The sequence below is a fragment of the Parahaliea aestuarii genome (assembly GCF_008064635.1).
In the GTDB taxonomy this organism is placed as follows: domain Bacteria; phylum Pseudomonadota; class Gammaproteobacteria; order Pseudomonadales; family Halieaceae; genus Parahaliea; species Parahaliea aestuarii.
In genome coordinates this window covers 115,343-173,013 of record NZ_VRYZ01000009.1, presented here as the reverse complement: position 1 = coordinate 173,013, position 57,671 = coordinate 115,343, and the positions used below count along the sequence as shown (strand labels likewise).

53 protein-coding genes (2 of these 53 running past the window's edge) are annotated in these 57,671 nt (G+C 55.7%); 27 read left to right on the top strand and 26 right to left on the bottom strand.

The window, feature by feature from the left end; translation table 11 throughout:
* The 6 genes from trpD to rpe form a co-directional block, all read right to left on the bottom strand.
* A protein-coding gene (trpD, locus tag FVW59_RS18175; protein WP_148065802.1) for an anthranilate phosphoribosyltransferase crosses the window boundary here: on the bottom strand, nt 1-340 show its 5' portion. 704 nt of this gene lie to the left of the window's left edge; the window shows 340 of its 1,044 coding nt (coding positions 1-340); it begins with the start codon at nt 338-340; the stop codon falls past the left edge of the window.
* The gene (locus tag FVW59_RS18170; protein WP_148065801.1) at nt 337-927 is read right to left on the bottom strand and encodes an anthranilate synthase component II; all 591 of its coding nucleotides are present in this window, start codon (nt 925-927) and stop codon (nt 337-339) included. Before FVW59_RS18170 ends, trpD begins: the two co-directional genes overlap by 4 nt.
* 42 nt (nt 928-969) lie before the next feature.
* Nucleotides 970-1,851, bottom strand: coding sequence for a class I SAM-dependent methyltransferase (locus FVW59_RS18165; RefSeq protein ID WP_148065800.1), 882 nt, complete (start codon nt 1,849-1,851; stop codon nt 970-972).
* Nucleotides 1,844-3,337, bottom strand: coding sequence for an anthranilate synthase component I (trpE, locus tag FVW59_RS18160; protein ID WP_148065799.1), 1,494 nt, complete (start codon nt 3,335-3,337; stop codon nt 1,844-1,846). The genes FVW59_RS18165 and trpE overlap by 8 nt, the downstream gene beginning before the upstream one ends.
* A 517-nt stretch (nt 3,338-3,854) precedes the next feature.
* On the bottom strand, nt 3,855-4,334 hold the full coding sequence (locus tag FVW59_RS18155) for an REP-associated tyrosine transposase (protein ID WP_148065798.1): 480 nt from the start codon (nt 4,332-4,334) through the stop codon (nt 3,855-3,857).
* Nucleotides 4,335-4,608: 274 nt separating this feature from the next.
* Nucleotides 4,609-5,277, bottom strand: coding sequence for a ribulose-phosphate 3-epimerase (rpe, locus tag FVW59_RS18150; protein ID WP_148065797.1), 669 nt, complete (start codon nt 5,275-5,277; stop codon nt 4,609-4,611).
* 146 nt (nt 5,278-5,423) lie between these two features.
* Between rpe and FVW59_RS18145 the strand changes: the two genes are divergently transcribed.
* Entirely contained in the window at nt 5,424-5,771 is a 348-nt protein-coding gene (locus FVW59_RS18145) for a CCDC90 family protein (protein ID WP_148065796.1), read from the top strand.
* On the opposite strand, the gene murU is transcribed toward FVW59_RS18145, so the two are convergent.
* Nucleotides 5,768-6,451, bottom strand: coding sequence for an N-acetylmuramate alpha-1-phosphate uridylyltransferase MurU (murU, locus tag FVW59_RS18140; protein ID WP_425468415.1), 684 nt, complete (start codon nt 6,449-6,451; stop codon nt 5,768-5,770). The two genes, FVW59_RS18145 and murU, sit on opposite strands and share 4 nt — an antisense overlap.
* A gap of 5 nt (nt 6,452-6,456) precedes the next feature.
* On the bottom strand, nt 6,457-7,515 hold the full coding sequence (locus FVW59_RS18135) for an aminoglycoside phosphotransferase family protein (RefSeq protein ID WP_222711569.1): 1,059 nt from the start codon (nt 7,513-7,515) through the stop codon (nt 6,457-6,459).
* A 121-nt stretch (nt 7,516-7,636) separates the two neighbouring features.
* Here FVW59_RS18135 and FVW59_RS18130 point away from each other — a divergent pair, with 121 nt between their 5' ends.
* The 16 genes from FVW59_RS18130 (at nt 7,637) to FVW59_RS18055 (ending at nt 28,392) form a co-directional block, all read left to right on the top strand.
* Complete coding sequence (locus FVW59_RS18130) at nt 7,637-10,075, top strand: LPS-assembly protein LptD (protein ID WP_246139789.1); 2,439 nt, start codon at nt 7,637-7,639, stop codon at nt 10,073-10,075.
* On the top strand, nt 10,065-11,429 hold the full coding sequence (locus FVW59_RS18125; RefSeq protein ID WP_246139788.1) for a peptidylprolyl isomerase: 1,365 nt from the start codon (nt 10,065-10,067) through the stop codon (nt 11,427-11,429). Before FVW59_RS18130 ends, FVW59_RS18125 begins: the two co-directional genes overlap by 11 nt.
* 50 nt (nt 11,430-11,479) lie before the next feature.
* Nucleotides 11,480-12,496 (top strand): 4-hydroxythreonine-4-phosphate dehydrogenase PdxA, encoded by a 1,017-nt coding sequence (pdxA, locus tag FVW59_RS18120; RefSeq protein WP_148065792.1) that lies wholly within the window; start codon nt 11,480-11,482, stop codon nt 12,494-12,496.
* A 61-nt stretch (nt 12,497-12,557) separates the two neighbouring features.
* On the top strand, nt 12,558-13,682 hold the full coding sequence (locus FVW59_RS18115) for a glycosyltransferase (RefSeq protein WP_148065791.1): 1,125 nt from the start codon (nt 12,558-12,560) through the stop codon (nt 13,680-13,682).
* Nucleotides 13,675-14,412 carry a glycosyltransferase family 2 protein gene (locus FVW59_RS18110; protein WP_148065790.1) on the top strand — a complete coding sequence of 246 codons (738 nt, stop codon included), beginning with the start codon at nt 13,675-13,677 and terminating at the stop codon, nt 14,410-14,412. The genes FVW59_RS18115 and FVW59_RS18110 overlap by 8 nt, the downstream gene beginning before the upstream one ends.
* Nucleotides 14,406-14,768: a DUF2304 domain-containing protein gene (locus FVW59_RS18105; protein WP_148065789.1), complete on the top strand. Its 363-nt coding sequence runs from the start codon at nt 14,406-14,408 to the stop codon at nt 14,766-14,768. Before FVW59_RS18110 ends, FVW59_RS18105 begins: the two co-directional genes overlap by 7 nt.
* Before the next feature lie 36 nt (nt 14,769-14,804).
* Complete coding sequence (locus tag FVW59_RS18100; RefSeq protein ID WP_148065788.1) at nt 14,805-17,381, top strand: hypothetical protein; 2,577 nt, start codon at nt 14,805-14,807, stop codon at nt 17,379-17,381.
* Nucleotides 17,381-19,069 carry a glycosyltransferase gene (locus FVW59_RS18095; RefSeq protein WP_187275966.1) on the top strand — a complete coding sequence of 563 codons (1,689 nt, stop codon included), beginning with the start codon at nt 17,381-17,383 and terminating at the stop codon, nt 19,067-19,069. Before FVW59_RS18100 ends, FVW59_RS18095 begins: the two co-directional genes overlap by 1 nt.
* Nucleotides 19,066-20,094 (top strand): polysaccharide biosynthesis protein, encoded by a 1,029-nt coding sequence (locus FVW59_RS18090; RefSeq protein WP_148065786.1) that lies wholly within the window; start codon nt 19,066-19,068, stop codon nt 20,092-20,094. Before FVW59_RS18095 ends, FVW59_RS18090 begins: the two co-directional genes overlap by 4 nt.
* Nucleotides 20,095-20,131: 37 nt before the next feature.
* The gene (locus tag FVW59_RS18085) at nt 20,132-21,277 is read left to right on the top strand and encodes an NAD-dependent epimerase/dehydratase family protein (protein ID WP_148065785.1); all 1,146 of its coding nucleotides are present in this window, start codon (nt 20,132-20,134) and stop codon (nt 21,275-21,277) included.
* A complete protein-coding gene (locus FVW59_RS18080) occupies nt 21,274-22,278 on the top strand; it encodes an NAD-dependent epimerase/dehydratase family protein (RefSeq protein ID WP_222711568.1) in 1,005 nt (334 codons plus the stop codon). Before FVW59_RS18085 ends, FVW59_RS18080 begins: the two co-directional genes overlap by 4 nt.
* A 158-nt stretch (nt 22,279-22,436) precedes the next feature.
* Entirely contained in the window at nt 22,437-24,206 is a 1,770-nt protein-coding gene (locus FVW59_RS18075) for a glycosyltransferase (RefSeq protein WP_148065783.1), read from the top strand.
* A complete protein-coding gene (locus tag FVW59_RS18070) occupies nt 24,190-26,016 on the top strand; it encodes a glycosyltransferase (RefSeq protein WP_148065782.1) in 1,827 nt (608 codons plus the stop codon). Before FVW59_RS18075 ends, FVW59_RS18070 begins: the two co-directional genes overlap by 17 nt.
* Before the next feature lies 1 nt (nt 26,017).
* Nucleotides 26,018-26,860, top strand: coding sequence for a sulfotransferase family protein (locus FVW59_RS18065; protein ID WP_148065781.1), 843 nt, complete (start codon nt 26,018-26,020; stop codon nt 26,858-26,860).
* On the top strand, nt 26,853-27,428 hold the full coding sequence (locus FVW59_RS18060) for a hypothetical protein (RefSeq protein ID WP_148065780.1): 576 nt from the start codon (nt 26,853-26,855) through the stop codon (nt 27,426-27,428). The genes FVW59_RS18065 and FVW59_RS18060 overlap by 8 nt, the downstream gene beginning before the upstream one ends.
* A 139-nt stretch (nt 27,429-27,567) precedes the next feature.
* On the top strand, nt 27,568-28,392 hold the full coding sequence (locus tag FVW59_RS18055; protein WP_148065779.1) for a capsular polysaccharide synthesis protein: 825 nt from the start codon (nt 27,568-27,570) through the stop codon (nt 28,390-28,392).
* A gap of 188 nt (nt 28,393-28,580) precedes the next feature.
* Here FVW59_RS18055 and FVW59_RS18050 read toward each other — a convergent pair whose 3' ends face one another.
* Genes FVW59_RS18050 through FVW59_RS18030 form a run of 5 tightly spaced genes read right to left on the bottom strand, consistent with a single transcriptional unit; the run spans nt 28,581 to nt 33,422 of the window.
* The gene (locus FVW59_RS18050) at nt 28,581-29,312 is read right to left on the bottom strand and encodes a sugar phosphate nucleotidyltransferase (RefSeq protein WP_148065778.1); all 732 of its coding nucleotides are present in this window, start codon (nt 29,310-29,312) and stop codon (nt 28,581-28,583) included.
* Complete coding sequence (locus FVW59_RS18045; RefSeq protein WP_222711567.1) at nt 29,309-30,334, bottom strand: SDR family NAD(P)-dependent oxidoreductase; 1,026 nt, start codon at nt 30,332-30,334, stop codon at nt 29,309-29,311. The genes FVW59_RS18050 and FVW59_RS18045 overlap by 4 nt, the downstream gene beginning before the upstream one ends.
* A gap of 48 nt (nt 30,335-30,382) precedes the next feature.
* On the bottom strand, nt 30,383-31,258 hold the full coding sequence (locus FVW59_RS18040) for a dTDP-4-dehydrorhamnose reductase family protein (protein ID WP_148065777.1): 876 nt from the start codon (nt 31,256-31,258) through the stop codon (nt 30,383-30,385).
* A complete protein-coding gene (gene wecB / locus FVW59_RS18035) occupies nt 31,255-32,358 on the bottom strand; it encodes a non-hydrolyzing UDP-N-acetylglucosamine 2-epimerase (protein WP_148065776.1) in 1,104 nt (367 codons plus the stop codon). The genes FVW59_RS18040 and wecB overlap by 4 nt, the downstream gene beginning before the upstream one ends.
* A complete protein-coding gene (locus tag FVW59_RS18030) occupies nt 32,358-33,422 on the bottom strand; it encodes a polysaccharide biosynthesis protein (protein ID WP_148065775.1) in 1,065 nt (354 codons plus the stop codon). The genes wecB and FVW59_RS18030 overlap by 1 nt, the downstream gene beginning before the upstream one ends.
* 194 nt (nt 33,423-33,616) lie before the next feature.
* On the opposite strand from FVW59_RS18030, the gene FVW59_RS18025 reads away from it, so the two are divergent.
* The 3 genes from FVW59_RS18025 to FVW59_RS18015 are packed head-to-tail and all read left to right on the top strand — an operon-like array spanning nt 33,617 to nt 38,236.
* Nucleotides 33,617-34,072, top strand: a complete 456-nt coding sequence (locus FVW59_RS18025; protein WP_148065774.1) for a hypothetical protein — start codon at nt 33,617-33,619, stop codon at nt 34,070-34,072.
* Nucleotides 34,072-35,319 carry a glycosyltransferase family 4 protein gene (locus tag FVW59_RS18020; protein WP_148065773.1) on the top strand — a complete coding sequence of 416 codons (1,248 nt, stop codon included), beginning with the start codon at nt 34,072-34,074 and terminating at the stop codon, nt 35,317-35,319. Before FVW59_RS18025 ends, FVW59_RS18020 begins: the two co-directional genes overlap by 1 nt.
* 1 nt (nt 35,320) lies before the next feature.
* Complete coding sequence (locus tag FVW59_RS18015; protein WP_148065772.1) at nt 35,321-38,236, top strand: glycosyltransferase; 2,916 nt, start codon at nt 35,321-35,323, stop codon at nt 38,234-38,236.
* A 134-nt stretch (nt 38,237-38,370) separates the two neighbouring features.
* Here FVW59_RS18015 and FVW59_RS18010 read toward each other — a convergent pair whose 3' ends face one another.
* The 7 genes from FVW59_RS18010 to FVW59_RS17980 form a co-directional block, all read right to left on the bottom strand.
* Nucleotides 38,371-39,594 carry a hypothetical protein gene (locus tag FVW59_RS18010; RefSeq protein ID WP_148065771.1) on the bottom strand — a complete coding sequence of 408 codons (1,224 nt, stop codon included), beginning with the start codon at nt 39,592-39,594 and terminating at the stop codon, nt 38,371-38,373.
* 16 nt (nt 39,595-39,610) lie between these two features.
* Nucleotides 39,611-41,077 carry an MBOAT family O-acyltransferase gene (locus tag FVW59_RS18005; protein ID WP_148065770.1) on the bottom strand — a complete coding sequence of 489 codons (1,467 nt, stop codon included), beginning with the start codon at nt 41,075-41,077 and terminating at the stop codon, nt 39,611-39,613.
* A gap of 150 nt (nt 41,078-41,227) precedes the next feature.
* Nucleotides 41,228-44,941, bottom strand: coding sequence for a glycosyltransferase (locus FVW59_RS18000; RefSeq protein ID WP_148065769.1), 3,714 nt, complete (start codon nt 44,939-44,941; stop codon nt 41,228-41,230).
* Nucleotides 44,934-45,878 carry an NAD-dependent epimerase/dehydratase family protein gene (locus tag FVW59_RS17995; RefSeq protein ID WP_148065768.1) on the bottom strand — a complete coding sequence of 315 codons (945 nt, stop codon included), beginning with the start codon at nt 45,876-45,878 and terminating at the stop codon, nt 44,934-44,936. The genes FVW59_RS18000 and FVW59_RS17995 overlap by 8 nt, the downstream gene beginning before the upstream one ends.
* Nucleotides 45,875-46,534 (bottom strand): phosphoadenylyl-sulfate reductase, encoded by a 660-nt coding sequence (locus FVW59_RS17990; protein ID WP_148065767.1) that lies wholly within the window; start codon nt 46,532-46,534, stop codon nt 45,875-45,877. Before FVW59_RS17990 ends, FVW59_RS17995 begins: the two co-directional genes overlap by 4 nt.
* A gap of 203 nt (nt 46,535-46,737) precedes the next feature.
* Nucleotides 46,738-47,457 (bottom strand): ABC transporter ATP-binding protein, encoded by a 720-nt coding sequence (locus FVW59_RS17985; RefSeq protein WP_148065766.1) that lies wholly within the window; start codon nt 47,455-47,457, stop codon nt 46,738-46,740.
* A complete protein-coding gene (locus FVW59_RS17980) occupies nt 47,454-48,206 on the bottom strand; it encodes an ABC transporter permease (RefSeq protein ID WP_246139787.1) in 753 nt (250 codons plus the stop codon). Before FVW59_RS17980 ends, FVW59_RS17985 begins: the two co-directional genes overlap by 4 nt.
* Before the next feature lie 184 nt (nt 48,207-48,390).
* Here FVW59_RS17980 and FVW59_RS17975 point away from each other — a divergent pair, with 184 nt between their 5' ends.
* Complete coding sequence (locus tag FVW59_RS17975) at nt 48,391-49,326, top strand: glycosyltransferase family 2 protein (RefSeq protein WP_187275964.1); 936 nt, start codon at nt 48,391-48,393, stop codon at nt 49,324-49,326.
* Between the two features lies 1 nt (nt 49,327).
* Here FVW59_RS17975 and FVW59_RS17970 read toward each other — a convergent pair whose 3' ends face one another.
* Both FVW59_RS17970 and FVW59_RS17965 read right to left on the bottom strand, forming a co-directional pair.
* Nucleotides 49,328-50,311, bottom strand: a complete 984-nt coding sequence (locus FVW59_RS17970; protein ID WP_148065763.1) for a glycosyltransferase — start codon at nt 50,309-50,311, stop codon at nt 49,328-49,330.
* A complete protein-coding gene (locus FVW59_RS17965) occupies nt 50,311-51,204 on the bottom strand; it encodes a sulfotransferase (RefSeq protein WP_148065762.1) in 894 nt (297 codons plus the stop codon). Before FVW59_RS17965 ends, FVW59_RS17970 begins: the two co-directional genes overlap by 1 nt.
* A gap of 88 nt (nt 51,205-51,292) precedes the next feature.
* Here FVW59_RS17965 and rsmA point away from each other — a divergent pair, with 88 nt between their 5' ends.
* From rsmA to FVW59_RS17950, 3 genes are read left to right on the top strand one after another with little or no spacing between them, the layout of a single operon-like run.
* A complete protein-coding gene (rsmA, locus tag FVW59_RS17960; RefSeq protein WP_148065761.1) occupies nt 51,293-52,078 on the top strand; it encodes a 16S rRNA (adenine(1518)-N(6)/adenine(1519)-N(6))-dimethyltransferase RsmA in 786 nt (261 codons plus the stop codon).
* Nucleotides 52,079-52,088: 10 nt separating this feature from the next.
* On the top strand, nt 52,089-52,496 hold the full coding sequence (gene apaG, locus FVW59_RS17955) for a Co2+/Mg2+ efflux protein ApaG (protein WP_425468413.1): 408 nt from the start codon (nt 52,089-52,091) through the stop codon (nt 52,494-52,496).
* Nucleotides 52,496-53,314: a symmetrical bis(5'-nucleosyl)-tetraphosphatase gene (locus FVW59_RS17950; protein WP_148065760.1), complete on the top strand. Its 819-nt coding sequence runs from the start codon at nt 52,496-52,498 to the stop codon at nt 53,312-53,314. Before apaG ends, FVW59_RS17950 begins: the two co-directional genes overlap by 1 nt.
* Nucleotides 53,315-53,338: 24 nt before the next feature.
* Here FVW59_RS17950 and FVW59_RS17945 read toward each other — a convergent pair whose 3' ends face one another.
* Nucleotides 53,339-53,596, bottom strand: coding sequence for a type II toxin-antitoxin system ParD family antitoxin (locus FVW59_RS17945; protein ID WP_148065759.1), 258 nt, complete (start codon nt 53,594-53,596; stop codon nt 53,339-53,341).
* 105 nt (nt 53,597-53,701) lie between these two features.
* Entirely contained in the window at nt 53,702-54,715 is a 1,014-nt protein-coding gene (gene galE / locus FVW59_RS17940) for a UDP-glucose 4-epimerase GalE (RefSeq protein WP_148065758.1), read from the bottom strand.
* Between the two features lie 151 nt (nt 54,716-54,866).
* Between galE and FVW59_RS17935 the strand changes: the two genes are divergently transcribed.
* The 3 genes from FVW59_RS17935 to FVW59_RS17925 are packed head-to-tail and all read left to right on the top strand — an operon-like array spanning nt 54,867 to nt 57,200.
* Complete coding sequence (locus tag FVW59_RS17935) at nt 54,867-56,114, top strand: multifunctional CCA addition/repair protein (RefSeq protein WP_148065757.1); 1,248 nt, start codon at nt 54,867-54,869, stop codon at nt 56,112-56,114.
* Nucleotides 56,107-56,865, top strand: a complete 759-nt coding sequence (locus FVW59_RS17930; protein WP_148065756.1) for a pteridine reductase — start codon at nt 56,107-56,109, stop codon at nt 56,863-56,865. The genes FVW59_RS17935 and FVW59_RS17930 overlap by 8 nt, the downstream gene beginning before the upstream one ends.
* Entirely contained in the window at nt 56,862-57,200 is a 339-nt protein-coding gene (locus FVW59_RS17925) for a DMT family transporter (protein ID WP_148065755.1), read from the top strand. The genes FVW59_RS17930 and FVW59_RS17925 overlap by 4 nt, the downstream gene beginning before the upstream one ends.
* Here the strand turns inward: FVW59_RS17925 and FVW59_RS17920 are convergent.
* A complete protein-coding gene (locus tag FVW59_RS17920; protein WP_281290184.1) occupies nt 57,191-57,484 on the bottom strand; it encodes a DUF2442 domain-containing protein in 294 nt (97 codons plus the stop codon). The genes FVW59_RS17925 and FVW59_RS17920 overlap by 10 nt on opposite strands.
* Nucleotides 57,442-57,671, bottom strand: the 3' portion of a protein-coding gene (locus FVW59_RS17915) for a DUF4160 domain-containing protein (RefSeq protein ID WP_148065753.1). It continues 19 nt past the right edge of the window; the window shows 230 of its 249 coding nt (coding positions 20-249); its start codon lies beyond the right edge, outside the window — the gene reads right to left on this strand; it ends in the stop codon at nt 57,442-57,444. Before FVW59_RS17915 ends, FVW59_RS17920 begins: the two co-directional genes overlap by 43 nt.

The window sequence follows — 57,671 nt, the reverse complement described above, 5'->3', positions numbered from 1 at the left end:
AGCGATTGCCGTGCTTGGCCATGCGCGCGCCACCCGCAGCGGCGACGAACGTCGCGGCGGTCGATACGTTAAACAGGTTGGCGCCATCGCCGCCGGTACCCACAAGGTCCACCAGATAGTCCTTCGATACCACCACCGGTAAAGCCAGCTCGCGCATCACTCGCGCGGCCGCGGCAATCTCGCCAATGCTCTCGCCCTTCATGCGCAGGGCGACCAGCATGGCGCCGATCTGGGCGTCGGTGGCGCCGCCGGACATGACCTGCTGCATCACCTCTGTCATCTGCTCGTCGCTGATATCCTCGCGCTCTACCCAGCGCGGCAGGGCCTGCTCAATCTTCATCGTGTGCCCCCTTGCTCCAGGAAGTTGCGCAACAGATCGTGGCCGTGTGCAGTGAGGATGGATTCCGGGTGGAACTGCACCCCCTCCACCGCCAGCGTTTTGTGGCGCAGGCCCATGATTTCGTCCACCTGGCCATCCTCCGTCTCGGTCCAGGCGGTGATTTCCAGGCAGTCGGGCAGACTGTCTCTAGCCACCACCAGGCTGTGGTAACGGGTGGCCTCGAAGGGCCGGCTGAGGCCGGCAAACACCCCTTCACCGCGGTGATGGATGGGCGAGGTCTTGCCGTGCATCACCTGCCGCGCCCGCACCACCTCGCCACCGAACACCTGGCCAATGCTCTGGTGACCCAGGCAAATGCCCAGCAGCGGCAGCTTGCCGGCGTACTCGCGAATGACCTCCATGGAAATGCCCGCTTCGTTGGGCGTACAGGGACCGGGGGAAATGACAATCCGCTCGGGCTGCATGTCCGCGATGTCCGCCACACTGATTTCGTCGTTGCGCACGACCTTCACCTCGGCGCCCAGTTCGCCCAGGTACTGCACGACGTTGTAGGTGAAAGAATCGTAGTTATCGATCATCAACAGCATGGCCGCTCACCCCGCGCATTTGTTCTCTGGTAGGCCCGCCCACTAGTCATGATGTTTCTCCAGCACCAGCACATCCTGGAAAAAGGCGCCCGGGCGCTCCTTCCAGTTGCCGGGATAGAAGGCAAGCTGGCGCAGGCCGGACTCCGCCAGCAGTGCATCGAGTGCCGCGCGGGTTACGCCAATCGCCTGTTCCGGCACATCGGCCCAGGCGGGATAGAACCAGCCACCCGATTCGCCCTCGGGCTGGTCGAAGCACCAGCGCTCGGTCGGGGTGCCGTGGAAGCGACTGCTCCCGGCGCTGTCCGGCCGCGCCGCGTAAGCGTCGTCGAGCAGGAAGACTGTGATCAGCGCGCGACCACCCGGACGCAGTACCCTGGCTACCTCCGACAGGTAAAAGCGGGCATCCTGCTCCCGGAAGTGGGTCCAGACCGAGACGGCGGTGACCATGTCCACACTGGCATCTGCCTGCGCCCAGGGCAGCGGGCCGGCTTGCCGCTCCGGCGAGTAGAACGGATTGCCCGCCTCGTGCAGCACAAACTCAAAACCCTGGCGGGGGTAGTGATTGCGACAGAACTCGATCTGCGAGCCAGAGACATCCAGGCCGGTGTAGTGCCCGCCTCCCGCCACAAAGGGCTCGCAGGCGATGGCCATGAGGCCCGAGCCACAACCCACATCCAGTACCCGCGGCGCATCCACGGCAACCGGGAGGTGGGCATGCAGCAGGCCCTGGAAAATACCGACCACATGGGCCCACTCCGCATAGGCGTACTTGCCGCCGCGGCGCTGCGCTTCGAGGGGGATCCACTGCAGGCAGCGCGTGCGTTTGACCTGCGCCTGATCCAGTGGCAAATACGCCCTGTCCAGCAGCGCGTAGGGCTTGTCGACAGCGGCCAGCAGGCGCTGCAGCTGATCGGTTTCAGTCATGACCGGGCACTCCGGATAGCACCATGGACGCCGCCCGGAACATGGCCCGGGCCTTGTTGTGGGTTTCTTTCCACTCCAGCGCCGGCACCGAATCGGCGACCACGCCGCCGCCCGCCTGCACGTAGAGGCGGCCGTCCTTGATGACCGCGGTGCGGATGGCAATGGCCGTATCCATGTCGCCGGCCCAGGAGATATAGCCCACCGCGCCGCCGTAGACGCCGCGCTTGACCGGCTCCAGTTCGTCGATGATTTCCATGGCGCGGATCTTCGGCGCGCCGCTGAGCGTGCCCGCCGGCAGTGTCGCCCGCAGCACATCGATGGCCGACTTGCCCGCCTGCAGCTGACCGGTCACGTTCGAGACAATGTGCATAACGTGGGAGTAGCGTTCCACCACCATTTTGTCGGTGAGGACGACACTGCCCGTGTCGGCAATGCGGCCCACGTCGTTGCGCCCGAGGTCGATCAGCATCAGGTGCTCGGCGATCTCCTTCGGGTCCGCCAGCAGTTCCGCCTCCATGGCCGCGTCCTCTTCCTCGCTGCGACCGCGGCGACGGGTGCCGGCAATCGGGCGCACGGTGACCTCGCCCTCCTCCAGGCGCGCCAGGATCTCCGGCGAGGAGCCGACGATCTGGAAGTCGTCCAGGTCGAGGAAGTACATGTACGGGGAGGGATTGAGGTTGCGCAGGGCGCGGTAGAGATTGAGCGGCGGAGCGGCGAAGGGAACGCTCATGCGCTGGGAGGGCACCACCTGCATGACATCGCCGGCCAGCACGTATTCCTTTACCTTCTCCACCGCAGCGGCATAGCTGTCGTAGTCGAAATCCGACGAGGCCTGCCGCTCCAGGGCCGGATCCAGCGCCGCCTGCAGATCGACCGGCGGCAGCGGTTGCATCGGCTCCGGCAGCTTAGCCACCAGCTCCGCCAGGCGCGCTTGCGCCCGCGCCAGGGCGCCGGCTTCAGCCGGATCCGCATTGACGATCAGGCGAATGGTTCCGGCGAGGTTGTCGAACACCAGCACCTCCTCGGACACCATCAGCAGAATGTCCGGGGTGCCCAGGCGATCCTGCGGAGTACTGGCCGCCAGGCGCGGTTCCACGTAACGCACGGTGTCGTAGCCAAAATAACCCACCAGGCCGCCGTGAAAGACCGGCAGGCCATCGAGAGGGGCACTGCGATAGCGCCGCTGGAAATCTTCGGCGTAGGCCAGCGGGTCGGACACCTCGCTGCTTTCTTTCAGCTCGCCGTCGACCCAGATCTCGGCGCGATAGCCGAATACCTTGAGCAGGGTGCGGCAGGGCAGGCCGATAATGGAGTAGCGCCCCCATTTTTCACCGCCCTGCACCGATTCGAAGAAATAGGAATAGGGACCCTCCGCCAGTTTGCGGTAGGTGCTGACGGGCGTTTCCAGGTCGGCCAGCACCTCGGTGCTGACGGGAATACGGTTATAGTCCTGCGCTGCCAGCGCAGCAAAGTCCTCGGGGGTCATGGACGTTCCTCGGAGAAATAATGGGCGTAATCAGTGCGTACAAAGTCCCTGGCTACCATCGCCAGCAGGTGACTTCGCGCATCGACCAGCGGTCGAGGCTATTTGTGCTGAGCTGTTGGCACATTGTGCTGAGCTGTTGGCACATTACGCTGAGCTGTGGACACGTTGCGCAGGGCTGTGGGCACAGCGCTCTCCAGAGGTAAAACGAAGCGCCTATTGTACATGCGGTCCCCGGCGTGGCAACCGGCGCGGGCGGAGTCATCCGTGGGGCGGAATAACACCCCCGCAGGGGAGTGGCCGAATGAATTCGGCCCTACATGGGCGTGGAAGGCAGGTTATCGACGCGAAGAGGCCCATGCGATGGATGATGGCCGAATGAATCCGACCCGCCGCGGGGATGGAGGCCAGGTCATCGCCCCTGAAGGAGCCCCCTGCAGGGTCGAATTCATTCGATCAGCACCACACCATCAATCTACCCTGTAGGGTCGAATTCATTCGACCAGCACACACCACCAATCTACCCCAGCCCAGCCAGACCTCCACCCCTTTCTACCCAGACACAATCCCAATGGGGATACTCCCTAACGGAACGTACCAGCCCCGCACGCAAGGGGTTGGCAATGATGTATCTCGCCACCCGCCTCATATCTTCGTGTGTTCGCAGCGCCCGGTCATGATAGGCCCGCTGCCAGAGCGCACCCTGCCGACCGGAATAGCGATTAATATCCCTCGCCGACCTTGCCTTCAGCGATTTCACCACCTTCGCCAGCGAGTGCAGCTCTCCCAATTCAAACAACCAGTGCAGATGATCCGGCATCACTACCCAGGCCAGGGAGCTCACCCAGGCTCTGTCGTGCAGTTCCTTGATCTGGCGAACAAGAAGCCGGGGCACCTGCAAGCCCCTGAACACGGGTTGACGCCCACTGGTCACCGTAGTGATCGCGTAGATGCGATGAGGTTGCGACCACCGCCCTGCGCGCAGAGCGTCGTAGCTCATTGCCACCTCCTTGTCGCTTGCGGTTTTGGCTAGCTTTTTGGGGGCCCCGAATATGACAGAGTAAACTCGCGGAGCGGAATCAGCCCGGCTCGGGACGGAAATGGCCGAATGAATTCGGCCCTACGCGGGGGTGGAGGTCGCGCTATCGGCGCGGAGAGACCCTATGATGGATGATGGCCGAATGAATTCGGCCCTACGCGGGTTGGAAGTCAGGTTATCGCCCTGGAAGGAACCCCCTGTAGGGTCGAATTCATTCGACCAATAACCACAACCACTACACAGAAGCCAGCTGCGCCCGCATGTCGGCAATCACTGCGGCATAGTCGGGTTGATTGAAAATGGCGGAGCCGGCGACGAAGGTGTCCGCCCCGGCTGCGGCGATCTCGGCGATATTCTTCGCCGACACCCCGCCGTCGATCTCCAGGCGGATGTTGTAACCGGAGCCATCAATCAGTGCCCGCGCCTCGCGCAGCTTGTCCAGCGTGGCGGGGATGAAGGACTGCCCACCAAAACCCGGGTTCACCGACATCAGCAGGATCATGTCGACCTTGTCCATGACGTACTTCAGCGCATCCAGCCCCATGGCCGGGTTGAACACCAGACCGCTCTTGCAACCGGCATCGCGGATCATCTGCAGGGAGCGGTCGACATGGGTGGACGCATCCGGATGGAAGGTGATGTAGGTGGCGCCGGCCTCGGCGAAATCGCCGATCATGCGATCCACCGGGCTCACCATCAGGTGCACATCAATCGGCGCGGTGACGCCGTGCTGGCGCAGGGCCTTGCACACCATGGGGCCAATGGTGAGGTTGGGCACGTAGTGATTGTCCATCACATCGAAATGCACCACATCGGCCCCGGCCGCCAGCACGTTGTCCACCTCTTCACCGAGTTTGGCGAAATTGGCGGAGAGAATGGAAGGGGCGATCAGGTAGTCGGCCATGGCGGCGGCTCCGGCTGGGGTGGAATTGAGGCGTATTCTACTGGCTGGGAGGGGGGACTTCATCCGCAATATGGACGCTTTTGACGTGGAGCAGCGCACCCGGTCCGCGCGAGAATTAGCGTAAGCCACCCAGGAGGCTACACTTTATGGCAGCCATCGCCTTTGATACGCTGAAATGCGCCCGCCGCCTGATTGCGGCGGGCATTCCCGATCAGCAAGCCGATGTGCTGGCGGAGCTTATGGCGGAAGCGTTTGTACACAATGTGGATCAGCTGGTGACGAAGGATTATCTCGACACCCGGTTTGACGCGTTCGAGCAACGCATAGAAAGGCACATGGATGAGCGCTTTACCGAAATCGACCGAAAATTTGCTGAAGTTGATCTGCGCTTTGCCGAAATCAACGGCAAGTTCCGCCTGCTCTACTGGATGACGGGCATCGTCATCGCCAGCACCACCCTGCCCGCGCTGGCCCGCCTGTTCGGCCTGGGTTAAGCCGGAAGACCCCGCCCCCGCCCCGCCAGGTCCGCATCCAGCGCCGCCAGCCGCTCCGGCGTGCCGATATCCTGCCACTGCCCCTCATATCGCTCCCCGCTCAGGCGCCCCTCGGCAATGGCGGCGTCGAACAGCGGCCGCAGCGCGGCTTTGCCGGGCGCGAGAGCGGCGAAAAATCCCGGGGAGTACACCGCAATTCCGGAGAAGGTGAGACCCACCTCTCCCTCCCCCAGCCCGGCAACCGCGCCCGCCTCCAGGCGAAAATCGCCCCGCGGGTGCTGCGGCGGATTGCCCACCAGCACCAGGTGGCCCCCCCCCGGCGCGACAGGACAATCGAGCAGGCGGGCAAAGGGGTAGTCGGTCCACACATCGCCATTGACGACCAGAAAGGGCTCGCTGCCCAGCAGCGGTAGCGCGCGCTGGATACCGCCGGCCGTTTCCAGCGGCTCCGGCTCCATTGACAGCGCAATGGATACGCCCCACCGGCTGCCATCGCCACAGAAGTCCGCGACCTGCTCACCCAGGTGGGCCGCGTTCACCACCAGTTCCGTCACTCCCGCCGCGGCCAGCGCCTCGATATGCCATTGCAGCAGGGGCTTGCCTCCCACCCTCAGCAGGGGCTTGGGCGTATGGTCCGTCAGCGGGCGCATGCGCTTGCCGAGTCCGGCGGCGAGGATCATGGCCCTCACGATGGTTCTCTCCCCGGCTGCATCCAGGCCTGGCTGTCGATCACCGGGCGCACTACCCGCAACCACCAGTCGTGAAAGCGCGCCAGTACCGGCTCGCTTTCGCGGCGACTCTGCAGCACCTCTTCCACATAGGTGACAACCAGCGGGAGGTCCTGCAGATAGGCCTGCTTGCCGTCGCGCAGGTAGAGCCGGGCGAAGGTGCCCAACACCTTCAGGTGGCGCTGCAGCCCCATCAGGTCGAACCAGCGCAGAAAGGTCGCGTCATCCACCGGTGGCAGTAACTGCCTGCCAACCAGGGCGTCCCGGTGCGCCAGTGCCCACGCTTCCACCCGCTGCCGCGGCCAGCGGATATAGCAATCGCGCAGCAGGGACACCAGGTCATAGGTCGCGGGGCCGAAGGTCGCGTCCTGGAAGTCGATCAGCGCCAGTTCGTCGCCGCCCAGCACCATCAGGTTGCGGCTGTGGAAATCGCGATGAACAAAGCCGCGCGGCTGCGCCAGGGCCGTCGCAACCAGCAATTCTTTGACTTCGGCAACACAATCATCTGCCTGCGCAGAAGCCGGCAGAGCCAGCAGGCGATCAAAGAACCACATCGGCAGCCGGCTCAGTTCTTCCTCCAGCAGTGCCCGGTCGTAGTCGGGCACCCTGCCCTCCGCGGCCACTTGCGCCAGATTCAGCAATACCTCACCGGCCCGGCCATACCAGGCCTCCACGCTGTCGGCCGACAGGAGTGGCAATAGCATCTGCCCGCCCAGGTCTTCCAGCAACAGGTAGCCGCGCTCGAGCTCCACCGCCAGCAAGGCGGGCACGCGCACGCCCTGCCCCGCCAGCAACTGCAGCACACTGATAAATGCCGCGTTTTTTTCCGTGGCCGGGGGCGCCTCCAGCACAATCACCGACGCGCGGCCCGCCGCCAGGCGGAAGTAGCGCCGGTTACTGGCATCTCCCGCCACCGGCGCCAGGGTGCAGACCCCCGCGTCTCGCCCCCAGGCCGCCGCAGCCCAGGGCAGCAAATCCGCGGGAACAGGGCGTGTGGCAGTAGCTGGTGCTGACAAAGGAAGGCTCCGGACAAGAAACACAGACATCAAGAAGGGGATGCTTTATCATCCGCGTTTATACCAAAAAATGCACCCCGGCTTGATGACCACGGCTCCCCCAACGGCAGAATCCACCCCCGTGTCTTCCCCTTTATTCGCAAAACGCCAGCGCCTGGCACTGGCCCTTAGCCTCGCCCTGCCCGTATTGGCACAGGCGGCGCAGGAGAGCGCAGCGGAACCCTGCCCCGCCGGCGACCAGGCGCTGTGCAGTACCGATGTACCGCCAGCCGCCAACGCCTACCCGCTGGACTGGGTGCCGATCCGGGAGGTACCCGAAGAACTGCAGGACGAGGAATGCCGCAGCTGCCGCGGCCGCTACATCGACCCCCTTGCCGGCGCAGACACCGGGGTCGACCCGGAACTGTCCGATATCAACGCCAGCGCGGCCCAGACCGAACTGGAGGGCGACGAAGTCTTCCTCCACGGCGGCGTTTCCGTTGAGCAGGGCTATCGGCGACTGAAGGGCAAGGACGCCTACTACAATCGCAGCGAGAGCCGCGGCAAACTCACCGGCGGCATCACCATTCGCGAACCCGGGATTCTGCTGAAGGGGCAGGAGGCCAGCTTCTCCTCCGACACCGGCGAAGCGGAGATCACCGAAAGCCAGTTTGTCCTGCACCAGCAGCACATGCGCGGCGCCGCCCGCTCCCTGCGCCGCGATGCACAGGGGCTGGTACATGTCGAGAATGGCGCCCTCAGCTACTGCGCACCCGGCGAACAGGACTGGGAAATCCGCGCCGACGAAATGGAACTGGATCTCGACGAGGGCCTGGGTACCGCCCGCGGTGCCAAGGTGGCGGTGGGCGGCATGCCGGTGCTGTACCTGCCCTGGCTGCGCTTTCCGCTGGACGACCGCCGCCGCAGCGGCCTCCTGTGGCCGGATATCGGCAGCGATACCCGCGGCGGCATCGACATCGCCGCCCCCATCTACCTCAACCTGGCCCCCAATTACGACGCCCTGTACACACCCCGCTACATTGAAGAACGGGGGGTGAACAACGAGGTGGAACTGCGCTATCTCAACCCCGCCGTGGGCAGCTGGTCCGTGGGCGGCGCCTACATGGAGACCGACAAGCGCTACGAGGACGAGCGCCCCGAACAGCGCGACCACAGCCGCTGGCTGGGCAAGGTCGAGCACAACGGCCTGTTCGGCCAGCGCTGGCGCTCGCGGGTGGACTACAGCAAGGCCTCCGATGTCGACTACCTGAAGGACCTGCAGACCACCAACCTGGAAACCCGCCGCGAAACCAGCCTGCTGCAGCTCGGCTCCCTGGATTACCTGGGTGACGACTGGCTGTTCGACCTCGACTTCCAGCAGTTCCAGTCGCTGGCCGACGACATCAACAACGACTACCAGAAACTGCCGCAGTTCACCGGCCAGTACCGCGGCGAATACGAGCCCTTTGCCCTGGAACCCATCCTGCTGGGCCAGTACTCCTACTTCGATACCGACGACAACCGGGTCAAGGGCCAGCGTATCTACGGCGAAGCCGGCGTAACCTATCCCATGCTGTGGCAATTCGGCTTCCTCAAGCCCACCGCCAAGTACCGCTACCTGGAATACGAGCTGACCGACCTCGGCAGCCCTGGCGCCAACGACAGCCCCAGTACCGGCACCCCCCTGTTCAGCCTGGACGGCGGGCTCTACTTCGAGCGCCAGACCACGCTGCTCGACAGGGGCCTGCTGCAGACGCTGGAACCGCGCCTGTACTACCTCTACAGCGAGTACGAGGACCAGAGCGAACAACCCGACTTCGACAGCGCCGAACTGACCTTCACCTACAACCAGCTGTTCCGGGAAACCCGCTTTTCCGGCCGCGACCGCCTGGACGACGCCGATCAACTGTCGGTGGGCATGACCACCCGCTATATCAGCGAAGAGGATGGCCGCGAGCACCTGAACGCGAGCATCGGCCAGATTTTCTACTTCCGCGACCGCCAGGTGCGCCTGCTGTCCGGCGCCGAGCCGCTGGACCAGAGCAGCTCGGAGATGGCCGGCGAGGTCAATTTCTACCCCAACGAACGCCTCACGGTGCGCGGCAGCCTGGTGTGGGACCCGCACAGCACCGACATGAACGCCGGCAACGTCCAGGCCAGCTACGAGCGCGACGACAGCAGCATTTTCAGTGTGGGCTACTCCTACCGCCGCCCGCTGACCACCATCCAGACCGAAAACCGCAACCAGCAGGTGACCGAGCAGGCCCACTTCTCTGCCTACGTACCGCTGGGCAACCGCTGGAGCCTGTTCGGCGCCGTCAACTACAGCGTGGAAGCCGGGGAGAGCGTGGAAGATATGTTCGGGGTGGAATATGATACCTGCTGCTGGCAGGTTCGCCTGCTACACCTGCGCTACTATGATTCCGTCACCGGGGAAACGCTGGATTTCAACGACCCCAATCTGGAACAGGAATCCTCCACTCAGGTCCAAATCGTGCTCAAGGGCATGGGCGGCTTTGGCAGCCGCGTCACCGGCCTGATGGAAGACATGATTCGAGGATACAGAGAACGTGAGTATTAAGGGATTTCCCGCACTTCAAGCCCGCAACCTGCTGCACCGGCTACCCATCGCTTCTGCGCAGGCAGTGGTCCGCCATTGCGGCATCCATTTCATGGCCCTGGCACTGGCGCTCCTTGTGGCACTGGGCACCTCGCCCGCCCGAGCCGCCACCGAAATCCTCGACCAGGTTGTCGCCATCGTCGATGACGACGTCATCATGGCCTCGGAGTTGCGCGAACGCCTCACCGCCGTCACCGAGGGCCTGCAGGCCCGCGGCATGGAAATGCCGCCGGAAGACGAACTCATCCGTGAAACCCTGGACCGCCTGATTCTGGAGAGCATCCAGCTGCAGATGGGCCAGCGCGTGGGCGTGCGCATCTCCGATGCGCAACTCGACCAGGCCGTGGCGCGCATCGCCGCCCAGAACCGCATGAACGTCGACCAGTTTATCGCCCGCCTGGAGCAGGAGGGCGAGTCCTACGCCGCCATGCGCGAGAATGTGCGCCGGGAGATGATCCTGCAGCGGGTCCAGGCCGGCAACGTGAGCCAGCGCATCCAGATCTCCGACCAGGAAATCGACAACTTCCTCGGCACCGAGGAAGGCAAAGCCCTGACCCAGCCCGAGTACCGCATCGTCCACGCCCTGCTGGCCATCTCCCCCGATGCGCCCGCCGAGGAAAAGGCCGCCGCCGAAGCCCACGTGGAAAAAACCCTGCAACGTATCCGCGCCGGCGAGCCCTTCGACCAGGTGATCGCCTCCAGCACCGGCAAATACACCTTTACCGGCGGCGACCTCGGCTGGCGCCGGGCCAGCGAACTGCCCTCGCTGTTTGCCGACATTGCACCGCAGCTCGCCCAGGGCGAAACGTCCGACCCCATCGAGAGCGCCAGCGGCATCCACCTCGTCAACATGAACGCCAAGCGCGGCGGTGAACAGATAGTGAGCCAGACCAAGGTCCGCCACATCCTGATCAAGCCCAGCGAAATTCTCACCGACGACCAGGCGCGCCAGAAAGCCGCCGACCTGAAGGCGCGCATCGAGGGCGGCGAAGAATTCGGCGAACTGGCCAAAGAATACTCCGAGGATATCGGCTCCGCCCAGGAGGGCGGCGATCTGGGCTGGACCCAGAAGGGCCAGATGGTGCCCGAGTTCGAGAACGCCATGGACAGCGCCGACATCGGCCAGATCACCGACCCCGTGCGCAGCCAGTTCGGCTGGCACATCCTGGAAGTGACCGACCGGCGCGAACAGGACATGACCGACCAGGCCATTCGCAACAAGGCCGCCGAGTACCTGCACAGCCGCAAATACCAGGAAGAGCTGGACGCCTGGCTGCGCAAGATCCGCGATGAAGCCTTTGTCGACATTAAATAGGGACTCCACCTTGTAGGGCGGAATTCATTCCGCCAAGGCACCCATTCAGCATGCCCACCCCCATCCCCACCATCGCCATCACCACCGGCGAACCCGCCGGCATCGGCCCCGACATCACCCTGATGGCGGCGATGCGGGCATGGGATGCCGAACTGGTCGCCATTGGTGATATCGACATGCTGCGCGAACGGGCGCGCCTGCTCAACCTGCCCGTCAGCCTCACCCCCTATCAGCCCGGCCCGCAGGCCCGGCCCCACACACCGGGGCACCTCAGTGTGCTGCACACCTCCGTATCAGCCACCGTCATCCCCGGCCAGCTCAACCCGGCCAATGCCCACTACGTCCTGAAAACCCTCGACCTGGCCATTGAAGGCTGCCGGACCGGCAGCTTCCAGGCCATGGTGACCGCCCCGGTGCAAAAATCCGTGATCAACGACGCGGGGATTCCTTTTAGCGGACACACCGAGTACCTGGCCGAGAAAACAGGGACAGAGCATGTAGTGATGATGCTGGCCACCGACAAGCTGCGGGTGGCACTGGCGACGACGCATCTGCCACTGAAGGACGTACCCGCGGCGATTACCCGGGAAAGCCTGGAGCGTACACTGCGGATACTGCACGCCGAACTGACGGGAAAATTCGGCATCACCCGGCCGAAGATTACTGTGCTGGGCCTGAACCCCCACGCCGGCGAAGGCGGGCACCTGGGGCGGGAGGAGATCGAAATCATCACCCCGCTTCTGGAAAAACTGAAAAATGAGGGCATGCAGCTGGCCGGGCCATTACCGGCGGACACCGCCTTCAACCCCGAGCAACTGGCGAATTCCGATGCCTACCTGGCGATGTATCACGACCAGGGTCTGCCGGTGCTGAAGTTTTCCCGGTTTGGGGAAGCGGTGAACATTACGCTGGGGCTGCCGATTGTGAGGGTGTCGGTGGATCATGGGACGGCGCTGGGGCTGGCGGGAGAGGGCTCGGCTAAAGCGGGGAGCCTGATCACTACCATTGATCTGGCCGGTTCGATCGCCACCTGCGCACCTAACTTCGTCCCTGCTGGCAATGCCTGACCAGGCACGCCCGATGCGTGTACTCCACATCGGCAAGTATTTTCCGCCGCATAGGGGGGGGATGGAAACCTATCTGCGCGACATCATGGCCGCACTGGGCCGGCTCGGCGTAGGCAATCACGCCTTGGTACACCAGTCGAGCCTCGGCTTGCACAGCGAAACAGAAGCCATCGCCACCAAAGGCCAGGCGCTCCACATCACCCGCGTCGCTGTGTGGCTTCGAGTTCTTTTTACACCGCTCAGCCCCACATTCCCCCTGCACCTCCGACGACTGCTAAAAACCTATCAGCCCGATCTACTACACCTTCACTTACCCAATGTGTCGGCATTCTGGGTGCTATTCATTCCCGCCGCCCGGCGACTCGGCTGGACTATTCACTGGCACTCGGATGTTCCCCTAAGCGAACACAAGACTGCCTTGCGCCTTTTCTACCGCCTTTACCGGCCCTTTGAAACGGCCCTGCTCAGAGGCGCGACCCGCGTCATCACAACCTCCCCGTCCTACCTGGAGAGTAGTGCGCCGCTGGCACCCTTCCGCAATAAATGCGGCGTTGTACCACTGGGCATTGACCCCACCTATCTCGGCGAACCACCGGAAGCTGGTGACGACCATAACGGCCCGGCACTGAAAGTGCTCGCGGTCGGCAGGCTAACCTACTACAAGGGCTTCGAATTCCTGCTGCGCGCCGCCAGCACAGTGGAAGAGGTGCGCGTTGACCTGGTCGGCAGTGGAGAGCTGGCGGGCTCGCTGCAGGACCTGGCGAGGGAGCTGGGCGTCGAGGAACGCGTCACCTTCCACAGTGAGGTGAGCGGGGAAGAGCTGCAAAGCCTGCTGGGCGCCTGTGACCTGGTCTGCCTGCCATCCATCGAGCGCAGTGAAGCCTTCGGCCTGGTGCTGCTGGAAGCCATGTACTTCCGCAAAGCCACAGTTGCCAGCAAGGTACCCGGCTCGGGCATGAGCTGGGTGGTGACAGCCGGGGAAACCGGAGAGCTCTGCGAGCCCGGCAACGCTGACGACCTTGCCGGACAACTGCGGAACCTGGCCGCCGACCGTGATAAAATCCGGCGCCTCGGGCTGGCAGGCAGAAAGCGCTTCGACCAGTTGTTCCATATCGACCAGTCAGCTGCAGCGTTGCTGGCTGAGTTCACCGGCATACTCAGCGAGCGCAATCCAGGCAATGTCTAACGTCTCAACCCCTTCTTCCGTTGCCGGCGCCAGCGACACTGTAGTTCTGATTCCAGCGTTCAATGAGGCCGCCTGCGTCGGCCGTGTAGTGGAGAATGTACGTAGCCACACCGGACTGGCTGTTGTCGTTATCGACGACGCCAGCACGGATAATACCGTTGCCGTGGCCGAAGCCGCCGGCGCCACCGTCATTCCCCTGCCCGCTCAACTGGGGGCCTGGGGTGCAATGCAGACCGGCTTGCGCTATGCGCTGCGCAAGGGCTATGAGATTGCGGTGACCATGGATGCCGATGGCCAGCATCTGGCCCAGACCATCGACCAAATCCTGGCGCCGGTGCGGAATAACGAGGCCGATGTCGCTATCGGCGCCTGCACCGAGCGAGGCTCACTGCTGCGCCGGATTGCATGGGTCCTTATGAAAAGCACCTCCGGGCTGGCGCTGGAAGACGTCACCTCGGGCTTCAGGGCCTACAACCGCCAGGCCATAGGGGCCCTGGCCGGCTGGCGCGCCACACTTCTCGACTACCAGGACATCGGAGTTCTCCTTCTACTGCAACACGAGGGACTGCGCATCCGTGACGTGTCCGTTGAGATGTGCGCCCGGGAAGAAGGCAAGTCCCGGGTTTTTCACTCATGGCTGATTGTCGCCTACTATATGTGCTGCACCTTGTTGCTTGGCCTGACCAAACGCACAATGCTCACGGGGAAGAGAGCCACCAAACCATGCTAGCCATCGTTACAGCCACCATCGGAATAGGCGTAGCCTTTATTATCGTTCTGCTGATAAGAAGGGACCGCCTGCATGTCACCCACGGCCTGGGCTGGATTCTGGTGGCCGCCGGCTTCGCCGTCATCGGCCTGTTCCCGAAAGTCATCGATATTGTCGCTCGCGCTGCGGGAGTGTCATATCCCCCGATACTTGCGCTCACCCTTGCCGTGGCCATACTGGTGATAAAAATACTGTTGATGGATATAGAACGCTCGAGAATTGAAGCGCGCAACCAACGGATGATTCAGAGGGTCGCCATGCTGGAAGCGGAGCTGCGTCAACAGCAGAAAAGCACCGCGCAGGGCAAGACGCGGTAATACCAGGCACCATCGAGCAACACAGGGCAGGCAGGGATGGCATTATTCTTTTTGGGGCTCGGCATCCTCGTCCCTTGGTACACAGGCTTTATTTGGCTGCAGATCATTGCCCAGGTACGAGCCTCCGCCAGGCCGGCGCCCCATGAATTGCTGCTACGCGCCGGTTACGGCTATTTTATTGGCTGCAGCCTTGTGCAGGGTCTGGTCCACCTCAGTAGCGCAGTTCAGGGCAACATCTCGTTTGCAGCCATTGTCGGCACGCTACTGATCCTAAGCCTTACCGGCACCGTCCTCGCCGCGTTGCAATACCGTATTAAGGCCCCGGCGCCAACCCCCGTTTCTCTCCCGGCATCAACCCGTTACCGGGTTATTTGCATCGGCCTGCTTGGGCTCACCGCGCTGCACCTGATCCCGCTGCTGCTGGAAAACCAGTATCGCCCCATCTATCCCTGGGATGCCTGGCAAACCTGGATGTACCGGGCCAAGGCCTGGTTCCTCAGCGGCCAGCTCCTACCCATGGCACCGCCGAACGAGTGGCTGCAGACCGGTGTTATCAACTACAACATGCCGGGCCACAGTTATCCGACACTGGCATCAGTTATTGCCCTGTGGGCCGCTATCAGTATGGGCAGCTGGAGCGAAACCCTGGTCAACCTGCCGGTTTTTTGCGCCGCTCTCGCGACCCTGGCAGGCCTGTATGGCCAGATAAAGTCCTCCGGCTTTCGTGAATTGGGCGCGCTTGCAGGCATCTACCTGCTTGTCTCCATTCCACTTTGGGGCACTCACGTTGCCCTGGCCGGGCAGGCGGACATCTGGATGGCAGGCTATGTCGGACTTGGCTTTGTCGCCCTGCTGCGAGGCATCAGTGATCATGACCGATCCTCACTCTGGCTAGGCATCTTGATGTGCGCACTGGCGATGGGCGTTAAGAACGAGGGCGCTGTCTGGTTCATCGGCGCCCTGGCCCTGGCTTTTGCCGGCAGCTTCTGGCGCACGGCTCTAGTCGGCGCCGCGTGTGGATCCGCCCTCGCGTTAGTGCTATGGCGCTTCCACTTGCACTGGTCCATTCCCGGCCTGGGGGTCTTCGGCTTTGACGGTAAGCTTCTGTACCTGCCGGTGCTTGGCACCATCCCCATTCAGCAATTTGCAGTGTGGGATGACTACATCGACGCCTTTTTCCTGCAGGGAAGCTGGAATATTCTGTGGCCCCTGGTGGCCATTAGCGCTGCCACGCTCCTAAAAGGCTCGAGAGACGGCTGCTGGCGGGCACTACTGGGCTTTTTCGTTCTGCTCTTTGCCACACAGGCCCTGATATTTGGTTTCACCCAGCACGGACGTTGGGCGGAAGACGGCACCGCCATCAACCGGCTGCCCCTGCATTTTGCCCCCGCGCTCGTTTATGCATTGCTACTTTCCGTCCGGCGCCTGACAAAGGGTGAAGCACTCCAGCCCAAAATAGATGCACGCACTACCTTGATAACCGCTGCAGGAGCAAGCTTACTTTGCGGCGCCGCCTTTCTCACCTACCTGGCCTGGGACCACCCAGCAACGGATGGGACAGCTCTCGACCTGACTTCTCGCATCAGAACCCCGGTTGGAAGTACAACCAGCGACGATGGAGGACTCACCGTAACTAGCTACCAAGGCGGCATAGCCATACTCTCAAGCGGGCCTATCGCAGTAGACAGTGCTGAGCTCACCACACTGAGCGTCACAACCACTGGCACAAGCATCAGCCCGGCGGGTTTTTTCTGGAGGACTGCCGGCAATCGGGAAAACGTCAATACCGCTAATATTGGTTACGCAGGGCCACATACCATTGATCTTTCTAGAGAGCCAGAGTGGACAGGCACAATTACAGAGGTTGGCCTGGTACTTCACGATGACCAGCAAGACGGCAGCGCGGGCCTCCGGCGCTTGGTGCTTAAGCCCAGCTCACTCGAGAACAGCCTCAAGCTGGTCTGGTCGGAGTGGACCGAACTGGAGTTGTGGAGCCAGAAATCCGCCCACTGGCTTTCCGGTGGCGCGCGGGAGCAGCGGCTCCCCCTCACAGTGCTGGCCGGCATCTGGCTACTGGTGGCGCTTCTCCTGTGTATCATCCCCCGCCCTAACCAGCGGATGACGCAGGCCCTGGCGCTAATAATCGTTACCTGGACACTCGTCGACGTGCGCTGGCTCACCACCAGTACGCGGCAGACGGCGCGCACCGTCGATTACTACACGCATTCAGACAGACCTGAGGCACTCGACATCGACTTTGACGTGCAACTGGGCGAAATCGCTGAAGCAGCAAAGTCGATGCTGCAGCCAGACACTGATCAACCCCTGATTCTGACCGGTGCAGAGCGGAACCTGCACTTCAAAGTGATGAGGGGTAAGTACTGGATGCTGCCGCATCCTACGGCGGTGTTTGAACAGCCGGTAGCAGAACTGAGCAGTGGACCCGACAACCAAGTGCTTTATATCGATGCGTTTAAGCTGGAACCGGGAGAAGTTAGAAAGGCGTCGAGCCACATAATTTCCACCATGGGCCCTTCATTCCATAGCGGATGGCAGGCGCAAGCAGTCGCCGGCGGCGAGGCGATTATTGTGAACTATCGTGGGGATCAATAATGAAGCTCGGGAGCGTCACAGAACGGTGGCTCGACAAGCTGAAGTCGGGCCTTTATGCCGCGTATTTTGGAGTTACGTCCATCCCCGCAATTGCGGAGCTTGACTGGGCAGTTCGCCGCTACCTTGCCGCCAAAGCAGGTCTGGGTTCCAGCAGAAAACAGATGAAGCTAATCCATCAACTCGCCGGCGGACGAGGTATCGGCCTATCGCCTCGCCGAGCCGCGGGTGAGCTGCCAGACTCGATGGACATCATCGTTTACACAAACAAGGTAAACACCAGCGCAGAGGTTGGCCCTACTCTGGCCTGCCTGGAACGCGTCCAAGGGGGCAGCTGTGCATTCCATGTGTGGCAGATTACCGCAAGCGCGGGAACGTCCTGCGAGAGCACATCGTTCAGAGCACCTGGGTCTCTCCTCGAGACAAAGGTGCATCAGGCCCCAAATATCGAGCAAGCAGTCGCAAGCGGCTCAGCGCCACTCTTGTTAGTTGTGTCAGACAATATTGCGCCTGAACCTGCCCTGATCAAGCGGGCGCTAACCGACAGTGCCACCGATACAGAGGACACCGTTTGGTGGGAGTATTGCCCCACCCTGGGAGAGCGACCAGACTATATTGATCCGGTAACACTCAGGATTGCCCATTCGCGCGGTGATTGCGTTGCCTTTCGGCGGCCAGCGCCCGCAACTCTCAATCTCTTGTCGGGCCATCGCGATCACCCCACTGATTGGCTGGCGTCCTTAAGTGAGCAATACCATACCAACGGCCGGTCACTGGTGAATCGAACTCCATGGGCCACCGAGTACTACTCGTCCCTCTCCGCTGAGAAGGGGCCCAAACCGACAGCCACCCCAAAAGCCACGCAAGTGCGACTCAGGCCCTTTTCACCATTCGAGCTGGGCAACAGCGACGCTCCCGCTATCGGCAACCCGCCGACGATTAAACTGCCCCTGGTTTCTGTTATCATCCGAACATTCCCAGGCAGGGGGGCTTGGTTGCAAGAAAGTGCTCAATCGGCACTGAATCAAAGTTATCCAAATCTGGAAATTATTATTGCCGAGGACGGTGAACCCAGCCACAGTCACCTAATCGGAGAGCTCAACAAAAAGCTGGTGGATAGTCGCTTTTTAACCTATCTGGCCAAGGGAAAGCAGGGAAAGTCCAAGACAGGGAACCACGGGCTGGCGAGCGCCAGTGGGCAATTCCTGATGTTCCTTGATGACGACGACCTCCTCTATCCCGCCCACGTGGAGCTTTTAATACGCCACCTGCTAGCCTCGCCCGGAACCAAAGCGGCATATGGTCTGGCATTTGAAGTACATACCCGGATTGACGATACACCGGGACAATATGAAGAAGTTTTCTATTGCCTCCCCAAGATGATGCTACGCAATTACTCAAGAGAAAATCTGGAACGAGACAACCTCTTTCCAATACAAACAGTAATCTTTGAGCGCTCATTGTATGAAGAGCTCGGTGGATTCGACCCTGAGAAGCAGTACCTGGAAGATTGGGACCTTTGGCTGCGCTATGCCAGCAAAACTCAATTCCTGGCAGTTCCCGTCGTTACCTCCCTCTACCGTACTCCGGCCAAGGCCAGTGAACGCGTGGCACGCACCCGAAACCCGAAACGTCGCACCCCACCCGCTGGGGCGACGCCATCAAACCCAGAGAAAGTGAATACCCAATGACAGATTTCCTGAAAGGCAAGCGAGTACTTGTCACCGGCGTTTGCGGAACCGTTGGCAGAGCCATCACCGACAAACTCATCAGTGGACAGTTTGGCGACCTTAAGGAATTTGTCGGCATCGACAATAACGAATCCGAACTTTTCTTTGTCGAACAAGAATATGGCAGTGAACGAGCACATTTTTTCCTTCGTGATCTAAGGGACTATCGGGGCATCCGCGAGGTGTGCCATGGAGTAGACATTATTTTTCATACGGCAGCCCTTAAACACGTAGGCATTTGCGAAAAATCGCCCGCTGAAGCCGTACAAACCAATATCGACGGCCTACAGAACCTGATTCGAGCCGCTCAGCGCTGCGAAATAGAGCGCTTCATCTTCACCAGCTCTGATAAAGCAGTTAATCCTACCAACGTGATGGGGACCTCCAAGCTGATGGGGGAGCGCCTGGTGACCGCTGCAAATAATTCCCGTGAGAACAAAGGCACAGTTTTCACATCCACCCGATTTGGCAATGTCCTCGGCTCCCGCGGGTCAGTAGTACCCATCTTCAAAAATCAGATCCTGAACGGAAAAGATATTACTCTCACCAGCCGCGAAATGACGCGCTTCGTTATGACTATTAGTGAAGCCGCCGATCTGGTCATCGAGTCCTCCGCTCTCGCCAAAGGCGGTGAAGTATTCATCACCAAAATGCCGGTTATCCGCATTGAAGACCTGGGACAGGTAATGATCGATGTACTCGCGGGCGAAGTTGATGCCGATAAACGTACAAAAATTCATGAGATCGGTGTAAAACCAGGAGAAAAATTGTACGAAGAACTCATGAGCGAAGAGGAAACATCGCGTGCAATTGAAACAGAAGACTACTTCGTTGTTCTGCCGGCCTTCCGCGACCTGTATCCAGTAGAGTATGTATACCAGGGCATGAAAGATGCACCCGTTCTTAAGCCCTACAAGTCCTCCGAAGAAGAGTTACTGACTCCCGAAACGCTAAAGAGCTATCTGCTCAAGCACGACATCATTTAATTGGAAGTTACACCGAATTTTTACAGGAGAAAAGAATATGCGTGTACTAGTACTCGGAGGTGATGGCTACCTCGGATGGCCAACAGCGATGCATTTTTCTGCCAAGGGGCATGAAGTTGCAGTTCTGGACAATTACCTGCGCAGAAATCTGGCGAGGGAGACCGACAACGAGATTCTTTACCCCACGCCCAACCTGCATGAGCGCACCAGAATCTGGAAAGAGCACTGCGGTAAGGATATGCCCGTTTATATCGGCGACCTGTGCGACTGGAGCTTCATCAACCGGGTATTTGCCGAATTCCAGCCCGACACAATCATCCATTATGCCGAACAGCCTTCCGCGCCGTACTCCATGCTGAACGCCGATGCGGCGCGCCTGACTTTGAACAATAACATCGGCGCAACCGGCAACGTCGTGCTGGCAATGAAAGAGCACTGCCCAGACGCTCACCTGATCAAGCTGGGAACAATGGGAGAATACGGGACACCGAACATCGATATCGAAGAGGGTTGGCTGGATATCGAGCATAAAGGACGTAGCCAAAAATTCCTGTTCCCGCGGCAGGCGGGCAGCCTGTACCACACCACCAAAGTGATGGATACGGACTTGCTGTGGTTCTATGTCCGGACCTGGGGCCTCCGAGTCACGGACCTGATGCAAGGGCCTGTGTATGGCATCTTCACCGATGAAAACCAACATGACGACAGGCTACTTCCTTGCTTTGCGTATGATGAAGTATTTGGAACTGTGCTCAATCGTTTCGCCGTACAGGCTGTGGCAGGGCACCCACTTACAGTTTACGGCAAAGGCGGACAAACACGTGGCTACTTGAACATCAAGGACACCCTACAATGCCTATTGCTTGCAGCGGAGAACCCGGCCAACACAGGCGAACTAAAAATCTACAATCAGTTCACCGAGACTTTCAGCGTTAACCAACTGGCCGACTGGGTCCAGAAAGTGGGTAATAGCATGGGACTTAGTGTTGAAGTGAAAGGCATCGATAACCCTCGCAAAGAGATGGAAGAACACTACTATAGCCCTGCTCATACCGGCTTGCTGGAACTTGGCTTGCACCCAACCCTTCTCAGTGAGGAAGTACTTAGTGGCATCATGAATAAAGTAAACTCTCATCGGGAGGATATCGTGTCCGACCGTATTTTCAGGGGCGTTAACTGGTGAACTTTCGACGGTGGCTCATCACTGGCGGATGCGGCTTTATCGGTCGAACGCTAATTCATCAGCTGCAAAACAGCGGCGCCGCTCAATCAATTCGGGTACTGGATAACTTGTCTGGTGGCACAGCTGATGATCTTGGCGCAATCACTAAATTCACTATCAACGACGAAGAATCATCCACTTGGCGAGATGGAGTCGAGCTCTTTATAGGCGATATTCTAGATAAGTCATCCGTTGAAAGATCGGTAAAGGGGGCAGATGTTGTAGTGCATCTAGCTGCGAATACTGGCGTACAACCATCGATCAAAAACCCTAGATTCGATCTTGACACCAATGTTGTCGGCACTTTCAATTTACTGGAGGCCTCCAGAGAGGCCAAAGTGAGAAAGTTCATATTTGCATCCTCTGGAGCTCCTATAGGGAACTCGCCCCCTCCATTTACTGAAACCTCGCCCTGCAAACCAATCTCCCCGTACGGCGCTAGCAAACTCGCCGGAGAGGCTTATTGTTCCGCCTATCAGGGAAGTTTTGGCCTAGAAACTTACGCTCTGCGCTTTTCAAATGTTTACGGGCCCCATTCCGGCAAGAAGGGCAGCGTTGTAGCGAAGTTTTTAAGCCAGATCTTTAATGGAGAGTGCTGGCAAGTAAATGGCAGCGGCACGCAAACTCGAGACTTCATTTTCTCCGAAGATCTTGTGGATGCAATCATTCAAGCTGCCACCTATGCGCAGGAAGGTGGTCTTTACCAAGTAGCCACATCAGAAGAAACCACGATCAACTCTCTAATAGAGCTTTTATCTAAAATACTGGAAGATAATAACATTGCTGTCCCAAAGGTTGTCTACGGAGAGCACCTACCTGGCGATGTACCTCGAAATTACGCAGACATCAGAAAATCCAGGCTAGGGCTCCAGTGGGAACCAAGAACCCCGCTTGAGGTCGGCCTAAGAAAGACGGTAGATTGGTTTGTCGAGAACAATGCAAATGATAGAGTTTGTCAGTAGCAATTATATAATTCCACCTCAGTGCTATCGTAAGCTTAGGAGGCTTGGCAACTACGTTTGCATTAGTTAGAAACCCTGTTCCACAAGCTCTCTCTCAAAATCACTTAATCTTAGAAAAGCAAAAGATACCCCTACATTCCCTCTTCAAGAAGTTCTTTATGTGGAAACCGGAAAAAACGATTAGATCAGAAGTTCGATGGGCAGCACCAGAGTCCAGATTAAAAATCCTACCTTCTGACAGAACGCTCGGTATTAATATTGGCTTTATAGGCTCTGAAGAACTATTTTCGGAATTGTCATTAGAGGTTAATTGCTACAGATTAGATAATACAAACTGGCAGTTAATTCTGGAATTTTCCAGCATTGATTTTGTGCTTATTGAATCCAATATAACTAATTCGGGTAGCCCATGGAATAACTATTACATTGAAAACAGCGCTGCCTTTGAACGTTTAAATAGGATTATCAATGCCGCAACTTCCAAATCTTTACCTGTGGCTTTCTGGCATACATTGGACTACACGTATTTTGAACTCTTCAAGTCTATCGCCAGACGCTGTGATGCCGTGTTCAGTGCAGACCCGCAGCTATTGACTCAGAAAGCGTGGAAGAAATTTAATGCCACATATCTACCATCAGGGGTTCAGCCCAGGATCTACAACCCATACCATTCCTATGACGAGCACGTAGAACCTGACCATTTCGATATTGCAATAGACGCACTGGGTGACTATCTAGCAGACTCTCACTATGTAGATAATCTATGCCGAGCTTTCGGCCATCGAAGCATCCTGCTGTACGACTCGAACAACAACATATTCAGATCCAAGCTACCCAAAGTGGAAGGAAAGAACAACCTTGTCATAGGCGGGTGTGTATCCAACCGATCCAAGTCCAAGATACTTAAGCAAAGCAGCTTCTACATTGAACCTAAGAATTCAATGATCTCACCCACAAGGCGCCAGCGAATGAAGCTGCAGGCGGCGGCTTCTAGCACCGCTGTATTTAGCTCTTCAGAACACAGAGATTCTCTACTCCAAAGCAACCCTACTTACTACCACAGCTCCGATTACGATTTGGTGAGTCAGGTTCGGGCAGGGCTGACAGACTCCCTTTATGGAGATCGCCTATCTCATATCGCCTGGCGAACTACGCTCAATGAGCACACTCTTCACCAGAGACTGCAGACTATTGCCACCACGCTGGGCCTCGGGATAATAATCAATCAGAAACCTAAAGCCAGTTTGATTCTACCTACGATTCGTCCACATTTCCTTCCACACGCCTTGCAGCAGTATGACAGCCAGCTCTATAGCAACAAAGAGTTAATCATCGTCTTCAATGGTCACTATGCTGACTATATCCAGTATAAAGAACAGCTCAGTGGGCGAGATGACATTAAGCTATCTTACCTTGCAGAAGAGAATCACGCCGGAGCCTGCATGAACCTTGGCATTGCTACAGCTTCGGGAGATTACATATTCCGATTTGACGATGACGACATTTATGGCGAGCACTACATTGGCGATATGATGCTGCATTTTCTATTTTCAGGTACCGATTTTGCCGGGAAGCCATTGAGGTATTACAAACAGGACGATCAACTATACTTGCACTCTAGAGAAGGCTTAGAATGCCGATACTTGGAACTATTTCAAAGCGCGGACCTAGAGCATGGAAAGGTCTTTGTATCGGGTAGTACCATCTCTGGGCGCCGCAGTACATTCCTAGACTACCCCTATCCCGACTCACTTGGAGCAGCTGATACAGCATGGTATCACTTGGTCAATATGGCCAGCTTGAACGGCCTTTGTACAGATCGTTTCAATAGTATATTTTGTAGACGATCTGGGCCTGGGGAACACACATGGAAAATGAAGTCCATGAGCAAAACAAGCACATATCAAGAACATGACCTCATCATCTAATCAGCACAAAGCCAAAGTTCTACCAACTCTCATAGTGCTCTCGTCCACAGAGTTTATTGAGTTGGCAGTTGGCCTCGCCTCAGTGCTCCGAATAAGGGGATCGCGCTGTGGCTTCCTTATAGAATCTAAAAACTTTTCTCGCGATGAAAAAATAAAGCTTGCCCCGTTCGGCCCAGTGCTCCCCTATAGTAAAGGTATACATATCGCAAATCTCTTGAATTATCTCTCATTTTTCAAAGATGGTATTTCAATATTTTTAGATGCAGGATCTCTTGATCTAACGCACTGGCTTTGTGCTCTACATCCACTCCGACTAAAAAATATAGTCTACTCAACCTTCAACTTTGAAGGCATCTTCGAAACGCTATATCACCCAGTTAGTATCTCAGCATTTATTCTCAACGATGAGAATGCTGTCTCACACATGAAAAGCATGGGAAAGCCCGCTACTGTAGTATCCCGGCATGCAGCACACGAAAAAATTATAATGAAATTCTTAGAAATAATTAAAGTAGAGCTTTCCGACATTCCTACAAAAGAATTCTCTCATGAAACAAGCCTGATGATTCGAAGAGAAAGTTTGTTTTATGAAGATAGGTCGGGGCTACCCGCTCTATCAACTGGGAGCTGTCCAACACCACAGCACTCGCTGGACTCCCATCAAACAAAAGTCACCATCGTCTGTATGAACGCTCCTTTTGGGTCCCCTGGCACGATGGGAACCTATGGCTTGGCAACGCAGCTCCACAAGGTTTGTGATTTGCAGATTCTGACGGATCGAATTTCAAGCAACGTTGTGTATGAGAATGCACACCTGCGAACAGTAGAAGTACCAAATTTGCTCAAACTCAACTCTAACGCGATCACTGAGGCATACGAACATATTAAGGAGTTTGGTACTGAGATTTCTCATATGATCGGGCATAAGTCGGCTAAATTTATATCCGCTCTAGGTTGCCAAAAGAACTTGGTTGGCAAGGTTGTCGTCGATATCAGAAGTCCGATCGTCACGACCAACCGTAATGAATTGGAACGGATACGGCGACAAGTCGAAAATTCTCAGTACTACATCAACCATCTGTTCTGTCATAGCGCGGGCACAATGGAACTAGACTTTCCCACACTTGAGGTGAGCCACAGTATACTGCCTCCAGGCCATATGCGAGATATCGATAGCCTGACATTGAAACTAGCGAAATCTAGGAGGACTGTCTCGTCAGCTCTCTCTACAGTTTTCGTAGGAAGCCTCGCAGAATCTCGGAATCTGCTACAGCTATTGAATGATTTTCTGGATGCACGCTCCAGGACAGATACCACGGTCACAATGGATATTATCGGCGGTGGGAATAGTGCGGCAGAACTCCAAGAGTACGTAAATTCCGTGGGCGCACAGGACTGCATACGCTTTATTGGGCAGGTAAATTCCGAATCTATACCCGAGACACTTTCAAAGTATGACTTGGGTATTGCATTCGTACCGGACAATGGCCATTTTGGAGTCGCACCTTCACTAAAAACAATTGATTACATGCAAGCTGGACTTCCAATCGCAGCAACCGCCACGCTGGGACATCGAGACTTTGCTCAAGAGTATAAAATACATATTTCATATTTTTCAGATGGACAGTCCTTGGCAGATATTTTTTCCGACAAGCGCTTCCTAGCTTACTCGGAATCTAGAATTAATGAGTATATTGAGGCACTTGAAAAATTGAGTTATTCCAAGCTGGTGCAAGATATAGTTTTACCCACTTACGCAAAGCTGAAGAGCGAAAAAATGCCTCTTACAACTATCACCGAAGGTCTTTAACATGCGAGTTGAAAAACCTATTATTGTCGTCCTCGGTAGCGGTCGCAGCGGAACATCGCTGTTGATGCAGCTACTTGTTGCCATGGGCATGCGACGTTCGGATCAGTTGGTTGCAGCGAACGAGAGTAATCCGGAAGGTTACTTTGAAGATGCCGTCATCGTGGCAGCTCATAAAGAAATTCTCAACACCCATCCGCCAGGGAAGTCTAGATTCAGAGGAGACGTCGTTCAATCTAGCGACGCAGTTACTTCAGAATTTGTGCAGGCGATGGTAGATTACGTTGGCTATCAGATAAATTCAAAGAGCGGTATCTGGGGGTTTAAAGACCCCAGAACCGTATTTGCATTACCGTTGTGGCGGCAGGTTTTTGCCAGACTCAAGATCAAACCAACCTACCTACTGGCGGTACGAAGCCCAGAGGCAACCGTCGCGTCAATGAGGCACGCCTACAGTAAACAGAATCCTGCTGAGCTTAACTGGTTGGTGCGCAATAGCCTCGCCATAACTGAAACTAATGCGGAGGTTTATATTACAAACTATGACAACTGGTTTACGCAGAATTGGAAGTCTGAACTAGCCAAGCTTGCAAGCCACCTGAATTTCGAACTAAGGCAATCTGAATACGAAGTTGCAGAGGATCTCATAAAGCCTGATTTGAATCATTTTCGACCAGAATCTGACAAAATAGCTGATCCGCAGCTGGCCGAGTTCTACGAGAAAATAATCGCAAGAATGCATCACACCATCTCGACCTCAGAGCTGCTGGCCTCTGCAAATAGGGCTAAAGCCCACGTAGAAAGCCACTCACACAAGGTAGGCGCTGCGAGGATTGATTATGCCTAACGCATTAACCGAACAGTCAGAAAACCATGATCAGACAGTTATCCAGGAAATCGATATCGATCAAGTCAAAGCATTGATCGAAGAAAATCGCCAACTAACAAAACTGGCATACGAGTATGAGGAGTTGCGCCAGGATTTCATTACTCTCTCGGCCAGTTTCAATTCGCAGAAGCGACAGATCCTGCGCCTCACCAATGAGCCGAATAATAAGAATAAAAGAAAAGACCACCTTGCCACTTCCACCCACACCGTCAGATCATATTCCCGGAAGTTAACGCCGCAAGAAACGTATATACTTGTGAAAAACAGCTACACGTATCGTCTCGGTGCGCTACTGCTTCTTATACGAAACCATCCAACGGCCTTTCTAAAGTACCTCAAACTCGGCGCCGGCCTGGTGTTCGACCTAGTTACATGGAGAGGGCGATTGAAGGCAGAGGTTCTGGCGTATACTTGCCCCCAGGATGACAGAGTGGATTGGGTGAAATCCTTGCGAGAGATCAGAGTCTCACCAGAATATTCTCTCGGGAGCACTATTGTTGATCCTCTATACAAACTATTGCACTAACTTCTCCACTGCAAATCCTTAGTGAATTTTTATACAGCAATAGAGTGCGCAATTTTTGGCACAAACTATCGAAAAAAGTACATTCCGCTCGACGAGCATAGCCGTTATTCTCTAATGTTGAAATTGCTATAGAGTATTTATGTCATTTCCTATCTGGATATATTGGGAAACGCCCAAGGGTAGAAAAATGCCCACCTACATTTCAATGTGCCTTGAGGCAATCAAGTTTTGGGGGCAGGGATGTGAACTAAAACTAGTCACGCCAGAAAATCTTGACAACTATCTTCCCGACCTGCCCAATAAAGTACATGAAATAACAAGCCAAGACGAAAACCAGCCCAGCCTTGCGATAAAGACCGCCTTTGTGCGTACAGCCTTGCTCCACAAGTACGGTGGCCTTTATCTCGATGCAGACTGCCTCCCATTATTCTCCTTGAGTGATGTTTGCAGCGTACTAGACAAGAAAAAATTTTCGGCAATTCGGAGAACAACTCCAAAGGGAAAACACATTTCAATCGGCCTATTGGGCTCATCGCCCGATAACCCTATAATAAAACAATACTACAAGCAGCTGTTCGAAGCGCTTTCCCAGAAAACAGAGTTTGAATGGGGCGAAGCTGGAGCAAGAACGCTCACACCTATTGTTCAGAATAACCCTGAGCATTTTTTCGACCTCGGCGAAGATTTTGCACATCCAATCTTGGCAGAAAATCAATGGGTATTTATGTCTAAATCAATTGAATTGGAGAGCGTATGTACGCACAACACCAGAATCGCGATGTTATTTCACCGCCCATTTACTGGCCCTTCAAGATCTATACCCGAGTTGGGAATACCCGCCCAGCCTAATGGCTGGCTTTCAGAATGGTCTGCCGAGCAACTCTATTATGGAGATCTGTTGATTTCGAAACTTTTCAGAAGGTCACTTCCCGAACATATTTTTCTAAACAGTTTCGCACGCTGAACCGCACTTAGAGCACTTAGAAAGAAAATATTCGCAGATCAGCGGTCGACGGTAATACACGGCATTGAAGTAGACCTGTCATTGCCTGCTCTATGTGTGATTCGCGCGCTGGTGAAAATCATTGAATAGCGCGGGCGGCCAACGCAATCAGCTGTGACAGCGGATGATCAACCAAATTTCCTAGCCCTCTAACGAACATTTAGAAACCTCTCTGGCTCACTATCAAACAACTCCTGAGCACAAAGGTACTCTTCAGGTTTTCCAATATCAATCCACGAGCAGTCAACTGGTACTGCGCCAACTTGGATCTCATTAGAAAGCAGCGTATTGATGAGATCGGGCATATCCGCCGATTCACCCAGACTCAGGTATTCCTCCACACACCATCGCTCCATAGCGTACAACCCGATGCTGAGCTCATACCGATGTTCCGGCTTTTCCTTATAGTTCACTACCAAGCCTTTCGAACATCTTTCCAGAACGCCATAGCTAATGGATTCCGTTTTCCACTGGGTACCGATTGTTATTGCTGCTTCAGAGTTAGCGTGCTGCTCTAACAAAACACTTACAGGGTAGTCGGATAGTAAATCTCCATTGGCCACAAGAAAACGCTCAGGTAGAGCATTGCCTATTCCCGGCAGGGCCCCGCAAGTACCGAGAGGTTTGCTTTCGTAAAAATACGTCAGTTCCGCACCGTCAAATTCAATGTTATCGAGCACTGCCTTGACAAGATGTGACAGGTAGCCTACTGATATAAAGAACCTGTTAATACCATCAGATCGTAGTTGGCGTATCAATATTTCAATAACAGACATATTGCCAAGCGGCATTAGCGGTTTTGGCAATACCGACGTGTAGGGGCGCAACCGCAATCCCATGCCACCAGCCATGATTACAGCAGTATCAATTCCCCCTCTCACTTTCTGTATTCTCCAGGATTTTTTGGCCGCTCTTTTAGCCGGAACCAATCAATAGTGCGCTGCAGTCCTTCATCAAGGCCGACGCTGGGTTTCCACCCGCACATTTGCGTGATCCTGGAGTGATCTGACACAAGGCGATCAACCTCACTCGCAGAAGGGCGTGTTCTATCCGGATCGTACTGAATTGTATCCTTACGACCGGTGAGTTCCCTGATACGATTCGCAATGTCGCCGATCGAATGCCCCTCACCAGTCCCCAGATTGAAGGTTCCCGATTCCACCCCCTCCTTGACGCCCAAATAGAGGAACCCCCTCACCGTATCACCGACAAAAGTCATATCCCGAACAGGGTGGATGGCTCCGAGTCTAATCTCATCACTCCAGAGTGCCTGCTGGATGGTTACTGGTATTACAGCTCGCGGAGATTGCCCAGGGCCATAAGTATTGAAGGGCCGAACAGTCACTGCGGGAACGTCAAAGGAGCGGCAATACGATTCAACCAGTTTGTCCGCAGCAATTTTTGAAGCGGCATAGGGGGATTGCGCCTGAAGTGAATGCGTTTCATCCATGGGTACGTATAAAGCACTGCCATACACTTCTGAAGTGCTGGTGTGAACCAGGCGCTTTGTGCCGTACTTTCGAACCGACTCCAATACATTCAAGGTGCCTTCTATATTGGTCCGCAGGTAGCTTTTGGGAGCTTCATAGGAATAGGGGATAGCAACCAGTGCAGCAAGGTGGAATACAAAGTCCTGACCTTTCACTGCAGTATCAACACTGTTGATATCGGTGATATCTCCCCGCAATAACGACAAGCTTTGTGGGGAAGCTTTCTGCGTCAAGCTTGTTAGTAAGCCATTGGAGCCCCTGGAATTGTATCGCACCAATGCTGTCACATTGGCACCGGCTGATAGTAGTGCTTCCGTCAGATGACTACCGATAAACCCGGCCGCCCCTGTTACAAGGACGTTTTTCCCGGCGTACTTACCCAACACCTCCTCGTCCAATTCGTTACTCGTCACACTAGATCTCCGTTGGTCTACTGAACTTTCTACAGATAGTCACATCAATCATGTTACTTCACCCGTCAAATCCTCAATCATGCTGTCCCAGGTGGGTGCCTGCCAGCCGGTACGCGCCTGGAACATCTCGGAATCAAGCCGCCTATCACAGAAGAACTCGTCACTTGGCACAACCCGGGGACTATTGGGGACCCTTTGGTGGATTCCTCGCAGCAACTCATATTTGCTGACAGCCTGGCTCCCCACGTGCCACAACCCCGTCAATCCTGGGTGTTTTTCTATAACAAAAGCCACAAGTTGAGCAGCGGCAGCCGTAGTAAGCCCGTTGAACAGCGCTTGTGTAAACCCAGGTACCTGCTCCTCTGCGCTTGCCAGGTACCAATCTACAAGACCATGATGGCCACGCAGCTCACGGCCAACCAGAGAGGTACGGATACAAAGCGAGTTTGCGGTATCCGGCTCTCCCAACAGTTTTGATAATCCATAGGTGTCCCTGGCGTCAGGAATATCCTCTTCGCGATAACCCCATCTACCTCTTTCGCTATGTCTAGTACCTGTGAATACGCAGTCTGTGCTGAAGTGTATGAAGCGCGCATCTGTACGCATACATAGAGACGCAAGCATCCGGGGAAGCCAGGCATTCAGCGCAATGGCATTACTCACCCCATCCTGATCCACCCGATGCTTGATGACACCAGCGGCATTGATTACCACATCCCAGGATTCACGCTCGAATAACGACTGAATCTGCTCGACGCGCGTCAAGTCAACATTCGCAATGAAGCTTGCTGGGGCTAGCCGGCGGGTTAGCTCATTTTTGGCATCGCCGCGTACTGTAGCGGTTACTTCGTGTTGCCAGCTGAGCACTGTAGTCAACTGATGTCCAAGCATTCCGAACCCGCCTAGCACCAGTATCCGGCTCATATCGCTTGCATCCTGTCGAGTCCTTGATAATAGGCCGTAATCAGTTTCACAACTGTCTCACTAACATTTGTACGGGCATATTCAGGTGGTAAAGGCCAGTTCAAGTCAGACTCTATGGCCAAACATACCGCCCTGAAAACAGACTCCTCTCCGATACCCGTCACAATATTAGAGCCACTTTCCAGCGTCTCCGGCCGCTCTGTTACATCGCGCAGGGTGACGCTCGGAACGCGCAGGATCGCACACTCTTCCTGCACCGTGCCGCTGTCACTCAGCAGGCAGAATGCATTGTATTCAAGATGTACAAAGTCCAGGAAACTGAACGGCGCCATCATTCTCACTGAATCACTTCCCTCATACCCGAGGGATTCTAGCCTGGCGCGTAAACGGGGGTGCACGCTGATAACAGCGGGGCGCCGGTATTCTTCCGCCAGCTTTTCCAGCGAGCTGAGTAGTTGCCGTAGGCGTACAGGGTTGTCCACATTTTCAGCCCGATGAAGAGTTACCAGAAAATAGCCTTTTTGTACCAGGGCCAGCTCATCTAGCATCGATGATTGATCGATCTGTTGCTTATAGTATTCGATGACCTCTCCGATAGGGTTTCCGGTCACGAAAATTCGATTCGCGGCAATCCCCTCTCGCAGTAGATTGTCCCTGCTTCGTTCGGTGTATGGCAGCAGGATATCACTTGAATGATCGACAACGCGGCGGTTGACCTCCTCCGGTACGTTGTCGTCATAGCAGCGGTTGCCAGCCTCCATATGGCATACGGGAATCCCGTGACGCTTGGCAATGATCGCCGTCAGTGCCGAGTTTGTATCACCCAGAATCAGCACCCTGTCTGGCTGGTTCTCAACCAACAAAGGTTCGATACGTTCAAAAATCCGGGCTATTTGCCCGCCAAAGCCAGAGGCGTCGACCCCCAAGTGGTGGCACGGCGGTCGCAAACCGAGCTCATTAAAGAAGATGTCCGACAAGCGTGTATCAAAATTTTGCCCCGTGTGCACAAGGGTATGGTCACAGCACTCGTCCAGGCGGGGAATAATGCGCGACAGCCTGATGATCTCCGGGCGTGTACCCAGTACTGTCATTACACGCATCAGAATGCACCTTCATTAAGGACCCACAGCCCGTGATAGAGGGCGCCACCAGGGCTTACCTCGAGTCTCAGTTGGTCCTGGTCCAGCAAATCGTTCTCCGAGGAATACTCCTGCTTCAGTACAGACCGAGCATCAATCTCTCTACTGAGCTCCGGAAGCATGGGGTGGATCACATAGTTTTTACCGCACAGCGATGTTCGGGAAATCTCCTCTTCCGATACGAGAACTTCGTGAAGCTTCTCTCCGGGGCGTATCCCCGTAAACTCAACGGGTATATTACTGCCCGCTTCACAAAGCGCCCTTGCCAGGTCAAGCACCCGTGCAGCAGAAGCCCTTGGCACGTATATATCCCCTCGACCAGCCATTGCCACTGCATCGGCAATCACATCCACAGCCTGGTCCAGCGATACGAGAAACCGGGTCATGCGGTTATCGGTGACTGTTAAAGGCCCGCCAGCTTTTATCTGATCAAGGAACAAGGGTACTACCGAGCCCCGCGAGGCGATAACGTTGCCATAACGAACAACGACAAAACGGGTATTAGGACAGTCAAGGTTCGCCCGAATAAACACACGCTCCTGCAATGCTTTGGTGATCCCCATAACATTGACCGGTTTAACGGCTTTGTCAGTGGAGACACCGACAACCACTTCCGGGGGCCTCTGCATCTCCCTGACCGCATTAAAAAGGTTGATCGCTCCCGTCACATTGGTTTGGTGAGCTTCCTCGGGGAAGTACTCACAGGAAGGCACCTGCTTCATCGCGGCCGCGTTAACAACGACATCGACACCTGCCAGTGCTGCGCGTACGCTGGCAGGATCCCTGACATCCCCAATCCTGAACTGGAGGCAGCGATTAGCGGTTTTAAAAATCACATCGTCAGTTGCAGCAAATTTGAAGTGCAGCAGTTCCAGTCTCATGGCATGCTGGCGTGCTTCATCGCGGGAGAACACAATCACCTTCTCTGGCTCACCAAACTCACCAGCAAGCATTCTGCGTACCAGTACTTGCCCCAACGAGCCAGTGCCTCCGGTCACTAGCACGTGTTTGCCATCAATATTCATCTACTGTCCCGGGTAACAAAGAGGGTGGTATAGTAGCCGCTATCTGAAAGAGTCGGCTCAACAAGGCTTGGGAGTATACATTTCTGCATGAGTTCATGCATAGGCGCCCCCTTGAGACGCCAGATGCCACGAAGCATTCGTGACGTGTGTCCAAGATAGCGACAGATCAAAAACCTGACTAATTAAGACACAAGATGCAAGGGAACGTTGTAGTCCACGGCGCTGATGATGAGGAGGGGCGCGCCCTCCTGGTGGTTTCTGCTCTTCATCATTGCGGTAAATGGCTGAAAGAGAATAACGTTAGTGTCCGATTCGTTGCTGTTGCAGGCAATGAAGTCGCCGCAGCCCTGAACTCGCTGCGCTTTCAGACGGGGCTGCACGCAGAAGTCTCGTCAGTTTGCCCTGTAAGCAACCCGGACGAGGTATTTCCCACGGCCGCGATCTACGTGGGTGTGGTTACCTCAAGCCCCGACATACTCTCGATACCCCAGGCCTATCGATCAACAGTGAGCGCTTTGACAGCGGTGCAGTTTCCTGATGACACAGTGCTGGATGCCTCACTACTGCAAAATATGGCACTGGCTTATGATCCGGTTTTACTATCGGATCGAATAAAGCTTGAAGTACAAACGCGGCTTAAGGAGCCGTGATGCTGCAACGCAAACCTCAGCCTCCACTTATTCTGGTAGTGGGCATGACAGGAAGTATTCACCTCGCCCGTTGGATAAGCGCTATCCGCAATGGGCCTTTTCGCGTGGTTGTTTTCCCCAGTATCATTCAGCGCCCTGTTCCCGAGCTTCAACCCGCTAAGCCGGTCAGCTCACGCAGTGATCTCAAGCAATTGGCCAGCAATGAGATTGGCATCGTTCCCGATGACAGGGTTGCAGCGCTGCCTCAGGCCGATACTGACTCCCCCGGCAGCTATCCTTACGCAAGGCCAGTCACCCGATTACCCCTGCAACGAATGCCAGATCCCTCCTCGCTCGGTAAGATCATTCACGCACTGAAACCCGACTTGATACACAGCATGGAATTGCAACATGGTGGCTATCTCGTTGCCGAATGTAAGCGGCGGGCAAAAGCAAGCATCTTTACCCGAGACTTCCCACCGTGGCTCGCTTCCTCCTGGGGTAGCGATATTTTCCTTTACAAACAGTTCGGGGAGCACCGGCCGGTCCTGCGCTCGCTATTGCAGTCAGTGGACGGCTTGCACTCCGACTGCGAACGAGACCTGGATTGGGCACAGAGAAACGGCTTCAGTGGATTTCAGTTCCCCCAAATGCCGGCGAGCATGGGAATAGACTATACCAGCTATCCAAAACTGTCGTCGCTTTCAAAGCCATCAGAACGAAGAACAATATTTATCAAGGGCTACCACCACTGGGCTGGCCGCGGAGTCCACATCCTTCTGGCTTTACACCTGATCGCGCCCTATCTGAAGAAGTATAAAATTGTCGTTGCCCACGCAAGTAAACCTGTAGCAGCGCTAGTTGAGAAGCTGCGAAGTCAGGATGGACTGGATATTTCAGTCTCGCCTTACCTCCCGAATCACGCAGATACCATAGCCCGCCTTGCCTCGGCCCGCGTCGCCATTGGCTACGGTATTTCGGACGGTATCAGTACAACTTTGCTGGAAGCCATGTCGGTTGGCACCTTTGTTATTCAGGCCAATACCTGCTGTGGTAAAGAGTGGGTAATACCCGGTGAAACCGGCTTGCTGGTATCCCCCCATGATATCGCTGCATTAAGCAGGGCAATCCTTCTCGCAGCGACAAACGACGACCTCGTTGATGGTGCCGCTCAGAGAAATCGCGCAACAGTGGAAGCAGGATGGTGCGCCAGAACTAATGGTCCTATCGCGCTAGAGGCTTACCAAGAGATGATCAGCAGCCCCTGATATGGCACAGAAAAGCAACCCATCCAATCCTCTGGTTTCTATCGTCATTCCGGTATACAACGGCGCCAACTATATCGCCGAAGCTATCGAAAGCGCGCTGTCACAAACCTGGAGCAACACCGAAGTCATTGTTGTGGAGGACGGCTCCACTGATGGGGGCTCTACCGCAGCCATCTGCGCTCAGTATAAGGACAGGATTCGCTACTTCTATAAAGTAAATGGAGGCGTATCAACAGCACTCAACTTTGGAATAGAAGTGATGCGGGGTCAGTTCTTCAGTTGGCTCAGCCATGATGACAAGTACTTACCAGACAGAATCAAAACAATGGTTACTGAGCATCAGAGGCAATCAAGCTTCCAGAGCTCCAGCAAGCCATTGGTGCTGTTTAGCGATGTCGAAGTTATCGATGAAAACGGAAGCATTCAAAGAAAAGCTTATCAAGCATTGCCGTCCAGTCGGGATGCAATCAGTGCAGCCATGTTGAGCAAGATCAACGGTTGTAGTTTGCTGATACCCAGGAAATGTTTTGACCTTGCTGGCTGCTTTCATCCGAAATTGCCGACCACCCAGGACAACGACATGTGGGTAAGGTTCACGGAAGTTGCCAACATTCAGCATGTACCCAAGGTTACCGTTCAGAGTAGACGGCACCCTGCGCAAGGCTCACACTCTTCCTGGCATGTAATTGAACGCTACCTAAACAAGCTTTCTATCATTGAACGCGTCGAACAAGGTATCGCAAACTCTAGCGGTAATATCAGGCTCGATCTCCTCGAAAAGCTGGCATCCTCGCCAGCAATAAGGCAAATGCCAGGCATTGGCGCTACTGCACACGCCAGGCTAATGAAAGCTATAGAGCATGCAAGCATAACCATTCTATATGTTGGCAAACAATGCCCGCTAACCATACAAGATAGGCGCCAGATGCGTCTCGAAGGTCATGATTTACGAACGCTGAAACTTCAATCCGCCCACCCGCATGAACTTATACAACAGGCGGCAAGCGTGACAACAGATTTCGTGTGGTTGCTCAACGGCAGACCCGACCATCCTTTCGCTAGCATCAGTTTGTTAAAACAAGCTTTACAAACGCAACCTCGGGCAGCAGGTTGCATCACGTCGTCTGATACTTTTAATAGGGACGAAGTATTTGGGCCCTTTGAAGGCGCACTTCTTAAACCCCAGCTTTTCCAGCAATCGTGGTGCGGACCGAATCAGCATTGGGCAGATATTGCTCATGCAGCCCTTCGACTTGGCGGTTTTACTCACTGTAAGGTAACTAAGAGCTGCCGAGTGAATCCAATACAGGATTATGGTTCGGCTGCGAAAAACCACAATTGGCTAAGATACAGCGACATTTTTACAGGCGTCGCGGACTTCAGTTTACGCCGAACAGCAATCAGATTACGATCCTTTGCTTTCCGCCGTCAATCTCGGGTAAGCCGCGCCTACACTAAATCGAAGCTTCTAATCAAAAGCAATTCTAGCCCGGTTATCAACAACATCCGCTGGGCCATACTACGCCATCGCAAATTCGCCACAGTACTGAACCACATATGTCGAATGCTCTCCCGTTCTGAGTCGCTAGCAAGGCTGCGCGTCTCGCGGCTTTACGGACTAAGTGCATTTTTCGATCGCGATTGGTATCAGAATGCATATTCTGATGTTAAGAACTCGGGAGTAGATCCACTATGGCATTATGTTAACCAGGGCATGTGGGAACAGCGAGATCCTTGTGCGGGCTTTAGTGCAATGAGCTATTTGGAGGGTAACCCCGATGTGATGGCTTCGACTTACCCCGCAGTACTCCACTATGCCTTCATGGGGCGTTTTCAATCTCGCCACGTTACACGATCCCATTGCGCCCCTGTTTTAGACGAAGCTATTCAACGTACCGAAAAGTCAGCAACCTATCAGCATCGTAAGTTGCTGCTCATCGCCATAGGGATGCATAACAACACGGCCCGCTTCTGCCATGCATTGATTGATCAGATTTCCAGTGACTTCGAAATTGCGACTCTATGCTTCAACTCATCAGGTGAGAATCCAGCTATGAACGACATAGCAAGTACCATCAACTCACCATCTGCACTCCCAAGCTCGAAGCTGACAACCCAGCTCAGCAAGCAAGGCTTCGACAAAGCAATAGTTGTCACGGACAGTGAGATTACTTTCCATCTCCTCGACTACCTGCCTACCCTGGAGCAGAGTTATGATTTTTACTGGCTAGGTCATGATGCTGAGATGAAATCTGGAGGTAGCGTAGAGACACGTCGCATCATCAATCAAGCGTCACAAAGGCTCACTCTAAGCGCAGTTTCGAATCACGAGATGCAAGCTCGATATCCCAACAGGCCTTGGAGAAAAGCAGCTTTTCCTCCGCCTGGAGGAGTCACTTGCCCGCGCCCCTGGATACGCGCCAAGAAGCCGAACGAGCCTCATCGCATTGCCTTGTTTGGTCAGTTTACTCATGCCGATGATATGGACCTGATCGTCAAGGTACTACAACGCATCCGTGACAAGAAGCTACCCATTATTCTGCGCATATTCGGCAGTGTAGCGCACGAGCTTTCAGCGATACCGTGTAAGGACATATCGGTAATCCGCACCACGGGGCAAGAGCAACTCATTAGTGACGTGTCGGCCTTCGACCCACATGTAGCCTGGTCACCTCTGTACCGGTCATCGGATGCTGTGATTGCGCTACATGACGCCGCCCTCACTGGTCTTCCCCTGCTTGCAACAAACACCCACGACTCGCGAGGTCTTCTGACAGATCGCCCCTTGACCCGACTCTTAGCAACGACTACCTGTGCCCGGAGATGGACATGGTACCTTAATCATGCTCATCTCCTTTTTCACAATAAATCGAGCTGGTCGCCCAGAACACCTCTGGAGGGATTGGCGGGGATCTAAAAGCTCTGTACTCTATTCTTTTAGCTAAAATGCTTTAAAATTACTTGCAGCTCAAAAGAGCTATGCCCCGGTAAAAAGTAGTCCCCAACAGAAGAACAGCCTCAAATCGATTCGAGATCAACATGAGCTGGCCATCAAAGTCTTTGCTTAGAGACTTGATCACCTGCTTGCGGAAAGATCTCGTCGACAAAAAGTCCTGAACTGTACGACGTAATTGCCGCATCAAATTGTTGCAAATATGCATCGATATTCGAATCAGTTAAAATTCCATCTTTCCTAGCGATTGAATCAATCATCTTTCTGTTTACATCAATATGGTAATGAGTTGCATCTTTATATTTTCCTAGATCAGATGCATCTGAGTATAAGCCAAACCCATAAACCGTTAGATTCTCGTAAGTACTCGCCTGCTCGACAATGTACTTAATTGTCGCCAATCTTCTCAGGTAGCCCTCAGTTGAACGCTTTTTCACATTAAGCCAGAGCAGGTATGGGAATGGAGGATGGATAACCAACTCAAAATTGACGCTCGGATTAGATGATACAAGCGGACGAATATTCCTCTCCCAGTTTTCTGACACAACCTCCGGCAAACGCGACTTTGCATCGGCTATCTCTCCAGTGCTTACGCTCGAAGTACTTCCTTCTAAAAGATTCAGCAGAGCTGCCCTGCAATCATCTTTCCTACAACGAAGTATTTTCGTTGCAACTCCCTTTTTGTCTCCAAAACGTTTTCTTGCTTTGCTAAACCATGATGTGGAGTAATCACGAAAGTCATATCCATGGCGGTCGCCACCTTCCTCTCCATACAAACTTTTTTGTATTTGAAGCTTCTCCCCTGAAAACTTTAAAGTCTCGAACGGTAGTGAGATCGCCAAATTAAAATCATTGGCTCTGCTATCGTCATACAAAATTTCAGGAAACGGCATTTTCGGATTAAAACCATCAACCTCGTAAAGAAAATTATAGGGCGCAACAAGCCATAGCACGTTCTTAACTACAGAGTTTGATAGTGCGTATCTGCCTACCAAACTATGCTCATGCAGTGGCCCCCCATCCAGGGTAACGCTATAGACCTGGCTCCAGCCGAGCTTGTCCTCAATATCCGTTGGCAGGAAGTTTGCCGCGTGTGAATGTCCAAGCACTATAGATTCCGGAGCATAATTCCGAACTGTGGCAGAATGCTGATAACGATCTAAACCCCGGCCGCCCATCAGTACAGGCTGTAGACCATCACCGCGGATATACAGCCCAAATGGATCGAAAGCTACGTTAATAGCAGCACAAACCGCCGTGAAGCTAAACATAGGAACGAGAAGGAAAACGGCGAACCATTTGTAGCTAATCTGCTTTAACATTTCGTCGTTGCCAACCTTAGAACTGAAAGTAGATGAATTCTTGCAAACTATTCTGGTCCAGGAGATACCAGATTGAAATGAGCGCAGTGGCCTGTAAAAAAAACAACGAGACGAAGTTTCGATTCAGGGAAATTATGCTTAGCCAACCGTCACTTTGGCGGACCTCACCCTGCCTTGATGGCAGGAACTCCTGCCGATTGAGTAGCTGTTGTGAATTCGGGAGAAGAAATGCCACAGCAAGCGAGGCCATCACCAGCCATACAGCCTCGTCACCAACCAGAGTCAGATTCAACGACCTGGTCAAAGTCAGCATCGCTTCAATAATCCTAATCGCCGCATCAAAGCTGGTGGCGCGGAAGAAGACCCAAGCGATTACCACGACGAGGAACGTTAGACCCCAGGAAATAAACCAAGGCAGATGAACCTTTACGAGCCGTGTCCACGTGTGATTTATCACTAGGTACAAGCCATGTAGTGCGCCCCAGATAACAAAATTCCAACTGGCGCCATGCCACAAACCTCCCAAAAGCATTGTGATCATTAAATTCCGCTGGCGCTTCCATTCCCCTTTTCGGTTACCGCCACAGGGAATGTAGATGTAGTCCCTCAGAAATCGGCTCAATGTCATATGCCATCGACGCCAAAAATCTGAGATCGACTTAGCCTTGTAGGGAGAATTGAAGTTTATGGGAAGATCGATATTGAACATCTTTGCCAGGCCAATCGCCATATCGGCATAGCCGGAGAAGTCAAAGTATATCTGCGAGGTATAGGCAAGCACACCGACCCACGCATCTCCTGTGCTTACTGCTGTTCCAGCCTCCGCAACATCGAAAACGGCATTGGAATACGGTGCAACATTGTCTGCAATGATAACCTTCTTACCCAGCCCTATAATAAAAAAGCTCAGTCCCACCGCGAAATTGCTCCAATCAAAGCGCAGCGTTTCGCTCTTGGAGAACTGCGGCATCATCTCGGAATGGTGAACGATAGGGCCAGCTATTAGCTGGGGAAAGAATAGTACAAAGAGGCAATAGCTCAGCGGTGATTCATGAGATCGGTTAATTCTTTTTGCATTACAGTCGACTAACCACGCGATCTGCTGAAAGGTAAAGAATGATATAGCAAGCGGTAATGCAATCTGACGGATTACATACTCGCTACCAGCAAGCGAGTTCACCGTGTCCACGAAGAAATTGGCGTACTTGTAGTAGCCTATTAACGCCAGGTTACAAGCCACGCCAAATGCAAGTAATCCTCGGTGGCCATACTTTAGAAGGCGCTCTCCAAGAACATAGTTGAATGTGATTGAGGGGACTATAAGTGCAATGTACTTGTAATCCCACCAGCCGTAAAAGGCTAAAGAGCTAAGGACCAGTAGCACACGAGCGGAGCCACCCCCAGAGTAGCGGGCTAAAGCAAAGTAACCGCATAGCACCAGAGGAAGAAACAAATACATAAATTCAAATGAATAGAATAACACCCAATTTCTCCGGCCACGTGGGCGCAACCCTTCTTATCGGTCGGGCAAACCTCACAGTAAAAGTACTAACTCTCGCCAATTACCCAATTCTTATACAAGAGTACGCCCCACTCGTTGGCGACTCCAAAGAAGGAACTCCCGGGTAAAAATTTAATTCTTCGTTTCCATATAGATCGTTCTTATTCTCTCTGGCAGCTCGGACAACTTCGGACCTTTGAATACGGCAGCTTCCAAAAGTAGTACACCCAGTCGGTAGGCAGCTGTTTTTATAACGTAATCCGAGTGTATCTCAAGCCCTTGAAGAGAAGTCGCCTGCAGTGCCTGTCGCCGGGCCTGCTCTCTTTTTCTTCCTCTGGGAGAGATCATGTCGAAGAGCAGTACCGAGAAATGCCATGGAGCCATCAATATACTTAGTGGCTTCTTTACCCAGTTAACAATTATGGAACCCAAACGGTACCCGTATGACATATCTGTCACCAGCGTGATATCCCATCCCGCGCCGGAGGTTCGGACGCCCACTTCAACTGCCCGATAGTAATTAAACTGAAACTGCCACTTTGCGCCGCTCAGCACTTGCTCCATTTCTTCAAGGGAAACAGCTCCCCTACCTACAAGATAACCGGCCACATCTTGCCTATCGCCACTAAGCCATTGCTCACAACGTTCAAACTCCTGCCGCTTCAGTAGAAGAAAGATTACGGCATTGTACTTGCAGGAGTTCAGAATAAGGTGGTCCGGAGCGGCCCCAAGGAACGCTGACAATGCCCTTAAGGCAACTTTGTCTGCCAATATACTATCTAGACCCTGCCCTAACTGATCGCGCTTCCAGAGGTAGCGGTCATATCGAATCAACAAGAAGCCGATCGCGTGATCAACGACATCGGGTAATAGGGCTGTATTTTTTAGAATGGTGGCCACTGCCAAACCAATGCGTGTTATCTGTGTCAGTTTTTCCAGCGTGAAGGTTTGCGTTCCAGACTGAACGCCCTCTTCCTGCCGAGCCATGTAGAAGTAAAGAATTTCCTTAACAACGCTGGCACTTACACCCGTCGCGAAAAGTTGCATGCAGAACAACTGGTCTTCATGGTAGGACTGCGGGAAGAAGAGACCATTTTCAATCAGGAAAGTCTTCCGATAAAGCTTGCCGACACAGCTGGGATCATAGAATACATGCGGCCAGCTTTCTGCTGAGACAGCATAAGGACCTTGAGTATAGTGATAGTAGGACTGATTGATTCTTTGCGGGGCAAAGGGTCCGCTGGTCGAAGCCACCAACGCAATACCCAAGTCCTGCTCTGTCTCGGCGGTTTGGCACCATAGTTCTGCTATCGCATGCTGCGGAAGCACATCGTCCGCGTCCAGAAATGTAATGTATTTACCGCGCGCAGCAAGCATCCCCCGGTTTCGGGCAACACCCTGGCGGGAATTACTCTGACGAATCAGGGTAATGCCACCGTGTTCAGCCTGAAATGACTCAACTATCTTGGCTGTACTGTCTGTACTGCCATCATCAACAACCAGCAGTTCGAAAGAACCGCCAAACTGTTGTTTCAGTACCGACTCTATACACCGCGCGAGATAGCGCTCACCATTAAAAACCGGCACGATCACCGAGACGTCACAACTATGGATGCTGTCCTGCGGCTGGCGGTACTGGTCTATCGCGTCCGCCACCACATCGAAGGCAGAAAGGTACTTTGAGATAAGATGTCGAAAACAGTAGGCTACCGGTAAAGCAATGCCGATTCTTACACCATTGCGCTCTTTTAGGTTACAAATCCTTTCAAGCAGTTCGCGTGTTTTTTCCCAGTTGAAAAAGTACTCAGCCCAGTCAGATGAGGCCTGCATATATGGCTCAACCAGTATGAAGTCGTCCGCCGTTGTATTTTCAATATTTCCTAGTTCTGAACACAATAGCGCTTGGGTTTCACCGCCACTGCCGCTTTTAGGCCCCAACAGGAATACCCGCCCATTGCCAGACCAGCACTCAAGCGCTTGATCAACACTGCGTAAGGGAAGCTCATTTTCGCTCAACTCGCGCCGAGGAGTTACAGAAGACGGGCAAATTCGGCACAGCTTGTCTGATACTTCCTGGTATACGCGATGGCAACTTTTTCCGTCACGCTGGGGAACATACCGTTTCAGCTTGGCCTGTTGTTCTTCATCCAGTGTGAACCCCGTAGAGACGAGCCTTTCCAGGACACTTGTAACACCCTCGATGGAGTAACATACCTCCGCCACCATCTCTTCGTCGGGAAGCGAAAATGCGCTCCTCCCACGTTCGGCCAACATTGCCGGTTTATCGAACTGATAGCAGATGGTAGGCTTCTCCATGTAGGCCATATCCCACATGATGCTAGAGTAATCGGTAATCAGCGCAATACATGACTGCATCACCTGGCCAATACCAACTTCACTCTCTACCGGATCGATGCGAATTCTTTCGCTCGCCAATTCCTCGAAAACGGGCATATAAACGCCAAACCTGAAATGCAGACGAACCCTTATCCGTAGGTTCTCTTGCTCTAACAGGCTATGCAGCTCTTTATTGCAGAGTAAGCTTTTCCAACCGTCATAGAACTGGCTTTCACGAAATACCTGTAAGTGCTCCTCTTCGGGGCCACACTTTCCGTCCCAGAAATCGGAGTTCAATGACTTTCGCCAAGTAGGGCATACTAATATATCCCTACTATCGCTTTGCCCGATTTTCAGTTTGTCCCAGCGCGGCAAGCCTGTAAAAGCGAAACGTGAGAAGGGGAAGCCCCACGTCTCATTCGCAGCTATGGCGTCGGCTCTCGACGTCGCTATAACCTGATCGATATAGGGGTGATCTCTGGGGTAAACACCCGGCGAGTATGCCAGCACCCCATGAGTCAAGAATACAAAGGTGCGATCCAGGTAGTCGCTGACATCTGCGTTTGATAATAGGATGTCTGCTGCGCTATCGGTAAAACAGAAGACACAGCTACGTTCCAGAGCGTCTTTCCATGCCGGGGAGCCTTTAACAAGCACTCTGTCAGATACATTGTCGGGAAACTCTATTCCCGCTTTCTGATCAAGCACGTAGTAGCATTCAACACCCGGAACGTGGCCTGTTAAATAGTTAAATAAAGCTATACCGTTGTCTTCAGCGCCGAGTCCGCGCCTTTCGCCGATAAGCCATGCGCCCAAGTTACGTTTTCCACTTTCCAGGCCTTCCAGAGGAAGATGACCTCGGGAGACGTCGGGCGCCACAGTCGCTCGCTTGGCAGGTATATTGTATGCTCGCCCGTAGTTCGGGACCTCAGCCGAGTAACGATCTACCAAGTACTCGCTGAGTTTTTCCAGACGGCAACCACTTACCTGACCAGACAGCAATAGCGAGGTTGGATACAGCGTAATGATGGCCTTTTGATTAAGGGTGTACTCAAGCAGATCTATTGCGCGCGTTGTACCTAGGCTGGCCATGTAGCTGTCGATGCTGGGGTGGGTCCAGCAACGCGAGTCAGCCCAGTAACGTACAGGGCCAACAACCAGAGATTGGCCGCATTGTTCCGCTTTATCTACCAACATCTCCAGAGCATTAACGTGAAGAATGTCACCACTACACAGAAGAATCGTATAGCAGCCACGAACCAATGACAGCAACTCCGCCAACGAGCAGCCCGAGCCCTCCTGAACCAGGTCGATTCTCAGCAGCCATGGGAATTGAGCAATGCTCTTACTGGCCTCGGCTTGGGAGATGTCAGACCCATCACACAGCACGACTACGTGAGGACACTCACATAGAGACTGCTTGCCGATGCTGGCTAGTGATCGCTCAAGCTCAACAACCCCGCCCCGGCAATCGATAACCACCGTAACCAAGTCACTACGATTACCCATTACCTAGCGCCGCCCCAAAAGAAAAGCTGGAAACCAGTTCAGAGAGTTCAGTATCAATTGAACGGACGGCAGGTGCGGCGTAATGACTCGCTAGACGCCGGCTGTCGACTGTATAGCTTCCCAGCGCAAGATGCTGGTCCACAAAAATGAACTCCAGATCAGGCAATGCCTCCTTAAATACTCCCACCAGGTCGAGCACCGAAAGCTCGTGCACGGCGTAGTTGTATAGCGCGGGAGGAACGGTGCTGGTCAGCAACTCGGCAAGCAAGCCACAGAGCTCCGTCACACTCAGGTAAGAACGGCGCTGACGACCGCTCCCATGAATGGTGATGCGCCCACTGAAATTGGCTTCGAAGGCAAAGCGATTAATTACCGCATCGAAGCGGGTGCAGGGGCTAAAGCCAAACACATTCCCCGAGCGGATAATAGTGGCCCGACCGGCATCTACCAGGCGCTGAACCTGCGCCTCTCCCCGGAGTTTGGAAGTGCCATAATGAGTGGAGGGTTGTGGCGGGGTGTCTTCATTCGCGGGGCTATCAGAGGCTCCATACACTGCCGTACTGCTCAAGTATACGAGGCGACAATGCCGGTGCTGCGGCTCCTCAAGTGCGGAAGCCAGTTCTGCCGTGCCCCAGTGATTCACTTGCTCCAGCGCGTGATGGTCAGATACTGCATGAGGTGTAGAAACCCGTGCCGCCAGATGGTAGACGATATCGACACCATCCAGACTTCTGACGAGGTTTCTGCGGTCCAGGATGTCCCCCCGGATGAACCGAACCCTGGCGCTTTTCGCCAATTGCAGATGCAAAAACACATCGAAGTTATGATTCGCAAGATTATCGTAGATGACAATCTCGGAAACCTCGTCATGGCACGAAAGCGTTTCGACGAGTTTGCTGCCAATATAGCCGGCACCACCAGTAACCAGTACTTTCATTTGTTAATAAGCTCAGTATGCAACCCACATTCGGTCTTATTCATGCCAAACCAGCGCGCCTCGCGTTCTGATTGCTCCGGGTCAATTCGCCGGGTACATGGCTCACAGCCAATGCTAAGGTACCCAGCACTGTCCAAGGGATGCCTGGGCAGGTCGAATTCCTTGATGTACTGCCAGATCTTCCTGTTGTCCCACTCCAGCATGGGATGGAGCCGTTTGCAGCCATGAGGAGCGTTCTGGACAAGGGTCATTTCTGCCCGTGCCTTGCTCTGGTCGGCACGAACCCCGTTTATCCAGTAATCGTGGTTCAGCAGTAATGAATCCAGGGGGTCAACCTTGTTAATCGCACAGCAGTGGTCAGGATCCGATGTGTAAATCAGGTGGCCATGCGAATCCTTCTGCATGGACTTCGGCATGGACGACCGCAAATTCACCAGGTTCCGCAGCCCAAACTCTTCCGCAACTCTGTCTCTGAACGACAGGGTTTCCGGAAAGTGGTAGCCCGTATCGATGAACGCAATGCAAATACCGGAATTGATCCGGCTGATCATGTGCAGCAAAGGCAGGCTATGGGTTTGAAACGAACAACTACTGAACAAGCGAGAGCCTCCGTTTTGCGCTTCTGTTATCCAGCCCTTTAGTTCTTCAAAGTTCATCTCTCCCTCACACTTGCGGGGGTCTACCCACTCATTATCTACAGCTTACAAACTACTGCATCAGAATACTCACACAACAACGCCATCTACTCCCGATTTTATTCACTACTGCGATCGGTATAGGTTGCTGGCAACTCGGTCATTGGCTACGAAAAGCCGACAATGGACTAGCTCGTTTTATTACGCCCTGCTGTAACCTGAAGCTATCCGTTATTCGATTTTTCAATGGATTCACGATACGCGCTGACCACTTCGGAAGTTTCCCCTCCGCACGCGATACGCCCGTTATTAATCCAGATCGCTCGATCACACAGTGACTCGATCTGCTTGTCGGCATGAGACACAAATACTACGGTCTGATCGCCGCTCAATCGCTCTCTCATTGCTCTCTCTGCTTTATTCTTGAAATGCGCGTCACCAACACTAAGCACTTCGTCTATAAGTAAAATGTCCACATGCGTAATCAACGCAGTGGTAAAACCAAGACGTGATCGCATACCGGAAGAATAGGTTTTGACCGGCTCCTCAAAGGATTCGCCCAATTCGGAGAACTCCTTGATTTCCTCCAGGAAAGACATGGCATGGCGTCGACTAGCACCCTGCATCATCGCTGACAGGAGTGCATTATCCCTACCCGACAGGTCGCCTCGAAACCCGAGGCCGATCGAGAGCAAGGCTGAAGCGGTACCTGGTCGCTGCCAAACAGAGCCTTTGGTTGGGGCGATTATCCCCCCCATTAGCCGGAGAATAGTGGTCTTGCCACAGCCATTACGACCAATAACACCAAGCGTCTCACCCTCGGTTAATGTCAGGGAGACATCCTCAAGGACGTGATGCACCCCCTCGGAAAAATGGTTCTTGCCGGCCGAGTAGTTGAGATAGACACCGTCGAGTTCAAGAATAGCGTCGCTTTGCCGGCTCATGCTGTCAGTGCCTTGAGAGCCAGGGCCTGGCTCAGTTTACGCATAATGAACACCATCCCGGCAGCAAGCATGCCGAAGATGAGAGCATACCGAAGCATCCCACCCAGGTCGGGAGCCACCCCGCCCATCAGAATCTGGCGATAGGCGTCCAGAATAAACGCGACGGGGTTCACGTTGAGGATAAGTTCGGTCAGTGCGGGGTCCGACAGGGTTCGCACATCCCAGAAAATGCCGGAAGTGAACATCAGGAAAGTCATTCCAAGCGAGATAATCATGCTGAAATCACGGAAGTAACAAACCAGCACCGCCCCCACGAACGCACAAGCTACAATCATCAAATAGTTAAGCGCGATTACCGGTAGCAACCAAAGCCAAATCCAGGATGGGCTGTAGCCGTTGATAACTACGACAGCAATCAGCAGGGCAAAAACCGCCATCTGCTTATACACACCCTCCTGAATCCGAGCCATAGGAAAGAGGGTTTTAGGAACGTTGATTTTTCCAATCAACCCAGCGTTGCTAACGATGGCATTTGACCCCGTGATGACACTTTTCGAAAACCAGACAAACGGCAACTTACCGCACATTAGAAAAGTGAGAAAGTCCGGATGCCGTGAATTCAAAATAACATTGAACACCACATAGAAAACGCCAACGTACAGCAGCGGTTCCAGAATCCACCAGACGTACCCGAGGAAATAGCGGGAGGCATCAGCTTTCAGGGCAAATTTGGCCTGGACATCGATCAAGCGTATATACTGGGAGAGCGTCATTGAGTGGATTTCACAAAGTACTGGGTTCCCACCGGGAAACAGGATTGTTTGGCAGTTGTTGCGTTATATTGGGACGAACGCGAGTATATCGGTTGCGCTCACTCTCAACAATGCGCCGCATCCACAGACGAACAAGCCAGCCAGGAGCCCAGCCAATACTGTGCAAGATATCGCAGTTATCGTACTCAACTGGAACAGCCCGGTAGACACCATTGCCTGTCTGAGCTCAATAGCCGAAGAGATTTTGCGAAATAGCAGCCGCTGCAGAGTCCGGCTCTATCCCGTTGACAATGGTTCTCAAGATCACTCCTGCGAGCAAATAGCAGACTGGATCGAACGACATGGCGACCTCGATGTCTGCTTCATCCAGAATTCTCATAACCTAGGTTTTGCTGGCGGAATGAACGCCGGCTTTAGGGCAGCAGAAATCGATGCGCCTGCGGACTACTACTGGCTCCTCAATAATGACCTGACACTGTGTCCTGGGGCGCTTTCTGCTCTGCTCGATGCCACTTCAACTGATCCGTCGGTGGCTGTCTGGGGGCCAACCATCGTACATCTGAACTCAGACACGATTCAATGTGCAGGCGGTGGCCGCTATTCACGCCTGTTGGGCATGGAGCGCAAGTACTTGCGGGGACTCCCACTCGATAAAGTCAACTGTTATCGCCATCGCCCTACCCGCTTTGATTTTATCTATGGCGCGGCGATGTTCATCCGCGGCGATATCATTAGGGCCCACCAAGGACTCGACGAGTCGTACTTCCTGTACTACGAGGAACTGGAACTGGCGAGACGCCTGGGTCGTGAGGACAGGTTAGACTGGTGCTGTGAGAGTGTAGTCAGCCATCAGGGCAGCGACGCAACATCTCGTGACAAGGGCCAACGCGCTAGAAGCTCCTATTTCGCTGCATACAGCGCTTGCCAATACACATGGCGCCATCACCGCGCTTTCCTTCTGCCCATGATTCTGATCCGCATGGCAGGCCTTGCTGTCCAGGCGCTGAGGGAGACCAACCCGGAACTGGCACTTGCACCCTGGAAGGCTGTATTTGCCTTCCTTAGCGGGCGTACACCCGCCCCGCCCCAGGCCTGAGCTACAACCCCACTATCAGTCGAGCCGCAAGCACTGTGCGCATCAGTGGCAATCCGCCGCGCAATCGCAGTGCATGTAACGCATTCAGGCGCTCAGCCACTCCGGCACTGGCAAGGCTGCCGTAGCGGGCAAGATCGCTATGGGCAGAGCCATCCGCTATTGTGCTTCCGCGCACTGCCAGCCTCTCCCCCAGTTCCGCCGCCTGGGCTATTGACGCAGCCAGCTCTGCATTACCCTTGCGCCAGTGGTACACCCAGCCACCAAGATTGAGGACTTCCCGGCCCATCCTGAAAACACCAATAGTGTTCTGCGTATGCTGCCGATAAAAGGTGTGTGCCGTATCCAGATAGACAAGCTCTCCACCAAACTGCCCCACCAAGGAAATCCACCAATCATGCATAATGGCGCTCTTGGATACCGGGAGTGCGAGGTCAGCGAGCTGGCGATTGAACAGCAAAGAGCATCCCGGCAGCGTGTTCCTGGTCAAAAACCGGTCAGGACCTGGCTTGTGCGGGCTCGCTGCCGGCGGCGTTGAAACCAGATCCGGCAGTTCGATAGCACTGCCGAATGGCTTCACACCATCAGCCACCAGGCGCGGAGAATCGCTCCCCTTAAGCGCACCTAAGCAAGCCTCGAGTTTTTCTATATGCCAGAGATCGTCCTGATCACAGAAACAAAATGCAGCACAGTTGGATCGCGCCGCAAAGGTCAGCAGCCGGGCAAAGCTTTGTGCCGGCCCAACCGGTGAGGGCTCAGGATCATCAAGCCACTGTATGCGCCCGTCGCGCTCGATGTATTCGTTGACAATACTGGTGGTGCTATCTTTTGAGCCATCGTCCCGAACCACCAAACGCCAACGACTGAAAGACTGTGCGCGAATACTGTCAATCTGAGCGGCGAGGAAGGCCTCCCCGTTGTAAGTTGCCATCAGGATACAAACTTCAACCGAATTCCCAGCTTCCTCACTTGTTAGCTGGCTAACCATCAGCTGCTGCTTCCTTGATGATTCAGCGTCGGTGACAGCCCGAAATCTGCGACAGTTTCCAGTACAGCGTCAATTTGCGCCTGACTCAGGCGCGACTGCCAAATGTAGGGCATTTCTGCGGTCCGCTTGCGGGTACTGCCTGTATCGCTCTGCCCATCACCGGTGGCAAGCTTGCGTATCCGGCGTTGAGGAGCATCAGCTACCAGCCCCAGCCGCGCACACAGATGGGAAACCTGATTTTCCGGGTCCCTGCACAGGGTCTCAAAGTCGCAGATAATCCAGTCTTTTCGGTGGGCCAACTGGTTCAACAGGACGACATGAATCATGGACCAGATCGCCGCCGCCTGCTTCCAGGGGTCACCCTTGGCTCGACGAATGGCGGGTAGATGCGGCTTCAAGTGATCCTTAACCAGTTTGTTCTGCCTTGTAAATCGCGGCAGGCTGAGATCCCACTCAAGAGGCACGATGCTGGACGCAAAACCGCAGGGGTGACGCGTGGTCACTACTACTTGAGCATTGAAGCGGTCACTGACCCAGTCCGCCATGAGCACGGCCGTGGGGTCCTTCACGATCAGGCGATGAAAGGGTAGAACCGCAGAGCGCAGATAGCCCCGGTACCAGGAGCGAAACAACTGCTCCCTCGACTGTCGCCCGGCGAAGGCACGCTGGGCGTATCGCTCAAGGAATTCCGGCACCTCGTCCTCAGCTGCAAAGTACGAAAAATGCCCGAAGCGGCTGGCAAGACGGGGAGACCAGCGGAAGTTCATCGGTTCGTACAGATAACGAACTCCTTTTCCTGCGCTCAGTATTTCTCCTAGCCAGGAGGTGCCCGAACGAGGGGCGCCCGTCAGGAAGATGGGGCGATAGGCCGCAGTGGTATCAGTAGGAGGCAAGGGCTAAATTCGGTGTGAGAAAAGCTGCGCTAATCCTAGCAAGTCCGTAGAATGAAGAATAGTTACCCACTAAAGATCCCCTGATTACGTGCCCAGCAAACAATCCCACCTCCCCCGCAAGCGCTTCGGCCAGAACTTCCTCCAGGACGCCGCCATCATCGGCCGCATCGCCGATGCCATCCAGCCCCGGGAGGATGACCACCTGGTGGAAATCGGCCCCGGCCAGGGCGCCCTCACCGAGGCGCTGGTCACCTCGGGCTGCCGCCTGGACGTGGTGGAACTGGACCGCGACCTGGTCGCGGGCCTGCTGGCCGCCTTCAGCATTTACCCCGGCTTCAAGTTGCACAGCGCGGATGCGCTGAAGTTCGACTTCGCCGCGCTGGCGGCGGACGACAGGCCGCTGCGGGTGGTGGGCAACCTGCCCTACAACATTTCCACCCCGCTGATCTTTCGCCTGCTGGAATTCGCCCCGCTGATCCGGGACATGCACTTCATGCTGCAGCTGGAAGTGGTGCAGCGGCTGGCGGCGGAGCCGGGCAGCAAGGCCTGGGGGCGACTGGGCATCATGGCCCAGTACCTGTGCGAGGTGGAGCACCTGTTCGACGTGCCGCCAGAGGCCTTCTTCCCGCCGCCCAAGGTGCAATCGGCCATTGTGCGGCTGGCGCCGCGGCAGACGTCACCCTGGCCGGACTGCGACCCGGCGCAACTGAAGCGGGTGGTGCAGGCGGCCTTCGCCCAACGGCGCAAGACGCTGCGCAATAACCTGAAGGGGCTGATGGACGACGCCGGTCTTCAGCAATTGGGGCTTGACCCGGGCTGCAGGGCAGAGACACTGGAACTGGTGGATTTCATCCATATCGCCAACGCCCTTTAAGGACCCCCGCGTGACCGACATCAAGCCCGAGCAGGTGCGGGTAACCGTACAGACCACATACTTGCCCAGCCACTCCCTGCCGGAGGCAGGGCAGTTTACCTTCGCCTACACCATCACCATCCGCAACAACGGCGCGGTACCGGTGCAGCTGCTGTCGCGGCACTGGATCATTACCGATGCCAACGATGAGGTGCAGGAGGTGCGCGGCGAAGGGGTGGTGGGCGAGCAGCCCATCATCCCGCCCGGAGAGCAATTTCGCTACACCAGCGGGGCCACCCTGCCCACCCCGGTGGGGTGCATGGAGGGCAGTTACACGATGATTGCCCCGCTGGATGCGGATATCGACCCCACCGACATGCCGGCCTTCGAGGTGCCCATTCCGCCCTTCACCCTGCACACCCCCACGGCCCTGCACTGATGGCGACCTACGCCGTCGGCGATATTCAGGGTTGCCTGAAGCCGCTTAAGCACCTGCTGGAACAGGTGCGCTTCAACCCCGACCGGGATCGCCTCTGGTCGGTCGGCGACATTGTGAACCGCGGCCCCAAGTGCCTGAAAACCCTGCGCTTTCTGTATGACATGCGGGACAATCTGGAACTGGTGCTGGGCAATCACGACCTGCACCTGCTGGCGGTGGCCGCCGGGGTGCGCCCGCCCGGACGCTCCGATACCCTGGACAAGATCCTGGCAGCGCCCGATCGCGACGCCATGCTCAACTGGCTGTTGCACCGCCCCCTGGTGCACTACGAGAACGGCTACACCATGGTCCACGCCGGCATCCCGCCACAGTGGAGCGTGGAAGACGCCCTGGCCCGCAGCCTGGAGGTGGAAACCGTGCTGCAGAGCCCGGACTGCACCGAGTTCTTCCGCCAGATGTACGGCAACGAACCGGCCATCTGGTCCGACGATCTCACCGGCATGCCCCGCCTGCGCGCCATCACCAACTACCTCACCCGCATGCGCTTCTGCACCAAAGAGGGCGAACTGGACCTGATCAGCAAGGGTCCGGTGCCCACCAGCGGCAAGAAGGTCACCGCCTGGTTCAGCCACGCCCACCGCAAAACCGCGAACGACCGCATCCTGTTCGGCCACTGGGCTTCGCTGGAGGGCAAAACCGAGGGCCCCAACGTGATCGGGCTGGATACCGGCTGCGTGTGGGGCGGCTCGCTGTCGATGTACTGCCTGGAGACGGGGGAGTGGACGCGGTGCCGGTGCAGGGATGGGAGGGTGGCGTGATGGCTTCGCGGGCATTGGCCCACCTTATTGTGAAGCTCCCGTGATTAACTCATCCAATTCGGCCTTATTCGTCACAGACACCCCTTCTCCGGCATCCAATTGCGACACACCAAGCTGGACCTGCCGGCGCAACTCCGCTGTTTTCCATTCACGAAGCCAGGCATCGTGAGTTTCGACGAAGCGCAGCGCTTCACGAACCACCTCGCTGGCGTTGTTGTACAAACCACTTTCGACCTTGGCTTTGACAATCGCCTCGAGTTCGGGGGTTAAAGACACATGCATGCCAACATCCGCTTCCAATCACCTAGCGGTAAAAATGCGCCTGACATCAAAAATTGTCAATCTTTGTAAACCATTAATGCCAGCCAGCAGACGGCCACACCGGGCTCAATACCCTTCCGGATTCCCCGACTGCCAGCGCCACACGTCCTCGCACATGTCTTCCAGAGTCCGCGACGCCCGCCACTTGAGCTGCGAGGCCGCCAGGCCGGCATCGGCATAACACTCGGCAACATCCCCCGGGCGGCGATCTACGATCTGGTAGGGCAGCGCTTTGCCACAGGCCTTTTCGAAGGCGGCGAGCATCTCCAGCACGCTCACGCCCTGCCCGGTGCCGAGGTTGACGTTCAGCAGACCCGCGTTGCCCTCCAGGTAACGCAGCGCGGCGACGTGGCCCTCGGCCAGGTCCATGACATGGATGTAATCGCGCACGCCGGTGCCGTCACGGGTGGGGTAGTCGCCGCCAAACACGCTCAGGTATTCGCGCCGTCCCACCGCCACCTGGGCGACAAAGGGCACCAGGTTGTTGGGAATGCCCTGGGGATCTTCGCCGATCAGCCCGGAGCGGTGGGCACCGACCGGGTTGAAGTAGCGCAGGCAGGCGATGCGCCAGTCCGGGCGGGCCGCGCTCAAATCGGCGAGGATGTGCTCGATGGTGAGCTTGCTCTGGCCGTAGGGATTGGTGGCGGTGCGCGGGAAGTCCTCGCGGATGGGGTTGGAGGCCGGGTCGCCATAGACCGTGGCGGACGAGGAGAACACCAGCGAATCCACACCGGCCGCCGCCATCGCCTGCAGCAGGTTGAGGGTGCCGGCGACGTTATTCTGGTAGTAGGCCAGCGGCTGTTCGACGGACTCACCCACCGCCTTGAGGCCGGCAAAGTGAATGACCGCTGCAATATCGTGCTGGTCAAACACGGCCTGCAGGGCAAGAGGGTCGCAGATATCACCCTGCACGAACCCTATCGCTTGCCCGGTAATGGTCTGCAGGCGCTGGAACACCTCGAAGCTGCTGTTACTGAGGTTATCGAACACCAGCGGCCGGTAGCCGGCCTCGATCAGGGCGACACAGGTATGCGAGCCGATAAAGCCGGCGCCGCCGGTGACGAGGACAATGTTGGACATGAAGCGTCTTCTGGAGGTTGCGTCCTGCGCAGTGTGCCGGCCACCTGTAGCAGAGGCAACAGGACTCCCGCGGTATTCCCGCCTGATTGACCCGCTTGAGCCAGCTTCGAATCCTCTCTACAGTGCCGGGACTGATTCAGGACTTCACTCCATGCAAACCTACCTCGTCGGCGGCGCAGTGCGCGACGCCCTGCTCGACTACCCGGTCACCGAGCGTGACTGGGTGGTGGTGGGTGCGCGGCCGGAGGAAATGCTGGACCAGGGCTACCAGCAGGTGGGCAAGGACTTCCCGGTGTTCCTTCACCCCCGCACCAAGGAGGAGTACGCACTGGCGCGCACCGAGCGCAAGCAGGGGCACGGCTACACGGGGTTTGCGGTGCACTGCGACCCGGCCGTCACGCTGGAGGAGGATCTGCTGCGCCGGGACCTCACCATCAACGCAATGGCACAGACAGCGGAGGGCGAGATTGTCGACCCCTACGGCGGGCAGCAGGACCTGCAGGCGCGCCTGCTGCGCCACGTGTCCCCCGCGTTTACCGAGGATCCCCTGCGAGTGCTGCGGGTGGCCCGTTTCGCGGCGCGCTATGCCCACCTGGGCTTCACGGTGGCGGAGGAGACCCGCCGGCTGATGGCGGAGATTGTCGATGCGGGCGAGCTGGCGCACCTGCCGGCCGAACGTATCTGGGTGGAAACCGACAGGGCCCTGGGCGAGCGCAATCCGGAGGTCTTTATCGAGGTACTCAGGAATTGCGGCGCGCTGGCGGCACTGCTGCCCGAAGTGGACGCCCTGTTCGGCGTGCCCCAGCGCGCGGAGTATCACCCGGAAATCGACAGCGGCATCCACACACTGATGGTGCTGCAACAGGCGGCCAGGCTCAGCCCGGATACCGCCGTGCGCTTCGCCGCCCTGGTCCACGACCTCGGCAAGGCCACCACCCCCGAAGATGTCCTGCCCCGCCATATCGCCCACGAACACCGGGGCGTGCCGCTGGTAAAGGCCGTATGCCAGCGCCTGAAAGTCCCCAACCGCCACCGCGACCTGGCGCTGTCGGTGTGCGAATACCACCTGCTGTGCCACACCGCGCGGGGACTGCGTGGCAAGACCCTGCTCAAGCTGTTGCGCAACACCGGCGCCCTGCGGCGCCCGCAGGACTTCGAGCATTTCCTGCTGGCCTGCGAGGCTGACGCGCGCGGTCGCAAGGGGCTGGAAGACCAACCCTACCCTCAGGCGGATTACCTGCGCCGCGCCGCCGGAGCCGCGGCGAGCGTCAATGCCGCGGACTTTGCCGGGCGGGAATTGCAGGGCAAGGCCCTGGGCGACGCCATCGCCGCGGAGCAGATCCGGCGACTGGACGCATTGCGTGACACGCCGGGCAATCGCGAGGCGGACCATGGCTGATCTGGCACTGGTGACCGGTGGCGCCCAGCGTATCGGCGCGGCCATCGTGCGCGAACTGCACGGGCGCGGAATGGACATCGCCCTGCACTACCGCAGTTCTTCGGTCACTGCCGAGGCGCTGGCAACGGCGCTGAACCGGGAACGGCCGGGTTCCTGCCACCTGTGGCAGGCCGACCTCTGCCAGGTGGATGACATCCAGCGCGTGGGCGCATCCTTCCTGGCGACTCACCCGGCACTGAAACTGCTGGTCAACAACGCCTCGGGCTTTGCGCCAACGCCGCTGGCATCCGCCACCGAGGCCGACTTCGACGCCCTGCTCGGCTCCAATCTCAAGGGCCCCTACTTCCTGCTGCAGGCCCTGCTGCCCGCCCTGCGCGCCGGCGGCGGCAGCGTGGTGAACCTGATCGATATCCACGCCGGCCGGCCGCTCAAGGACTTCAATGCCTACTGCGCGGCCAAGGCCGGGCTCGCCTCCCTTACCCGCAGCCTGGCACTGGAACTGGGGCCGCGGGTGCGCGTGAACGGCGTGGCCCCTGGCGCCATTCTCTGGCCGGAGGACGATGCCGCCTACGACGACAACAAGCGCCGGGCCATCCTTGCCGCCACCCCGCTGGCACGGCTCGGCGACCCCGCGGACATTGCCCGCACGGTGGCTTTTCTCGGACTGGAAGCGTCGTTTATTACCGGCCAGGTGCTGGCGGTGGATGGCGGCTGGAGCCTGGGACTTGCCGGCACCGGAGCTGACGTATGACCCCTGCCACACTCGCCCTGCTGCTCACCGCCGCCCTGTGCGCCTCCGGCGGCCAGTTACTGTTCAAGATCGGCGCCAGCGGCCGCACGGCGCTGCTGGAGTTTATCAATCTGCCCATCGTGGCGGGCCTGGCGCTGTACGCTGCCGCCACGGTGCTGTGGATCTACGTGCTCTCCACCCAGGCCCTGACCACCGTCTATGCCTTCACGGTACTCACCTTCGCGCTGGTCTACCTGGGCGGCGTGTTCCTGCTGGGAGAGCGCCTCAGCCCCGGCGGCATGGCCGGCACGGCGCTGGTACTGCTGGGGCTGTTCTGCATCACCCGCTACGGGTAGACCTCAACACCATTGCGCCACAGCTCATATTCACTGATATCCGCGCCGGTTTCCCAGCTCACTGCATACCCACCGGGTTCGACACTCACTTGGCGGAAAATGCGCGGATTCTTCAATTCGGCGAAAAGCGGCTTAGCCAGTAGCGGTTTGAGATCGTACTTGCGCTGCCTGGCATTATCGAAGTGCACTAACAAGAGATAGTTGCTCAACGCCTCAACTGCAGTAACCCGTGGCACTGACCCTACTCCAGGCCTGGCAGTTTCCTGTATTCCTGAGTGTGCCATATCGAACTCAGCTCCAACTGGTGTTTGGTCGCCCAAGCTTTTACGAGCCGCCTTGCTCTCGGCGGCAAATCCCCTTCCAGCATTTCAAGGCTCTCAATACTGAACACGCCAACAGTATCGCCATAGATTGCATGGAAATGCGGCGGCGGATGGTCCGCAAAGTATAGCTTGATTACAATGCCGTAAA

What these genes read in the sequence shown, in the direction of transcription:
- FVW59_RS18110 (WP_148065790.1), top strand. Translation starts at nt 13,675, where the DNA reads ATGTCTAACGTCTCAACCCCTTCTTCCGTTGCCGGCGCCAGCGACACT.
- murU (WP_425468415.1), bottom strand. Translation starts at nt 6,451, where the DNA reads ATGATCCTCGCCGCCGGACTCGGCAAGCGCATGCGCCCGCTGACGGAC.
- FVW59_RS18070 (WP_148065782.1), top strand. Translation starts at nt 24,190, where the DNA reads ATGACCTCATCATCTAATCAGCACAAAGCCAAAGTTCTACCAACTCTC.
- FVW59_RS18060 (WP_148065780.1), top strand. Translation starts at nt 26,853, where the DNA reads ATGCCTAACGCATTAACCGAACAGTCAGAAAACCATGATCAGACAGTT.
- FVW59_RS17945 (WP_148065759.1), bottom strand. Translation starts at nt 53,596, where the DNA reads ATGCATGTGTCTTTAACCCCCGAACTCGAGGCGATTGTCAAAGCCAAG.
- FVW59_RS18075 (WP_148065783.1), top strand. Translation starts at nt 22,437, where the DNA reads ATGTGGAAACCGGAAAAAACGATTAGATCAGAAGTTCGATGGGCAGCA.
- FVW59_RS17925 (WP_148065755.1), top strand. Translation starts at nt 56,862, where the DNA reads ATGACCCCTGCCACACTCGCCCTGCTGCTCACCGCCGCCCTGTGCGCC.
- FVW59_RS18085 (WP_148065785.1), top strand. Translation starts at nt 20,132, where the DNA reads ATGCGTGTACTAGTACTCGGAGGTGATGGCTACCTCGGATGGCCAACA.
- FVW59_RS18015 (WP_148065772.1), top strand. Translation starts at nt 35,321, where the DNA reads ATGGCACAGAAAAGCAACCCATCCAATCCTCTGGTTTCTATCGTCATT.
- FVW59_RS18065 (WP_148065781.1), top strand. Translation starts at nt 26,018, where the DNA reads ATGCGAGTTGAAAAACCTATTATTGTCGTCCTCGGTAGCGGTCGCAGC.
- rpe (WP_148065797.1), bottom strand. Translation starts at nt 5,277, where the DNA reads ATGGCCGACTACCTGATCGCCCCTTCCATTCTCTCCGCCAATTTCGCC.
- FVW59_RS18170 (WP_148065801.1), bottom strand. Translation starts at nt 927, where the DNA reads ATGCTGTTGATGATCGATAACTACGATTCTTTCACCTACAACGTCGTG.
- FVW59_RS17930 (WP_148065756.1), top strand. Translation starts at nt 56,107, where the DNA reads ATGGCTGATCTGGCACTGGTGACCGGTGGCGCCCAGCGTATCGGCGCG.
- FVW59_RS18000 (WP_148065769.1), bottom strand. Translation starts at nt 44,941, where the DNA reads ATGGGTAATCGTAGTGACTTGGTTACGGTGGTTATCGATTGCCGGGGC.
- wecB (WP_148065776.1), bottom strand. Translation starts at nt 32,358, where the DNA reads ATGCGTGTAATGACAGTACTGGGTACACGCCCGGAGATCATCAGGCTG.
- FVW59_RS17985 (WP_148065766.1), bottom strand. Translation starts at nt 47,457, where the DNA reads ATGAGCCGGCAAAGCGACGCTATTCTTGAACTCGACGGTGTCTATCTC.
- FVW59_RS18145 (WP_148065796.1), top strand. Translation starts at nt 5,424, where the DNA reads ATGGCAGCCATCGCCTTTGATACGCTGAAATGCGCCCGCCGCCTGATT.
- FVW59_RS18025 (WP_148065774.1), top strand. Translation starts at nt 33,617, where the DNA reads ATGCAAGGGAACGTTGTAGTCCACGGCGCTGATGATGAGGAGGGGCGC.
- FVW59_RS18090 (WP_148065786.1), top strand. Translation starts at nt 19,066, where the DNA reads ATGACAGATTTCCTGAAAGGCAAGCGAGTACTTGTCACCGGCGTTTGC.
- FVW59_RS18020 (WP_148065773.1), top strand. Translation starts at nt 34,072, where the DNA reads ATGCTGCAACGCAAACCTCAGCCTCCACTTATTCTGGTAGTGGGCATG.
- FVW59_RS18040 (WP_148065777.1), bottom strand. Translation starts at nt 31,258, where the DNA reads ATGAGCCGGATACTGGTGCTAGGCGGGTTCGGAATGCTTGGACATCAG.
- FVW59_RS18010 (WP_148065771.1), bottom strand. Translation starts at nt 39,594, where the DNA reads ATGTTAAAGCAGATTAGCTACAAATGGTTCGCCGTTTTCCTTCTCGTT.
- FVW59_RS17920 (WP_281290184.1), bottom strand. Translation starts at nt 57,484, where the DNA reads ATGGCACACTCAGGAATACAGGAAACTGCCAGGCCTGGAGTAGGGTCA.
- FVW59_RS18095 (WP_187275966.1), top strand. Translation starts at nt 17,381, where the DNA reads ATGAAGCTCGGGAGCGTCACAGAACGGTGGCTCGACAAGCTGAAGTCG.
- galE (WP_148065758.1), bottom strand. Translation starts at nt 54,715, where the DNA reads ATGTCCAACATTGTCCTCGTCACCGGCGGCGCCGGCTTTATCGGCTCG.
- FVW59_RS18105 (WP_148065789.1), top strand. Translation starts at nt 14,406, where the DNA reads ATGCTAGCCATCGTTACAGCCACCATCGGAATAGGCGTAGCCTTTATT.
- trpE (WP_148065799.1), bottom strand. Translation starts at nt 3,337, where the DNA reads ATGACCCCCGAGGACTTTGCTGCGCTGGCAGCGCAGGACTATAACCGT.
- FVW59_RS18165 (WP_148065800.1), bottom strand. Translation starts at nt 1,851, where the DNA reads ATGACTGAAACCGATCAGCTGCAGCGCCTGCTGGCCGCTGTCGACAAG.
- pdxA (WP_148065792.1), top strand. Translation starts at nt 11,480, where the DNA reads ATGCCCACCCCCATCCCCACCATCGCCATCACCACCGGCGAACCCGCC.
- FVW59_RS18115 (WP_148065791.1), top strand. Translation starts at nt 12,558, where the DNA reads ATGGAAACCTATCTGCGCGACATCATGGCCGCACTGGGCCGGCTCGGC.
- FVW59_RS17990 (WP_148065767.1), bottom strand. Translation starts at nt 46,534, where the DNA reads ATGAACTTTGAAGAACTAAAGGGCTGGATAACAGAAGCGCAAAACGGA.
- FVW59_RS18100 (WP_148065788.1), top strand. Translation starts at nt 14,805, where the DNA reads ATGGCATTATTCTTTTTGGGGCTCGGCATCCTCGTCCCTTGGTACACA.
- FVW59_RS18155 (WP_148065798.1), bottom strand. Translation starts at nt 4,334, where the DNA reads ATGAGCTACGACGCTCTGCGCGCAGGGCGGTGGTCGCAACCTCATCGC.
- FVW59_RS18055 (WP_148065779.1), top strand. Translation starts at nt 27,568, where the DNA reads ATGTCATTTCCTATCTGGATATATTGGGAAACGCCCAAGGGTAGAAAA.
- FVW59_RS17995 (WP_148065768.1), bottom strand. Translation starts at nt 45,878, where the DNA reads ATGAAAGTACTGGTTACTGGTGGTGCCGGCTATATTGGCAGCAAACTC.
- FVW59_RS18030 (WP_148065775.1), bottom strand. Translation starts at nt 33,422, where the DNA reads ATGAATATTGATGGCAAACACGTGCTAGTGACCGGAGGCACTGGCTCG.
- FVW59_RS17935 (WP_148065757.1), top strand. Translation starts at nt 54,867, where the DNA reads ATGCAAACCTACCTCGTCGGCGGCGCAGTGCGCGACGCCCTGCTCGAC.
- FVW59_RS17970 (WP_148065763.1), bottom strand. Translation starts at nt 50,311, where the DNA reads ATGGTTAGCCAGCTAACAAGTGAGGAAGCTGGGAATTCGGTTGAAGTT.
- FVW59_RS17950 (WP_148065760.1), top strand. Translation starts at nt 52,496, where the DNA reads ATGGCGACCTACGCCGTCGGCGATATTCAGGGTTGCCTGAAGCCGCTT.